The following is a 55,381-nucleotide window of genomic DNA, read 5'->3' as shown; positions in this document are numbered from 1 at the left end:
TCCCCGGCGGCGCCATCAGCGCCGCGGGGTCCTCCGGCAGCACGGCCGGTCTGATCCACAGGCGGGTGATGCGCGCGAGCAACCAGATCCAGGGCTGACGCAGGAATCTCGGGGCGATCATGCGGCGGATTCTACCGAATACCGGCCCCGCGGGTGTTTGCAAAGCGCGCCGCGGTGCGCAATGCTCGCACCGCCGTGACAACGACAGCAAAGAACCTGAAACCCGCGCCGCCACTCGGCGACCCCCGGCGCTGGGCGCTGTTCCTGGACGTGGACGGGACGCTGCTCGGCTTCCGCGACGACCCCTCGAAGGTGGCTTCCACCGCCGGGCTGAACGCGCTGTTGTCGCGCCTGGCCGAGCGTCTCGACGGTGCGCTGGCGCTCATCAGCGGGCGCCCGGTGCAGGATATCGACCGGGTTTTCAGCCCGCTGGTACTGCCCGCCGCCGGCGCCCACGGCCTGGAGCTGCGCCGTCATCCCGGCGATCCGGTGGAGTACCGCGAGGGTACGCAGCTGCCGGACGAGACGATGGACCGTCTGCAGACCTTCGTCGCGGGCCGTCCCGGCGTGCTGCTGGAACACAAGCCCCAGGGGGTCGCGCTGCATTACCGCCGCGCGCCCGCCGCGGGCCCGGCGGTCGTGGAGACCATGCGCGCCATCGGCGAGGACCTCGGACCCGGCTTCCGCCTGATGGAGGGCAAGATGGTGTGCGAGCTCATGCCGGCCGGCCGCAGCAAGGGCAAGGCCATCGAGGATTTCATGACCGTGCAGCCATTCGCCGGGCGGCTGCCGGTTTTCGTCGGCGACGACATCACCGACGAGGCCGGCTTCTCGGTGGTGAACGAACTGGGCGGACACTCCATCCACGTGCGCGAGAGCGCCCGCCAGACGGGCACGCTGGCGCGCTGGTCGCTGCCGGATATCGAGGCAGTCTACGCCTGGCTCGGCGCACTGGCGGACTCTTGACCGCGTCCGCCCTTCCATCATCATCGCCATTATTATCGGAATTGTCCGGGGCATCGAGGACGACGACGCAAAGGGGTCGCGCATGACGGATCTGAATCTCGGGGTCATCGGCAATTGCCAGATCGCCTCGCTCATCGACAGCCGGGGGGTGATGGTCTGGGGCTGTCTGCCCCAGTTCGACGGCGACCCCGTCTTCTGCCGTCTGCTGCGCAGCGAGGAAGACCGCGAGAGGCCCGGCTACTTCGAGATCGAGCTGCAGGACTTCGAGCGCGCCGAGCAGGAGTACGTGCCGAACACGCCGATACTGCGCACCACCCTGTACGACCGCCACGGTGGCGCCATCGCGATCACCGACTTCGCCCCGCGCTACCCCTACATGGGACGCATGTTCCGGCCGATGATGCTGATACGCGCCGTCGCGCCGGTGAGCGGCAGCCCGCGCATCCGCATCCGGCTGAACCCGGCGCGGGATTACGGGCGCAAGGCCTGCAAGACCCGCCGCGGCAGCAACCACATCCGCTACCTGGGCTCCGGCATGCGGCTGCGGCTCACCACGGACGTGTCGATCACCCGGGTGCTGGATCAGTCCAGCTTCGTGCTCGACCGGCCGGTGCATCTCATCCTCGGCCCGGACGAGTCCATCCCCGAGGCTGTATCGGATACCTACCACAACCACCTCGAGGCCACGGAACGCTTCTGGCGGGGCTGGTCGCGGGGATTGGCCATCCCGTTCGAGTGGCAGGAGGCCGTGATCCGGGCGGCCATCACGCTGAAGCTCTGCACATTCGAGGACACGGGCGCGGTGATCGCGGCCATGACCACCTCCATCCCGGAGGCCGCGGGCAGCGGCCGCAACTGGGACTACCGCTACTGCTGGCTGCGCGACAGCTACTTCGTGGTGAACGTGCTGAACCGCCTCGGCGCCACCAAGACCATGGAGGAGTATCTGCGCTACATCATCGACGTCTCCACCGAGGCCGGCCTGACGGAGCTGCAGCCCGTCTACGCCATCAGCGGCAGGGCAGATCTCACCGAAAGCGAGGTGGAATCCCTGTCCGGCTACCGCGGCATGGGCCCGGTGCGCCTCGGCAACCAGGCCTACGAGCAGAACCAGCACGACGTCTACGGCGCGGTCGTCCTCTCCTCCACCCAGATGTTCTTCGACCAGCGCCTCACCCATCCGGGCGGCATGGCGGAATTCCAGCTGCTGGAGCAGCTCGGCGCCGTCGCCGTGCGGCTGCACGACCAGCCCGACGCCGGCCTGTGGGAGTACCGGGGCCGGAAGAGAGTGCACACGTTCTCCTCGCTCATGTGCTGGGCGGCCTGCGATCGTCTGGCGCGCATCGCCACCCGCCTAGGCCTCGCCGACCGCGCGGCCTACTGGGGCCGCCAGGCGAGCCACATCCACAAGGTCATCTGCGAGCAGGCGTGGGACGACAGGCAGCAGGCCTTCACCGAGAGCTTCGGGCGTCCGGAGATGGATGCGAGCCTGCTGATGATGCACTACCTCGGTTTCCTGAAAGCCGACGATCCGCGCTTCGTCGGTACGGTGAACGCCATCGAGAAGCAGCTGCGCCGCGGTCATCACGTTTTCCGCTACGCCGCGGCCGACGACTTCGGCGAGCCGGAGAACGCGTTCAACATCTGCACCTTCTGGTACATCGACGCGCTGGCGTCCATCGGCCGGGAGGAAGAAGCGCGGGAACTCTACGAGCATATGCTGAGCTGCAGGAACCCGCTGGGCATGCTCTCCGAAGACATAGACCCGCGGGACAACTCGTTGTGGGGCAACTTCCCGCAGACCTACAGCATGGCCGGTATCATCGACGGTGCCATGCGGCTCAGCAAGAGCTGGGCCGAGGCCATCTAGGGAGCAGCAAATGAGCGGCAACGGACGTCTGATCACCGTCTCCAACCGGGTGGCGATGCCGAATCCCAACCGGCCCGCCGCGGGCGGGCTGGCCGTCGGCGTGCTGGCGGCGCTGGAGGACGAGGGCGGCGTGTGGTTCGGCTGGGACGGCAAGCTCACCGCCAGCGACAGCCACGACCCCCAGCACGTTACCCGCGGCAAGATCACCTTCTCCACCATCGACCTGAACGAGCGCGAGTACGAGCTGTACTACAACGGCTTCAGCAACCGGGTGCTGTGGCCGCTGTTCCATTACCTCCTGAGCTACATGCTCTACGACCGGCGCGAGTTCGAGGCCTACCTGCGCGTGAACGCGTTGTTCGCGCGCAAGCTGAAGCCGCTGCTGGAACCCGACGACATCATCTGGGTGCACGACTATCACCTGATCCCGCTCGCGGCCGAACTCCGGAACGCCGGCGTGGACCAGCCCATCGGCTTCTTCCTGCACGTGCCGTTCCCCGGCTACGACGTCCTGCAGGCGCTGCCCGACCACGAATACCTGCTGCGCTCGCTGTCCGCCTACGACGTGGTGGGCTTCCAGACCGAGCGCGACCTCGCCTCCTTCCGCGAGGCGATGACCCACCCGATCATCGGCGGCGAACTCGCGGAGGGCAATCGCATCGACGTGCCCGGCGGTTCGCTCATCGCCGACGTGTATCCCATCGGCATCGACGTGGACGGCATCGCGGCCCTGGCCGAGGCCAACAAGGACACGGAGAACGTGCAGCGCATGCGCGCCAGCCTGGGCAACCGGGAACTCCTGATCGGCGTGGACCGCCTCGACTATTCCAAGGGTCTCAGGCGGCGATTCCAGGCCTACGAGCGCCTGCTGGAGCGCTATCCCTCCAACCAGGGCAACCTGGTATTCATGCAGATCGCCCCGCCCACCCGGGTGGGCATCCGCGCCTACGAGGAAATCCGCGCCCAGCTGGAGCGCACCGCCGGCCAGATCAACGGCCGCTTCGCCGACATGGACTGGGTGCCCATCCGCTATCTCAACAAGGGCTTCGACCGGCCGACGCTGATGGGCATGCTGCGCACCGCCCGGGTGGGTCTGGTGACGCCCATCCGCGACGGCATGAACCTGGTGGCGAAGGAGTATCTCGCCTCCCAGGATGCCGAAGACCCGGGCGTGCTGGTGCTGTCCAAACTCGCCGGTGCGGCCCACGAACTCACGGAGGCGGTGCTGGTGAACCCCTACGACACCGAGGACGTGGCCGACGGCATCAACCGCTCGCTGCACATGCCGGCAGACGAGCGCCGCGAGCGCCACGCGGCCATGCTGGAGACGCTGCGGCGCAACGACATCACCGCCTGGCGCACCCGCTTCGTCGCCGACCTGAGGAAGAAGCGGCGATGATCGCGGCAGGGCCCGACCGCTGGCTGATCGCGGATATCGGCGGCACCAACAGCCGCGTAGGCTGCTGGCGCCGTGGCCGGCCCCATCACCAGATCGAGCACCCGCTGGTGATGGAGAACGCGTCCTTCGAGAGCCTCGAGGAGATGCTGCGCCACTACATGGAGCGGCTCGGCGGCAACCCGCCCGAGGCGGCCGGGCTTGCGGTCGCGGCACCCGTCACGGGCAACGAGGTCGACCTGCTGAATATCGACTGGTCGTTCCGGCAGGACCGGCTGGCGGCGGACTTCGGCTTCTCGGAGCTCTACGTGATCAACGACTTCGAGGCCATCGCCTGCGCGCTGCCGTCGTTGCCCGCTGAAGACTGCATCGACATCGGCGGCGGCGCCGGCCTGCCGGGACGCAGCGTGGCCGTTCTCGGCCCCGGCACCGGCCTCGGCGTGGCCGGCCTCGTCATAAGCGACGTCGGCTACATCCCCGTGAGCGGCGAGGGCGGACACATGACCCTGCCCGCCGTCAACGACGACGAGATGCGGGTCATCAAACGCGTGCGGGACGAACTCGGCCACTGCTCGGCGGAACGCATACTCTCCGGCGAGGGCATCGGACGGCTGCACCAGGGCCTGCACGGCGGCGACCGGCCGAAGGCGCGGGAGGTCAGCGAGGCCGCACGCGCCGGCGACGAGGCCGCCATCCGCACCTTCAACCTGTTCTTCGACTTCCTCGGCACCGTCGCATCGGACGTGGCGCTCGTGTTCGGCGCGCTCGGCGGCGTCTATATCGCCGGCGGCATCGTGCCCGCGAATCTGGGCCTGTTCCGCCGCTCGGGCTTCACCGAACGCTTCGTGGACAAGGGCCGCTACCGGGAGTACCTGGCGGGCATTCCGCTGAAGCTGATCACTGCGGCGACACCCGGACTCACCGGAATGGCGGCGTTCTGCGATCCCGACTCGAGTATCCGGACGCAAAGGACGCGGTGAGTCAGGACGAGGACGGGTCCTCGCGTTCGCCGGCCAGGCGCAGAAGCAGCTGCCGCTGCCGGTCGTTCCAGTCGAATATCACCGCAGCGAACAGGAAGGTACCTGCGGGTACCAGAAGGAAAGGGTTCATACACCTGCACGCGGGTTCTTCGAGACTGGTGGGGTAAGACGCGATCGCACCATAGACCAGCATTCCCGCTCCCGCGATCAGCAGAACGTAGCGACCGTATCTCCAGGCAGTTTCCTGCCAGCGTGCTCGCTCGACGATCGAGCGGTCCTCAGCGTTCAGCTGCAACGTCCCCCTCCTCGCTGTCCACAGAACCCGGATTCGATGGATCCTTCCGCCTCGCCGGGAGCCAGTTTCAGCCGCCTCGCCAGCCGGTCACGGCCGAAACGCTCGTAAAGGCCGATGAGCACGAAACAGAGGCCGGCTACGAGCAGTGCATATTCGATCCAGGCGATCTCCATCGGTCTGCCGGCGTCAATGCAGAGCGGGAGGCCACGCGACGTCCGGCGGGGTGTCGCCTGCCGCCCAGTCCGGCGTTTCCGGCTCTCGCCGGCTTCCGGATTCCATCTCGTCACGCAGCAGCACCATCAGCCGCGGCTGGCTGTCAGCCATCAGGTTACGCATGATCCGGAGTGCCTCGGCCTCCAGGAGGGGCTGACGGTCGATCATCTTCCTGCCGACCGGCGAGCGGTAGAAATCGATCAGTTGCCGGAGTTCCGCTTCCTCGTAGACGTTCGTGTAGGCCCGGACGAACTCGGGTTCGACTCGCTCCCAGGACATTTCGCGGTCTATGAAGTCCTTCGCCAGGCTGAAGCACCGCTCGAACCGTCCCCGATCCTCCGGGCGGACGCCGGCCAGTTCGATCGACTCCATGATCATCGACAACGTCTGCGCCTGGGAGCGCTCCATCATCTCGCGGGAACGGGTGACCTCCAGCAACTCCGTGGCGGCGGCCGCATGGGTGGCTGCATTGGCGCCAGCCGTCGGATCGTCCCCTGCTCGATCATTGCCCAGCGTAGCGCAGGACGGGACGGAGAAAAGAACCACGAGAACAACCAGCGGGAACTGACGCATCATCGTCTCCTCCATGATGGGCGGCGGCGTACCGGACGCCGCGGTATCGCGGGACCGGCGCTGATCCGCGAAACGCCGAAGCCGAGCATGAGCGCGACGAAGATGATGGACGCCTCGCGGACAAGATTGCCGACGTCGATCAAGCCGACGGGGCTGAGAATCGCGAAAAGACCGTAGCCGACGCTCACCCCGCAGAACGAGGCGACCGCCAGGCGCCACAGTGGCGGGCGGGTATGCAGGCGGGCTATCGTCAGCCCGGTGCCGGTGCCGACGAACGCGGCGAGCGCATGCGCAAGACTGAAGAACTGGGCCTCACTGCCGCCGAAGCCCAGGACCAGCGCCATGAACACCGACGTTGCGAACGTATCAAGAAATGAATGCCCCACGTCCCCCGACGTCCCTGTCTGCCATATGCGGGAATAAATTACCGCAAATTGGCCGGGGAGTCACGAGCGCGGCGAACACCCGTAGCCGTCGAGCGTCGGCGCCGCTCAGTCTGCCTGCAGGGACCGCAGCGTCTCCTCGTACAGCGCCGCGTCGGAGTCGCTGAAGAGCACGAACCGGACGTGCTTCACGGCGGACAGCTTCGGCAGCGCCTCGAGGACCGCGCCCAGCGCGATGCGCGCCGCCGGTTCCGCCGGGAAGCCGAAAGCCCCGGTGGAGAGCGCCGGGAAGGCAATGGACGCCACCGAGTTCCGGTCAGCCAGCGACAGCGCCTCGCGATAACAGGAGGCCAGCAATTCGCCGGACGGCTCGTCGCGACCGTAGACCGGCCCCAGACAATGGATGACACAACGGTTGGGCAGGTCGTGGGCGCCCGTCATCACCGCCTCGCCGGGCTCGATCGGCGCATACTGCCGGCCCTCCTCGGCCAGACCCGGCCCGGCGGCCCGATGGATGGCGCCGGCCACGCCGCCTCCGGTCTCGAGCTGCGCGTTCGCCGCGTTAACGATCGCGTCCATGTCGGTCTGTTCGGCGATGTCGCCGCGGGTGACTTCTATGGTGATGTCGTTGAGGATCTTCTCGCTCATGGGGCCAGTCTAGGGAGACGGCTCTCCGGCGACAACGACCGCCATGCGCCTCAGGGACCGATGACCGCCTCGGCGAGCCGCGCCTCGATCTCTCCCATGAGTTCGCTGCCCGGCTCGGTGAATCCGATGTCGGTGTTCACCTGGAAGGCGATCGTCACGCCGTGATCCGCGTAATGGCGCAGGCTGGACGTGTAACCCGGAATCCAGCCGGCGTGCCCGTACACGTCACCGAAATGCCCGCCGCGGAACTCCGCGACCCCGAGGCCGTAACGCGCGGCGGGCCGCGCCGGGTCGATCGGCGCCGAGGCGAGCAGCAGCGGCAGATAGTCTCCCGGCATCGCCTCCCCGCCGAACAGGGCTGCGCCCCAGCGCGCCAGATCCCCCGAGGTGCTGACGAAGCCGCCGGCGGTCCATTCGAGCGCCGGATGGAAGACCAGCAACCCGTCCTCGGTTAGTGTCTTCGCCGGCAGCCCGAATGGGTTGTCGGCACCCAGGTAGCCGGATACCAGCCCGTCCAGGTCGCGGCGATCCGACGGCGTGGTCTGCGCGAGGCCGATCGGCTCCAGGAACCGCCGGGCGACGCCCTCGTAGTAACGCTCGCCCGTGGCTTTCTCGATGACCAGTCCGAGCAGCACGTAACCCGTATCCGTGTACGCGAACCCCTCGCCGGCCGGGAACAGGGGTTCATCGTCGAAGACGTAGCCGATCAGCTCCCGCGGCGTGAACGAGCGCCCGGTCGCGAGCCGCTGCGCGAACTCGGCGCCGAAGGCCTCGTCGTAGACGTGGTCGGGCAGGCCCGATCGATGCCGCAGCAGGTGGCGCAGCGTGATCGTGTCGTGGTTGGGCAGCCGCTCGTACCAGGGCTCCTTTCCCAGCCACTCGGCGAGGCGGTCGTCGAGCCCGAGCCTGCCCTCCCGCGCGATGGCCAGCGCCATCGCGCCCGTAAAGGTCTTACCGATACTGGCCGCCAGCATCCGGTCATCCGGCCGCATCGGCCTGCCGGCGTCCACGTCGGCGAGTCCCGTCGCCGCCACCGACACCGAGCCGTCGGGCAGGATGCAGGCGGCCGTGGCGCCAGGGAATCCGTGTTCGGCGTGCAGCGCCTCCAGCGCGTCCTGGAACGCGGCTGTCGGATCGGCCGCGGCCGGCGGAGAGAGGGCGATGGCGGCCGCGAGGCCGAGCGCAGCCGCGTACAGTCGTCTCATCCCAGTCACAGGGCTAGGCATAGCGGTTCGTGACGACGCCGATCGCGGCGCCCTGCCGGCTGAACATCGCCTCCCGGTTCAGCCAGACCACCACGACGGCCGCCGCGCAGAAGAGATACATGTCCCACGGCTGGGCATCCGGCCACAGCGGATTGTTCAGCCAGAAGTGGAAGAACAGGGGTAGCAGAATGCTGCCGCGGGAGGCGTTGAACAGCGCGGTCACGATCAGCGCGGCCCCGATGGAGCCGAGAAAGAAGGGCGTGAACGACCACGCGCCCTGGGGCGTGCCGCTCAGCAGAAAGGCCGGCAGGTGCCATACGGCCCAGACGATACCCACCGCGAGACCGGCCCAGAATGGGACGAGCCGGCGCTGGGCCAGCGGCAGGGCGAGCCCGCGCCAGCCGAATTCCTCGACGGGTCCCTGGAACAGCATCACCAGGAGCGCCGTGACCAGCGCGCCCGCCGTCCCCGACCATCCGGACCACTCGTCCAAGTCGCCCTTCAGCGCCGCGCCGGCGACGAACAACAGCGGAATGCCGAGGATCACGAAGGCGTACCAGGCGGGCGAGCAGCGCCAGAGGGTGAGCCGGCGAAGGTAGCCTCTGAGCCCACGCAGGCCGGCATGCCGCAACACGAGCACGAAGGCGGCGATGCCGGGCGCCCAGACCGCCAGGAAGAACAGCGGGTTGCGGCCGCTGATTTCGCCGAACACCGCCGTCACGGCATCGGGAGCGAAGATGAACAGGCAGAACAGGCCCCAGGTGATGCCGAAGGTGATCAGGACGAACGGAACGAGTGCGGCAACGGGCACGGCGTCGACGTTCTGCGCGGCAGGGGCGCCTGTCATGACGGCATCCTTAATGCTGAAGAAACCCGATTGTCGGGGTGGCGCAGCGCGGCGTCCATTGGTGCTTCGCGCAAGAACTACCGGTAGCATCTGCGGTCAGATTCGCAGGAACGATCACCGGGAGACTCGACATGACGCGGATACTCGTCCTCTACTACAGCATGTACGGCCATGTCGAGACGATGGCGAAGGCGGTGGCCGACGGCGCCGACGGCGTCGAGGGAGTCGAAGTGACGCTGAAGCGGGTGCCGGAACTCGTACCCGAGAAGGTGCTGGAGGAGTCCGGCGCCAAGACCGACCAGGACGCACCGGTGGCAGAACCCGCCGAGCTGGCCGATTACGACGGCATCATCTTCGGCACGCCGACACGCTTCGGCAACATGTGCGCGCAGATGCGGAATTTCCTGGACCAGACCGGCGGCCTGTGGGCGAACGGCAAGCTGGTCGGCAAGGCGGGCAGCGTGTTCACCTCCACCGCCTCCCAGCACGGCGGCCAGGAGACCACCATCACTTCCTTCCACAACACGCTGATCCATCACGGCATGGTGGTGGTGGGCGTGCCCTACACCTGCCAGGAGCTCACGACGATGGACCAGGTGATGGGCGGCAGCGCCTACGGCGCGGCCACGCTGGCAGATGCGGACGGCAGCCGCACCCCGTCGGAGAAGGAACTCACGATCGCCCGCTTCCAGGGGCAACACGTCGCCGAGATAGCGAAGAAGCTCGCCGCCTAGCAGCCGGCGGCTTGCGCGTCCTTCAGGCGAGCGCCGGCTTCACGACGCTCAGCACCGTGATGGCGGCGATCAGCAGCCACAGGACGACGAGGATGGCCGTCGCACGCCGGTAGCCCTGCCGCAGGCGCGACTCGAGCGCGGCGTCTCTGCCGTGCGCGCCGATCTCCTGCCACACCGCGAAAAAGCGAACCAGCGCCAGCCGGATGCCGACACCGCACACGATGACGCCGGCGAACATGATCATCTTCCAGGCGAGCCAGCCCGGCGCCGGCACGAGCCCGGTCAGCGACAGCGCGCCGAGTACCAGCAGTGCCAGCATCACGGCGTGGCGCACCGCATGATCTGCCAGCGCGAGCATCGTTCCCGCGGAGGATCTGCGGCGGCGATGGGTCAGCTCCACGAGCACCAGCCACCCTGCTGCAAAAAGCCCGGCGACGACGGCGAGCGCCGCGCCGCCCGGCACATAGCCGTACAGGGCCGCCAGCGCGGTACCCAGGCCGAGCTGCAGTATCAGCGCGTAACGCACGTGCTGGTCCACGTCCATGACGTGATCCAGCAGCCGGTCCCGCTCCGCGAACGGCAGGCCGTCCGCGCAGGAGACGTAGCGGAAGGTGGAATTGATGACCAGCTCCGAGCCCAGCCAGTAACCGAGCACGGCGATGTGGGCGACCAGTAACGTCTGCAGCAGCATGGACGTCGGCGGGCGTCAGCCGGTCAGGCTCACGAGCTGATAGAGATAGTCCTTCGGCTCGCCCACGTGGGCCTTGACGATCAGCCGGTCGTCGTCGGCCGTGGTCCACACGTGGTAGGGCGGGTGATAGTCGACCACCGTGCCCGCGAACAGGAATTCGAAATGATGGGTCTCCAGTGCGCCCGCCGGTACCTCCAGCGTCTCCCGTCCACGGTAGCGCAGGCCGTAGCTGATGCGGTGCAGCCGCGGACCGGTCGAGCCGTTGAACGCGAGCGAGCTGATCAGGCTGCCCGTCACCCACTGGTCCTCCTCCGGGCGGGAGAAGTCGAAGGCGGTGGTCATCCAGGCGTCGCTGGCGATGGCATGACTGCCGAAGGTCTGCAGCGGTGCGGCGGCATCGAGCAGCTGGCTCAAGCGGCCGTCCTCGACGTTGAAGGACTCGCAGGCGCCGCCCTCCTCGTCGAAGACATACCAGCCGGTGCCGACGAAACGATCCTCCACCGTGAGGCGCACGAACGCATCCAGCGGGCGCCAGTCGGCGTCGACGGCGCACAGCACGTCGCGCAGCACCTCCCCCTCGTCGATCTCGCTGCGGGCGCGCAGGATGCGCCGCCCATCGGTGTGGACCGTGACGGTGTATTGCTCGCGGCCCCGTTCCCCGCCGGGCCCGAGGTACGCCAGTCGACCCTCCCGCGTGCGATGGCGCATGCTCACTCGGGATCGCGCCCTTCGGCCCCCTCCAGCGCCTCGTCCATGGCCTTCTTGCGGTCCTTGCCCATCTCCTCCACTTCCTTCGCGCGATCGATGGTGTCGGTCATCGGGTCGAAGACGGTCTCGCGGTCCTCATAGGGTTCGTCGGCATAGGCCTGGTCGGACTTCGCGGCCTCGTCGTCCGCGCCGCCGCAGGCGGCCAGCGCCAGACAGGCGCCGATCAGCAACAGGTTGCGCATCTCACTCTCCCCTCTTCGCCATGACGCGCCCGATGAACAGGCGCAGCAGTTCGTTGATGATAGCGATGTTCTCCGTCAGGCGGTGATCGCCGTCCACCACGTGCAGGGCGGCCAGCGACTCCCGGGCGAAACGGATGCTGTTCTCCACCGGCACCACGTCGTCGCGCCAGCCGTGCACGATCTCGAGCGGGCAGTCCGGCGGCGGCGGAGTGAGTTCCTCGTAGCCGGGCATGTAGTAGGCCGGCGCCAGCACGAAGACGCCGTCCACCGGCTGGACGGTGCTCGCCGCGGTGGCGACGTGCCCGCCCATGCTGGAGCCCACCAGGATGATCGAGCGTGCCGGCCGGTCGATGCCGCCCAGCACGCCCACGAGCTTCTGCACCCGCTGGGTGGGGTCTTCAATGCCCTGGTAGTCCACGGAGTCGGCGCGGGCGCCCAACTCGCGCACCATCGCGGCCATCGCGGTGATTTTGCTGCCCCAGGGGCCGCTCTCCTGGCCGTGGGAAAAGATGACGTCGAGGTCGCTGGTCACTGGGTTTCCTCCCTGTTGGCATCGGCGGCCGGCGCCGCCCTCCAGATGAGTTCGTCGAGGTCCGGCTGCCAGCCGAACCGCGCCATGGAAATACGGCCCCGCAGCACGGTGACGCCTTCGTCGCGCAGGCGGTCGCGCTGACGGCGATAGGCATCGCTGCCCGGCGGCAGCGAGATGCGGCCGGCGGCGTTGACCACCCGGTGCCAGGGCACGTCGCTGCCGTCCGGCAGCGAGGCCATCACTCGCCCCACCAGCCGTCCGCCGTGAGGCAGCCCGATCAGCCGGCCTATCTGGCCGTAGCTGGCCACACAGCCCGGCGGTATCGAGCGCACCATTCCGCAGATGCGATTGCGGCGATTGCGGCGATCGCGCGCCAGTGCGTCGGGCTCGCTGCGGCGCCCGGCCAGCCTCATTGCGCCGCCCGCAGCCGCTGGCGTATTTCTTCTCGCGCCTCGCGCAGTATCGTGTCCCGGTCGAGGCTGGCGAGGATCTCCGAGACGACGCGCTTCGGCCCGCCCTCGCCCCAGGACTTGCCCTGGGCGAGATACTCGTCGGCGACGCGGCCGACCACGTAGGTGCTGTAGTACGCAATCGCGCCCTGGGCGCCGGCGGTCACCAGCGTGGACAGCCCGCCGGTGCCCACCTTCAGCGCGCTGGAGACGAAGTGCACCGCCCAGACGGTACCCATGAGCGCGGCTGCCTCGGTCATGATGACCCGCACCAGCGAGCCGGCCTCGCGGCGGGCCACGGGCAGTTCGTAGATCCGGGACAGGTGCACGACCATGCCCACGTCGACGAAGGCGGCGGCGAACAGATCCGCCACGGGTACCGGGTTCAGCGCCACCGTGGCGCCCTTGCCGATGCAGTAGGTCCGCACCACCCGCTCGGCCACCTTGCGCCGGGCCTGCACGATGCGTTGCCCCACCTTGTCGGTGAGATCGGCCGCGAAGATGGATGCGTTCAGCGCGGCCAGCGTCTTGCCTTCCCGATTCAGGATGTCCCACAGCCTGAGACGAAGCGCCTCCACGTCCGCCGGCGGCCGGCGGCGCGTCTCGCGCTCCTCGCCATCGGGCCCGCGGGTGATCACGGTCCGTGGCGCGGGGTCGGCCGCTGCCGCGATCACGTTGCGCGCGTCGATCAGCCCGTCGACGCGGCCGCGCAGCGCCGCCAGCAGCGCGTCGCGCTCGGCGTCGTCGTAGCGGTCGGCCTTGTTCAGCACCAGCACCACGGGACGGCCGAGCCGGACCATCGTGCGAAGGGCATCGAATTCCGTCGCCGTGATGTCGCCGTCGACCACGAACATCACCAGGTCGGCGCGGGCGGCGACTTCGCGGGCCAGCGCCTCGCGCTCCTCGCCGCCGGACTCGTCGATGCCCGGCGTATCGATGACGAACACGCCGCCCGCCTCCTCCTCGCGCAGGGCGTGCATGGCGCTCTCGCGGGTCTCGCCGTGCAGGGGGCTGACGGTGAAGCGGGTCTCGCCGATCAGGGCGTTCAGCAGCGACGACTTGCCGGTGCTCACCCGGCCGAAGGCCGCGATGTGCAGGTGGCCGTGCTCGAGCTTGTCCAGCATCGCCTGGACCTGTCGGTAGTCGTCGGCCAGCGCCTCGCGCACGCCGGCGGGCAGACGCCGGTCGCCCAGCAGCTCGCGCAGGCTCTCCCGGGCCAGGTCGAGATGATCGCCGCTCGGGTCGGCCGCGGGATTGGCTGTAGGATCGGCTATAGGATCGGCAACCCCGCCGGCCCTACTCGTCCCGCCGTCTCGCCTGTTCCCGGAGGGCGATCTGCGCCACGCGCCGAACACCCGTTTCCAGATACTCACTCAGATTTTCCTCGAACTGCTCGGCGGCCGCCTCCGGCGAAAACCGTCCCCGGGCGGCGAGGGCCTGGACCAGGCTGCGGCCCAGGGCATCGAAGATGAGGCCATAGGCTACGGCATGCACCAGCCCGCCCGCCACTGTGCCCACGCCGGGGAAGGCCTTGAGCCCGTTGCCGGCCACGGCCAGCGTGAGCGGCAGCGCCCGGCCCACGCGGCTCTGGCTCAGGTTCAGGAACTGCTCGATGTCGAGATCCCGCGGCGAGATGCCGTACAGCGCCGACAGGGCCCGGGTCATCGCCGTGCCCAGATAGCCCTGGATGACGATATCGGTGCCGGGGCTCACCGCCGCCAGCGCGCCGATGACGGCCTTGCGCGTATAGGAGCGGATGATCTCCTCGGCCCGGCGCGCCCGGTAGGCGGTCTCCGCCGCCTGCAGCTTCTCGGTGGCGAGCGCGAACACGGCCGCATCGCGGCGTCGGTCCATGTCGTCGCGGCCACGGGCGAGCTGCTCGTTCAGCGCCAGCACCAGCTCGGCGATGTCGGGCTCGCGCGTCCGCCGCCGCTCCACCAGCTCTCCGTCCGGATCCTCTTCCATGACGGCCTCGTCCGCGCGGGCGCTCACCCGCACCGCGACGGCCGGCGCCTCCGGACTCAGATCCTGCAGGCGGGCCTGCAGCCGTTCCATCACCTGATGGAGCTCCTCTTCCGTGTACTGGTCGGTCTTGTTCAGCACCAGAATGGTGGGTTTGCCGACGCCGACCAGCTGCCCGAGCGCCCCGGCTTCCTGGCGGCTGAGATCCCCGTCGCAGAGATAGAGCACGACGTGGGCGCGCAGCGCCTCCTCGCGGGCGACGGCATCGAACTCGCCGCCGACGGCGCCGGTGCCTGGCACGTCGGTCAGCACCACTTCCTCGCCGTTCGGGCTGTGCCACTGATAGCGCGCAATCTCCCGGGTGGAGCCGCCCACCGGACTCGTATCGACTTCGGCGCCGGGCACCAGCGCGCGGAGCAGCGAACTCTTGCCGGTGCTGATCTCGCCGAACAGGGCGAGATGGATGCGCCCGGTCGCCCGCCGCTCGTCCAGGGCGGCGAGTTCACCGCGGGCGGCGACCACGTCGATACCGGCCGCCTCGGCGGCCGTCAGCCGGTCCTTCAGCGCCTCCTCCGAGAACACCGGCTGCTTCTCCTCCTCCCGGCGGGAGCGCCGCGGCAGCAGGAAGCGCCAGACGATCCAGACGGCCGCGAGAGCAATGGCGAGCAAGACCCCTGCATAGCCGAAGACCAGCCATGCCGGCGCCTCGCGCAGGCGGTCCCAGACGTTGAGCGCGGACTCGGTTATGAACAGCATGCCCGCGATCACCGCCACGAACAGCAGGATCACCGCCAGGATCAGCACGGTGCGCAGGATGCGATCGACCTTCATAGGCAGGACAGTCTAATTGCGGCGGCGATCAACGCACACTCATCGCGTCAGTCGTTTCCCGAATGGCGGGCAACCCAGGCGATCGTGAGCGCGACGACGAGCGGGATCAGCCGCTCGGCGGCGTCGCCCGGCGTGTGGGGCAGCCAGTGCAGGATCACGGTCAGCCCGAAGCCGGCGAGCAGGGTTGCCAGCGTGCCACGCGCGCCGACGCGATAGCCGAGCACGCGCATGAGCAGCAGCGGGCCGAAGGCCGAGCCCACGGTGTGCCAGGCGAACAGTACGCGGGTGAAGATGTCCTCTGCGACGAAGATCGCCAGCAGGGCCGCCGCGATGCAGAGCAGGACCACGGTGACCCGGGATACAAGGAGACTCGAGGTACGCCCCGGCGTGCCCGCGTTCCAGTCGTGCGCCGCCGAAGAGGCCGCCACCAGCAACTGGCTGTCCGCGGTGGACATGATCGCCGACAGCACGGCCGCCAGCACGATACCGGCGACGAAGGGCGGCAGCGCCTGCGCCGAGACCTCGAACAGCACCTGCTCACCGTCGGCGATGTCGTAGAGCACCCGGGCGCAGAGCCCGAGCAGCAGCATGCCGGCGTAGACCAGCACCGCCCAGGAGATGGCGATGACCCGTGCCTGCCTGAGCGACCGCTCGTCGCGCAGCGCCATGAAACGGTTCACCACGTGGGGCTGACCCGGATAGCCGAGGCCGATACCCAGCGTGCCGAGCACGAACGCCACGCCCATGGCGCCGGTGAACGGACCCGTCAGTGACAGCTCGACCGGCGAAGCAGTGGCTGCCAGCCGGGGCGCGAGTTCGCCGACGCCGCCGAGTGCCACGAGCGCCGCGGCGGGTACCAGCACGGCCGCGGCCACCATCATCAGCCCCTGCACCATGTCCGACACCGAGACGGCCCAGAACCCGCCGAGGAAGGTGTACGCCAGCACGATCGCCACGCCGGTCAGGATGGCCGCCTCCCGGGGCCAGCCGAAATGGGACTGGAATGCCTTGCCCGCGCCTTCGAACTGGGAGGCGATATAGAAGATGAAACAGAACAGCACGATCACGGCGGCCACCCGCAGCACCGTCTTGCGCGCCGCGCCGAACTCGGCCGGCGCGATGATCTCCGCCAGCGTGATGGCGCCGGTCTCCCGGGACAGCACCCGCAGGCGCGGCGCGATCAGGAACCAGTTGATGAGGAAGCCGCTCAACGTCGCCGGGAACAGCCACAGCGCCGACAGCCCCCAGGAATACGCCGCGCCGCTGACGGCCAGCAGCGTCCAGGCCGAGGACGAACTCGCCGAGCCGCTCAGCGCCGCCAGCCAGGGCCCCAGCCGCCGGCCGCCCAGGAAGTAGTCGGTGTTGTCCCGGTTGCGGCTCTGTGCCCATACGCCGATGCCCACGAGCGCGATGCCGTAGGCGATCAGGGTGTAGAGGATGACGTCGTTCTGCTCCATGCGCCGGCCATCTTACTGCAACACCCGTAGGAGGGCCTTCAGGCCCGACCCGGCTTTCTATCGGCGTTGGCCCGCCATCGGGTGGGGTGTCCTGCTGGGGACGCTCATGTGGGAGGGGCTTTAGCCCCGATCATTGCTTGAGATGGCCGAGCGCTAATCGGAGCTAAAGCCCCTCCTACATGCCCATCGAGGCCGTGCCGAATTCAGGACGACCCCGCCACCCTTGCCCACCCGCTGACAGGCCCGTAGCCGAGAGGTCTGGTACCAGTCAGCAGACGTCACTGACTGGCGGATCCGCTCGGCCACCAGGAGGCGGCCGTCATGCGGGGGTATCCATCGCCGCGACCTTTTGTCGGGAGCAAGATGGATACCCCCGCATGACGGCCAGGAAAGAACGAGAGGCGGGCAGGACGGTACACTCTGCCGGATGCATGACGCCGGCTGGCAATTCTGGATCGACCGTGGCGGCACGTTCACGGACGTGATCGGCCGTTCGCCCGCCGGCGAACTGGTCACCGCCAAACTGCTGTCCGAATCACCGGGGCAGTACGACGACGCGGCCGTCGAGGGCATCCGCCGGCTGCTTGCCGCCGCCGGCGATGCCGGGGCCCGTGTGGATGCCGTGAAGATGGGCACCACCGTCGCGACCAACGCCCTGCTCGAGCGACGGGGCGAACCGGTCGCCATGGTGGTCACCAGAGGCTTCCGCGACGCGCTCGTCATCGCCTACCAGAACCGGCCGGATATCTTCGCGCTGCACATCCGGAAGCCCGCCCCGCTGGAGACGGAGATCATCGAGGCCGAAGAGCGGGTCGGCGCCGACGGTACGGTGCTCCGGACGCTGGACGAGGCGGCGCTGCGCCGGGACCTCGCGGCGGCCCGGGAGCGCGGCATCACGGCGGTGGCCGTGTGCCTGGTGCACGGTTATCGCTGGACGGCCCACGAAGAGCGCATCGCCGCCATCGCCGCGGAACTCGGCTACAGCCAGATCTCCGTGTCCCACGAGACGGCCCCGGTCATCAAGTTCGTGAGCCGTGCCCAGACCGCGCTGGTGGACGCCTATCTCTCCCCGGTGCTGTATCGCTACGTGGAGCGGCTCGGCCAAGCACTGGCGCCGGTGGCGGCGCCGGAGCGGCTGCAGATGATGCAGTCGAGCGGCGGGCTCATCGATGCGGCACGCCTGCGCGGCAAGGACGCGGTACTGTCGGGTCCCGCCGGCGGCGTGGTAGGCATGGTGCAGACGGCGAGCGCAATCGGCCTCGAGCGGCTGATCGGCTTCGACATGGGCGGCACCTCCACCGATGTTTCGGCCTGGGCGGGCGAGTACGTGCGCACCCTGGACTCCGAGGTGGCCGGGGTGCGCCTGCGCGCGCCGATGATGGAGATCCACACCATCGCGGCGGGCGGCGGCTCGGTGCTGACCTACCGGGACGGGCGCTTCCAGGCCGGCCCCGAATCCGCCGGCGCCGACCCGGGCCCGGCCTGCTACCGGCGCGGCGGCCCCGCCACGGTGACCGATGCCAACGTGGCCCTCGGCCGCATCCCGGTGGCCCACTTCCCCGCCGTGTTCGGGCCCGGCGGCGACGAGCCGCTCGACCGGAAAGCGAGCCTGGCGGCGCTCGAGGCGCTGGCGGAGGCCGCCGGCGCCGACACCGGCCGGACGCCGACCGCCGAGGAGGAGGCCGAGGGAGTGGCCGAGGGCGTGGCCGAGCAAGTCGCCGAGGGCTATCTCCGGATCGCCGTCGAGAACATGGCGAACGCCATCCGCCGCATCACCGTGGAACGCGGCGAGGACGTACGGGACTTCACGCTGTGCTGTTTCGGCGGCGCCGGCGGCCAGCACGCCTGCAGGGTGGCCGACGTCCTCGGCGTGCGCTCGATCTGGCTGCATCCGCTGGCCGGCCTGCTCTCGGCCTACGGCATGGGGCTGGCCGATCTCATCGCCTCGCGCACCGAGAGCATCGAGATACCGGTCGAAGACGCGACGGACACGGCGAAGGCGGCCCGGGCCAGGCTGACGACGGAGTGCCGGGACGAACTCGCCGCCCAGGGCCTGGCCGGCGACGCGCTGGAGGTCGCGGTGCGCTACGGCCTGCGGGTGGCCGGCAGCGACACGATACTCACCGTCCCCGGCGGCAGCCCGCAGGACGTGGCCGCGGCCTTCGCGGAGGCCCACCGCACCCGTTTCGGTGTGGCGCCCGGCGACGAACCCCTGGTGCTCGCCTCCATCACGGTGGAGGCCCGGGGCCGCGACGAACTGCCGCGGGGGTTCAGCGGGCCGGGAGCGACGGACGCGCCGCCCGAGCCTCTCGAACACACCGAGGTCTGGCTGCAGGGCGGGTACCGGCGCGTGCCCGTCTACGACCGCGCCGAACTGGGCGCGGGCCAGCGCATCCCGTCGCCGGCCATCGTCATCGAGGACAACGCGACCACGGTGATCGAGCCGGGCTGGGAGGGCGAGCTCAACGAGCACGGCCATCTGCTGCTGACCCGCCGCGAGGCGCCGGCCGCCGAGCGGGTCTCCCGCGAAGCGGACCCGGTGATGCTGGAGGTCTTCAACAACCTCTACATGCACATCGCCGAGCAGATGGGCGCCGTGCTGCGCCACACCGCCCATTCGGTGAACATCAAGGAGCGGCTGGACTACTCCTGCGCCGTGTTCGACCGGGCCGGACGGCTCATCGCCAACGCGCCCCACATGCCGGTGCACCTGGGCTCGATGGGCGACAGCGTCGCCGCCGTCATCGATGCCAACGCGGGCGACGTGCGCCCCGGCGACGCGTGGATGCTGAACGCCCCCTACAACGGCGGCACCCATCTGCCCGACATCACGGTGGTGACGCCCTATTTCCCCGGCGGTGACGCCGCAGAGCCGGCTTTCTGGCTCGCCTCGCGCGCCCATCACGCCGACGTGGGCGGACTCACGCCCGGCTCCATGCCGCCGGCGAGCCACCGCATCGAAGAGGAAGGCGTGCTGCTGGACAACGTACGCCTCGCGCGGGGCGGCGAGCTGCAGACCGAGGCGGTCCTCGAGATCTTCCGCGGCGGTGACTGGCCCGCCCGCAACCCGCGGCGCAATCTGATCGACCTCAAGGCCCAGCTCGCGGCCAACGAGGAAGGCATACGCCAGCTCGACCGCGCCATCGACCGCTACGGCGCCGGGACCGTGCACGCCTACATGGATCACGTGCGCGAGAACGCGGCCGCCAGCGTGCGCCGCCTGCTGGCCCGCCTGCACGACGGCGAGTTCGTCTACGAGATGGACAGCGGCGAGACCATCCGGGTGAGCGTCCGCGTCCGGGACGGCCGCGCGCTGGTGGACTTCACCGGCACCAGCCCGCAGTCACCGAGCAACTTCAACGCGCCGGAGTCGGTGACCCGCGCGGCGGTGCTGTACGTGTTCCGCACGCTGGTGGCAGAGCCCATCCCCCTGAACGCCGGCTGTCTCGAACCGCTGGATATCCGCGTGCCGCCGGGCACGCTGCTGAGCCCCCGCTATCCGGCGGCCGTCGTCGCCGGCAACGTGGAGACCTCCCAGTGCGTCACCGACGCGCTCTACGGTGCCCTCGGCGCGCTGGCCGCCTCCCAGGGCACCATGAACAACCTCACCTTCGGCGACGACGAGCACCAGTACTACGAGACCATCGCCGGCGGCGCCGGCGCCGGGCCGGACTTCGACGGCGCCGACGCCGTGCAGACCCACATGACCAACTCCCGCCTCACCGACCCGGAGGTGCTGGAAGGCCGCTTCCCGGTGCTGGTGGAGGAGTTCTCCGTCCGCACGGGCTCGGGCGGCTGCGGCCGGCAGCGGGGCGGCGACGGCTGCCGACGCGTCATCCGCTTCCTGCAGCCCATGGGCGTCTCCATACTGTCCGGTCATCGGCGCGTGCCGCCGTTCGGCCTGGCCGGCGGCGGCGACGGCGCCGTGGGCCGCAACCGCCTGCGCCGCGCAGACGGCCGCATCGAGGAACTGGCGGCGGTGGACACACGCGAGGTCGGCGTCGGCGACGCCGTGATCATCGAGACGCCCGGCGGCGGCGGTTACGGCGCGCCGGCACACGAGGAACCGGATCATGACGACTGAGACTTCCGCTCTGAGACTGTGGCGCCGGCTGTCGCGCTGGCCGCTGGGCCGCTGGCTGTTCACCCGCGCGGTGTGTCTGCGCGCACCCTACTTCTCGTCCATCTCGCCGCTCATCCTCGAGATCGAGCCGGATCACGTCACCGCGCGGGTGCGCAAACGGCGCAAGGTGAAGAATCACATCGGCACGGTGCATGCCCTCGCCTGCGCCAACCTCTGCGAGCTCTGCGCCGGTGTGCTGATGGAGGCGGCCATCCCCGCGGACCGGCGCTGGATCCCGCGGGGCATGTCCATCGAGTACCTCGCCAAGGCGGCCACGGACGTGACGGCGACGGCCCGCCTGCCGGAGACGCAGTGGGACGACGGCGAGGACGTGGCAGTGGAGGTGTCCGTGCGCGGAGAAGACGGCACCGAGGTGGTGCACGCGGTGATCCGCATGTACATCACGGCGCGGCCGGCCCGCGCCTGATCCGGGCGGTCTTCAGCCCGCCGCGGCGCTGGCGCCGGCGAAGGCCGCGGGGCTGATCCGCGCCCCGGCCGGTTCCTGCACCAGCGACCACACCAGCATCTCCGTCTCGCCGACGGGCCGGAAGCCGATGATGAGGCCGACCGAAGGCCTGCCCTGCTGGGCGGCCGTATTGGTGGAGGAATTGCAGCGCACGAACCACGCAGCGCCGCCCCGGCCGGCGAAGGCGCCGTCCGCCTCCAGCGCCTGCAGAAAATCGCCCACCCGGCGCTCCACCGCCTGCCACAACGCGCGCTCGCTGCGGCGGAACAGCACCCAGCGCGTGGACCGCTCGACGCGATGCAGGACGAACTGGATCAGTCGCTCGGTACCGAGTCGTCGTGCGCCGCCGAACACGCTGCCGGTGAAGGTGACGTCTCCCGTCGCACGCACCCGCCGGTCGTCGCCGCGGCGCAACGTCTGCACCCCGTGGCGATGCAGCGCCGCCGCTTCCGCATCGTCCAGTTCCACCGCCGGACGCAGATCGCGCAGGAACGCCGACCCGTCGGCCGGGGACGTCCAGACATGACCGCTGTCGTCGTTGCGGGCCAGGATGCCGGCCAGCGCGCCGCCGACCGCCACGATGCCGTCGTCCGGCCGGCGCCGGTCGGTCATGCGCGGGAAGTAGGTCAGGAGCTGCGGGCTGCGGAAGCCGTCCCGCCGCAGCGCCAGATCCAGCTCGGCGAAACTGCGGCAGGAAGCCGGCGGGTCGACGATGAGCATGGCGCCGCGGCGCTGACAATAGCGCTCGGCCGCCATCAGGAAGGCCGGCCCGGGATCGCGGCCGCCGCCCATCGGCGGCGCGTAGAGGAAGCTGAAGTGCGCCGCGCCTTCCAGCGCGAACAGCCCGGTATAGTCCCGCGCCGAGCCGATCAGGTCGTAGTCGGTCAGCGGCTGCCCGTCCGTGCCCGGCTCGCCGGCCTGAACGTAGGAGACCACCCGGTCCGCGCCGCCGGAACGGGTGGCATCCGGACGGCATTCGGGCAAGGGGCCGGCAACGCGCACCAGCCGGGAGGTAAGCAGACGATCGCGGACGTTGTTCTCGGCGCCCTCTGCGCAGGTGAGGCCGCGGAAGATCTCCTGGTCGTCGATCAGGCGCGTGCGCGGCGACAGCCGCTGCACCGTCAGATTGAAACGGCTGCCGTCGGTGCCCGGGCGTCCGTCGATGCCGTCATAGTCCACGGAGGCGCGGAACGTCTCGCCGGCGCCCGGGCTGAGCGCCGCCAGCGTCAGACCGGCATCGCCGGCCGGCAGCGTGAGCCTGGCGCCGCGGGCACCGTTCGCCACGCGGACCACGATCGCGCGCCGGCCGCCATGAGCGAAGAACTGCTCTACGGCCGGGCCGAGACTGCTCAGCCGCCAGTGGCCGCCGAAGCGGCGGGAGAACTCGGAGAAAGAGCCGACGGTGACGGGGTGGTTGATGGGGCCGCAGAGCGCGCGGCCGATGAAAGCGGCGGTGGTATCGGGACCAGTCGGTATGGACTGATCCTCGGCCGGCATCTCCCCCACGGTGATGCCGGTGTCGGTCGAATCGCTCAAATGCCGATCGCCCCTGGTGCCTCAGCGTCCAGGCCCTGATTCTACGGCCTGCCGCGGGGAGTTACCATGCCGGCAGGCATCGACCGGGCCCGCCCATGCAGACACCGCGCGGCTACAGCTATCTCGAACACTCCCACGGCGGGCTCAACCGTCTGCCGCGGGAGTTCCTCGGCCTGTTCCCGACGCCGCTGGAATGCCGTCGGACCGACCGGCTGCCGCTCTGGATCAAGCGGGACGATCTCACCCATCCCGACTACGGCGGCAACAAGCTGCGCAAACTCGAGTATGCCCTCGGCCAGGCGATCGCCCGGGGTCATCGCTCGGTGGCCACCTTCGGCGCGGCGGGCTCGAACCACGCGCTGGCCACGGCCGTGCATGCCACCAGCCTGGGTCTCGGCTGCACCTGCCTGCTGGGCCCCCAGCCGGCAAGCCCGGCCGTGCGGCGCACGCTGAACCGGCATCTCGCGCTGGGCACCGAGCTGGTGCCCTGGGGCGGCAGCCGGGAGCAGCGCCTCGCGCTGTACCGGGACCTGTTCCGCGGCCCGGATACCGCGCACCGCCCCTGGGTCATCCCCATCGGCGGGTCCACCTGGCACGGCACCGTGAGCTACGTGAATGCGGCTTTCGAACTCGCCGCCCAGGTCCGCGCCGGCCAGGCACCGGAACCGGAACGCGTCTATCTGCCCCTCGGCACCATGGGCACGGTGGCCGGGCTTGCCGTCGGGCTCAAGGCTGCCGGCCTGTCCAGCCGCGTCGTCGCCGTCCGCGTGGTCATCGAGAAGGTCGCCGACGAGGCGCGCACCCGGCGGCTCGGCGCGAAGACGGCCGCCCTGCTGCACCGGCTCGATGCATCCTTCCCGCCCGTGCGCGAGGACGAGCTGAACCTGGAGGTGCGCGACGAGTTCCTCGGCGAAGGCTACGCCGTGCCCACCGCGGCGGCGCGCCGGGCGGTCGAGCGGGCGGCGACGGAACTCGGTCTGACGCTGGAGACCACCTATTCGGGCAAGGCACTGGCCGGCCTGCTGGCTGACGCGGACGCCGGGCGTCTCGACGGCCGCCCGGTGCTGTTCTGGAACACCTACAGCTCGGCACCGACGGACGCACCCGCCGACCACCCGATCCGCCCGGGCCTGCCGGAGCCGCTGGCGCGCTATTTCGAATCCAACAGGTAGGAGGGCCTTCAGGCCCGATTCCGCTCTTCCCGGCCGATATCACCTTCTCTTGACGTTGGCACGCCATCGGGCGGACACGGGCCGCGGGGACGCTCATGTGGGAGGGGCTTTAGCCCCGATCTTCGCTTGAGGTGGCCGAGCGCTAATCGGGGCTGAAACCCCTCCTACATGCCCATCGAAGTCTGCGCTGCATCGAGGACGACCCCGCAACCCGTGTCCGCCCGCAGGGCGGCCAGGAAAGAACGGAGTCTGGCAGGGCCGGGTCGGGCCTGAAGGCCCTCCTACAGGGCTTTCAGCTGGCGGCGGGCCATCAGGGTGCGCCAGTTGTCGAGTGAGTGGAGGTGGGAGTAGAGGCAGGACAGCTCGCCGGAGCGGTGCCATCCGTAGATGGTGTCCTTGTCCAGGTCGGTGAGTTTCTTCGCATCCACGCAGACGTAGCTGGCCAGTGTCTGCTGCTCGCTCGCGCCCGTCGGCGTGTAGGTGGCCTGCTGGGGCGTCAGCAGCTCCAGGTCGCGGAGCCGCTCGCACAGCTCGCGGGTACGCGCGCGCTCGGCTTCGTACTGGGAACAGAACTGCACCATCTGCTTCGTGTGCTCCGAGAGCTCGCCGCCCTCGAAGAAGGGATAACGGGGCTCGGCCGTGACGGCGGCCGACTTGCGGTCGATGAGCAGCGCCCCGCGGCCCTGGTCGTCCGTGGCGAGGCCGAAGGGATAGCAGCGCAGATACGACGGCACGTAGCACATCGGGTCCCACTGCCCCTGCTCGTCCACGAACAGGTTGGTGTCGTCCAGGATCGCGGTCACCGCCAGCGGCACCGGGTCTTCCACGGACGAGAAGACGATCGGATAGTGACGCTGGGCGGTGGCGAACTCCGGCAGCGTCAACGGGATTGCACGGACGTTGCGCACGAAGTCATAGGGGCGCTCCGGCGGCGTCAGCCCCAGCGCACCGTGCTGCTCCGGGGTCAGCAGTTCCGGCTGCTCGTAGAGGAACGCGCTGCCGGTCAGCACCGGCTCGGCGCCCTGTTGCGGTTCATCCGTCATCCTTTTTCTCTCCTGGGTCATTGCCGCCTTCGCCCGGCCGCACCGGGACGCCCTTCTCCTTGTCGTCTTTCGCCGGTGCCTGGTCCTCGCGGGACTCGCGGGATTCCTCTTCCTTGCGGTCGATCTCCTCCAGCATCACCTTCAGCCATTCACTGATGTCGCTCACTCGACCCCGGCCTCCTGTTGTGTCTCGCCCGCGTCAGCGTCGGGGTCCGATTCGATCATCATCTCGTCGATGAGCTCGGCCACTTCGGCCAGCGTGGGTGCGTCCGGATCCGGCTCGACGACATTCGCCACCAGGCGCACGCGGCGCGCCAGCTCGTTGTCGTCCCGGCTCAGCACGCGGATGGGGACGCCCCTCGCATCGGCGGCCGCACGCCGCGCGTTCGCGCGCTCGTGTTCCTCGGCGAACGCACCCGATTCCTGCCTGGCCCGCTCCATCAGCTCCTCGAGGAGCGCGTCCCGATCACGCTCGTCCTCCGCCAGCATCGGATGCGACTCCATATAGAACTCCCCCGCCCGGCGGCCGTAGAGCAGCGGCTGATTGACGATGGTGACGGGCGTGCCCCGATCCACCTGTTCGTACAGGGTCTCGATGTTCTCCGGGTAGAGCCGCACGCAGCCGTGACTCACCCGCATGCCCACGCCGTAAGGCTGGTTCGTGCCGTGGATCAGGTAGCCCGGCATGTCGAGCTGCAGTACCCGGTTGCCCAGCGGGTTGTCCGGGCCCGGCTCCACCACCGCCGGCAGCGGCTTCCCCGCCTCGGCGTGTTCCTGGCGCACCGACCAAGGCGGATACCACACCGGATCCCGGGCCTTGTCGATCACCTCGGCCGTGCCGGTCGGCGTCTCCCAGCCCTCGCGGCCGATACCGATGGGGTGGGTGATCACCGTCTGTGCCTCGCCTTCGTCCGCCGGCGGAAAGTAGAACAGGCGCTTGGCGGCGATGTTCAGCACGATGCCCTCGCGGGGCGCGTCCGGCAGCACGAACTGGGTGGGCAGCACCACGATAGCGCCCTCGCCCGGCAGCCAGGGGTCCACGCCCGGGTTGGCCTGCACGAGTTCGTCGTACCCCAGGCCGTAGGCACGCGCGATGTCCGAGAAGGTGTCGGACTCCCGCGCCTGGATGATCTGCACCTCGCCGACCACGCTCTGGCCCGGCGACGCCAGCTCGAAGCGGTCGGCTGCGATCGGCTCACGTTCCTCCAGCGTGTCGATCCAGCGCACGTTACCCTCGGCGGCTTCCTGACCGCCGGTCGCGGCGCAGCCGGCCAGTGCCAGGCCCATGACGGCGGTGACGAGCGTGCCGGTCGGGCGGCGAACTATGGGACAGCGGGTGGTCATCGCGGGGATTCTAGCGGATGGCGGCAGTGGCCGCCTCAGACCGCCAGTCCGAGGTAGTACAGCGTGGCCAGGAACGCGAGCACCATCAGCGCGAGCGCGCCCAGGTTCAGCGCGGTCCGCCAGACGGAGCGCCGGCGGCGCACGTCCCGCCGTATCGACTCCGCATCGGCGCCGCCGGGCCCGGCCGGGTTGAGGCGCCAGCGCTGTCCACCCTGCCGGGGCACCGGCGTGAAGTACTCCCGCCAGCCTTCCAGGATGCGCTGGGTGCGGCCCATGTCGACGGCTGCCCCGCGGGCGATGCGCAGCACCGACAGCCCCTCCGGCGGCCCTTCCTCGAGGACCGCGGCGATGCGCTGGATGTCCGAAGACAGGCGGCGGTCGAACAGCAGGGGGAACGAATAGGATCGATTCATGACGGCATGGCTGTGTCGGTGTCAGGGTTGCCGCGGGGCGGACGCCGGCAGGCCCGCAGGGCGAGCGGCCAGCGCACCCGGCGCGGTCCCGGCCCCCAGAGCGCCTCCAGGCGCCCGGCGACCTCGGCCAGCGGATCGCTGCCGGTCGCCTCCCGGCAGCGCGTCAGCGCCGACCAGGTGGAGAGATAACCGAGCATCTGCCCGGCCTGCCATTCCGCCTCCATGTGGAAATCCGGCGTCTCGATCTCCAGCCACGGCATCCCGATGGTGCCATAACCCGCCTCGATATGCCGGCGCTCGGGCGGCCACCAGGGGCCGAGCGGCCCGCGGTAGAACTCGAGCACCAGCGCGTCGACGGCGGGATCGACGGTGCAGAGTTCGTAGCACCACGCCGCCAGCAGTCCGTCGTCCGCGAGCACCCGGCCCGCCTCGGCGAAGAACCGGTCCCGGTCGAACCAGTGCAGTGCCTGGGCCACCGTGATCAGGTCGGCCGAGGCCTCCGGCAGTCCGGAGTCCTCCGCCGGCGCCACCCGGAAGCGCACGCCCGGCAGGGCCGGCGCCCGGCGGATCTGGGCCTCGCTCGCGTCGGTCGCCTCCACCCGGCGGAAACGCGCCGCCAGGCCCGCCGCCGCCTGCCCGCTGCCGGTGGCGCAATCCCACGCCATGCCGCGGCCGGGGGCCGCGGCCGCCAGCCAGTCGAACAGCGCCTCCGGATAGCGGGGCCGGTAGCGGGAGTAGTCGCCGGAGACGCCGGAGAAATGATCGCGGAAGCTCATGCCGAAGCTCGGGCCGAAACTCAGGCCGAGAAGTCCCGTATCCAGATCCAGCCTTCCCGCGCGGCCAGCGCACGGTCGGACGGCGGCGGGCAGTGGCCGGCGAGGAAGTCGGCCCCGGCCAGCGCCGCCAGTGCGGCGTCGAGCACGTCGGCTGCATCCAGCATCAGACCGCGATGCTCGCCCGGGTCGAGTTCCGTGGCGAGACCGTCGAGGATGACCGTCCGCAGCTCGCGGGCGGCCGCCGGCTTGTAGCGCCGGGCGGGCAGACCGCGGGCGAGCAGCACGGCGGCGGGATAGACCTCGATGGCCGCGCTGGCGGCGAGTGCCGACGACCAGGCGAGCGGGATGGGCTCGGCGCGCAGTTCGCGCAGCGCGCCGAGCACGCCCAGGGCCGCGACAGCGGTGCGGGCGATGCGGTCTGCGCCCACCTCCAGCGGCTGCTTGCCGAGCCGGCGGCGCACGAACTCGTCGGTGGCGCGGCGAAAGAGGCGATTCGGCTCGGTCTGCCTCAGCGCGGCTCCGGCCCGGTGGGGTGCGATCGTCTCACCGAGCGCGGCCGGCCAGCCGAGTGGCGCGTCCAGGCAGAACAGCGCCGGCCCGTCGCCTGCAGCCGCTGTGGCCAGGCGGGCGACGGAACCGGGGCCGTCGCCGAGGGCGGCGTGAGTCACCCGGTAGCGCTGCGCGTCCCGGGTGATCCCCACCACGCCGGTCTTGCGCGGGTCGGTGGCGCAGTCGATGCCGACAATGGTCTGAACCTCAATGGTCTGCTCCCCTATGGTCTGCTCCCCTATGGTCTGCTCACCAATGGTCGGGACCATGGTGTCGTCGCCGGCGGTCACAGCGCCACCACGGCGTCGGGGCCCACCGCGAACACCCGGTCACCCGGCGCCGGCCGGATGTTCTGTCCGCCGGTGAAGGTGCCGAAGGCCGGCAGCACGGCGTGCTCGTCCCGGAACCAGAACACGGGCAGGCGCAGCCGGTCGGCGCCGGTACGCAGGCGCACCGCCGGATGCAGGTGGCCGCCGAGGCCGTAACCGCGACCGTCGGGCTCCGGCTCGTGCTGCAGCACGAAGGGCGGTTCCGGCCGGGGCTCGGCGAACCAGCGGATCCGCGCATCGAGTCTCTGCCGCGTCGCGGGCCGGTCGTGGTTGCCGGCGACGATGCTGACGGCCGCCTCCACGCCGTCGAGCCAGGCGGAGATCGCGTCCAGCCAACGATCCGTCTCGCCGGGCGGCGCATGGGTAAAGTCGCCCAGCACGACGAGTTCCCCGGCGCCGAACTGCGCCACCAGCCGGGCCAGGCGCTGCAGGTCCGATTCGGTCACGCCGCCGGGCACGGCCAGACCCGCCCGGCCGAACGTCCATTCCTTGCCGAGATGCACATCCGCTACCAGCAGCATGCGGCGCCGCGGCCAGTACACGGCCCGGTCGTGGTGCAGCAGCAACCGCTCGCCGGCGCAGTCGATCGGCACGGCGCCGGCGGACGCCTCGGGTGCCACCGCGCTCATGCGCTCTTCCGCCGCCGCTCGGCGGCGCGCTCGAGGCTGGCGGCCATGCGCTCGACCCGGTCGCGCCAGGTCTCGTTGGAGAGGATCTGGCTTTGCAGGCGCTCCGCCCACAGCGGGAAGGCCAGCGGCGTCAGCCGGTCCGGCCGCTCGATGACGATGTCCTTCCGCCCGATCGACGTCAGCGTCTCGCGCATGCGCCGGGCCTCGAGCTGGTTCTCCAGCACCTCCCGGCGGGCCTGGTCCAGCAGCAGGTTGTCGCTGTCGTAGCGTTCCAGCACGTCGAAGATGAGTCCGCTGGAGGCCTGGATCTGGCGGGTCGACTTGCCGCGGCCGGGATAACCCTGGAATACCAGGCCGGCGATGCGGGCGATGTCACGGAACCGGCGCCTGGCGATCTCGCTGGTATTCATGCAGGCGAGCAGATCGGCCTCCAGGTCGCCGGGCGCGAACAGCCCGGCGAGGCGCTCCTCGTCGATGGCCGGCTCCTCGCTGCAGAGCAGCTCCAGGCCGTAGTCATTGGCCGAGAGCGTGAAGGTGGCGGGCGTCTCGCGGGACAGCCGCCACGCGATCAGGGTCGCGAGCCCCTCGTGCACCAGCCGGCCGGCGAAGGGATAACAGAACAGACTGACGCCCTCGCGGCTGCGGGTGACCTCCACCAGCAACTCGCCGGGCACCGGCAGCCGGGACCAGCGCCGCTGCAGGTCCAGCAGGCCGGCAACCGCGGTGACCTCCGCCGGATCGTCCGCGCCGGATCCGGCCGCCGCCAGCACCTCCAGCACGCTGTCCGCCAGCTCGGTGGACAGCGGCATGCGCCCGCCCTGCCAGCGGGGCACGGTGCGCTTGCCCTTTTTCGCCCGCCGCACGTAGGCGGTCATGTCGCGCACCTGAGCGAGCTCGACCAGACGGCCGGCGAACAGGAATCGATCGCCCCGTTCCAGCCGGGAGACGAAGGACTCCTCGATGGTGCCGAGCGAGCCTCCCGTCAGCCAGCGGATGTTCATCGCGGTGTCGCTGGCGATGGTGCCGATTCCCATGCGGTGGCGCTGGCCGATGCCCCGGTCCGTCACCCGGTAGCGTCCGTCCACGGCCTCCACGCGCCGGTACTGCGGATAACCCTGCAGCGCCTGGCCGCCGCGGGTGACGAAGTCCATCACCCAGCCCCATTCGGTATCCGAGATGCCGGCGAAGGCGTGGCTACGGCCCACCTCCGCGCGCATGGCCTCCGCCTCGAAGCCGCCGCCGAGCGCGACGGTGACCAGGTGCTGCGCCAGCACGTCCAGCGAGCGGACCAGCGGCCGGCGTGCCTCGATGCGCCCCTGCTCCGCCGCCCGGCGCGCGGCCGCGATCTCCACCAGTTCGAAGGCGTGGGTGGGCACGCACAGCACTTCCGAGACGGCGCCCGGCTGATGGCCGCTGCGCCCGGCACGCTGCAGCAGCCGGGCGACGCCCTTCGGGCTGCCCACCTGCATCACCTGGTCCACCGGGCTGAAGTCCACGCCCAGGTCGAGCGACGAGGTGCACACGACGCAGCGCAGCTCGCCCGCCCTCAGGCCGTCCTCGATGCGCTGCCGCAGCTTGCGGTCGATGGAGCCGTGATGGAGCGCGATGCGCCCCACCCAGTCCGGCCGCGCATCCACCAGCCCCTGGAACCACAGCTCCGCCTGGGAGCGGGTGTTGGTGAACAGCAGCGTGGAGCCCTTCGACTCGATGGCCTCGACCACCGCCGGCAGCAGCCGTATGCCCAGGTGGCCGGCCCAGGGGAAGCGCTCGAGCGTCTCGGGCAGCACCGAGCGGATGCGCACGGTCTTCGGCGCCTGTCCGCGCACGAGACGGCCCTCCGCGCCCGGGCCGAGCAGCACGTCCCGGGCCTCGGCGAGGTTCGCCAGCGTCGCGGACAGCCCCCAGGTCCTGAGCCCGGGCGCGATGCCGCGCAGCCGTGCTAGGCAGAGCTCCAGCTGCACGCCCCTCTTCGTGCCGAGCAGCTCGTGCCACTCGTCCACCACCACGCAGGCGAGTCGCCGGAACCAGCTGGCGCCGTCGGCGTAGCTCAGCAGCACCGACAGACTCTCGGGTGTCGTGACCAGGGCCTCGGGCGGCCGTCTGCGCTGCCTTGCCCGCACGGACTGGGATGTATCGCCGCTGCGCACCTCCACCCGCCAGTCGCTGCCGAGGGCGGCCGCCGCCTCTGCCAGGTTCTGCCGGGTATCGACCGCCAGCGCGCGCAGCGGCGTGATCCAGAGCACACGCGGAGCGCCGTCCGCGCCGCCCGCCGCCGCAGCCTCCGCCAGCGGGCCGAGCCAGGCCGCCAGCGACTTGCCGCTGCCGGTCGGCGAATGAATCAGCCCGGACTCGCCGGCGAGGTAGGCGTCGCATGCCTCGCGCTGGAAGTCGAACAGGCGCCAGCCGCGCTCGTCGAACCACGCCTGCAGCCGCGCATCGAAATCGCCTGTCACACTTGCCGTCAAATTCTCGCTCACGAGGGCACCAGCGCCCTCAGGCTCTCGATGTCGTCGGCGTCATCCACGCTCAGGTCCCGGCGCCAGCGGGCGATGCGGGGGAATCTGAGTGCCACGCCGGACTTGTGGCGGCGCGAGGCATTGATGCCCTCGAAGGCGATCTCGAACACCTGCTCCGGCCGGACGGAACGAACGGGCCCGAAGCGCTCCACCGTGTTGCGCCGGATCCAGCGGTCCAGCTCCCGGATCTCGGCGTTGTCCAGGCCGGAGTAGGCCTTGGCGATGGGCACCAGGTCGCCGTCCCGCCAGACCGCGAAAGTATAGTCGGTGTACAGGTTGGCCCGCCGCCCGTGTCCGGGCTGTGCATAGATCATGACGGCGTCGACGGTGTGGGGCGCCACCTTCCACTTCCACCACAGACCCCGCTGGCGGCCGGTGCCGTAGGGCGAGTCCAGCGCCTTCAGCATCATCCCCTCCACCCGGCGCGCCCGGGACTCGCCGCGCAGCGCGGCATAGTCCGCCCAGTCGCTGGCATCCACGACCGGCGAGAGCCTGAGTGTCTCGTGTGCGGCCGGCACGACGTCCGCCAGTGCCGCACGGCGCTCGGCCAGCGGCCGATGCCGGAGGTCATCGCCGCCCTGCTCCAGCAGGTCGTAGGCGAGGAAGACCACGGGCACCTCCGCCAGCAGCTTCGCGCCGACGCGCTTGCGGCCGATGCGCCGCTGCAGCGCCGCGAAGTCCATCACGCCGGTCTCGGCGTCCCAGGCCAGGATTTCGCCGTCCAGCACCGTGCCGTCGGGGAGCACTTGCGCCGCATCTCGTACCTCGGGGAAACGGTCGGTGATCAGATCCTCGCCCCGGGACCAGAGAAAGCCGCGGCCGGCGCGGCGCACGAGCTGGGCGCGGATGCCGTCCCACTTCCACTCCACCTGCCAGTCCGCCGGCGTGCCCGGCAGGTCCGTGGGACGGTTGTCGTCCAGCGGCGCGGCCAGGCAGAAGGGATAGGGCCGGGAGACATCCGCCTCGCCGTCGTCCGGCGACATCAGCCGCTCGAAGAATCCCGCGTCCGGCTCCCATTGCCCCATCAGGCGATGCAGGATCACCGGCCGCGGCAGGCCGGCGGCCTCGGCCAGCGCGCGCGCCGCGAGCGTGCGGGAGACCCCCACCCGGAATGCGCCGGTCAGGAGCTTGTTCAGGAGGTAGCACTGCTCGTAGTCCAGGGTGGCCCACCAGCGCTTCACCCGCTCGCCCTGCTCGTCGGCGTCCAGCCCGCGCAGGGGCAGAATCTCCGTCTCCAGCCAGTTCGCCAGCGAACGATCGTCGGCGGGTGCCGCGCGGCCCGCGTCGGTCAGCAGCGCGATGGTCTCCGCCAGGTCGCCCACCGATGCGTAGGTGTCGTCCACCAGCCAGTCCGGCAGGTCCACGCTCTCGTACAGCCACTGGCGCAGGCGGGCCGGCCCCACCAGCCGCTTCATCCGGCGGCCGGACAGGAAGTAGACGGCCCAGGCGGCGTCCGCCGGCGGCGCGTCGGAGAAATAGCGCACCATCGCCGCCACCTTGAGGTTGGTGGAGGTGGTCTGGTCCAGCTCCTGGTAGAGGCGGCTGAAGTCATGCATGCCGGTGCCGCCCACTACTGGTCATCGCCGCTGCCCTCGTACAGAGTCTCCAGCGCGGCCGCGTCGACACCCCGCTCCCGCAGCAGGCGCACCAGCGCATCCGTGTGGCCGTGGGTGGCCAGCACGCGGGAGGCGCCGGTCTCCTCGATGGTCCGGAGCAGCGACGGCCAGTCCGCGTGGTCGGAGAGCACGAAGCCCCGGTCGTAGCCCCGCCGGCGGCGCTGGCCGCGGATGCGCATCCAGCCCGAACAGAAGCCGGTGCTGGCCTGGCGGAAACGGCGCATCCAGGTGCTGCCCGCCGCGCCGGGCGGGGCGATGATCAGCTCGCCGGCGTAGTCCCCCTTGCGGCGGAGGTCCACCTTCTCCGTCGGCAGCATGGCGACGCCGGCCTCCCGATAGACGGCCACCAGCGCGTCCACGGCGCCGTGCACGAATACCCGCTCGTCGGTGAATGCCGCAAGCTCGGCCAGCACCCGCTGGGCCTTGCCGAGCGCGTAACAGAACAGCACCGACGGCCGTCCGGAGCCCGCGTTGCCCTGCCACCAGTCGTGGATCTCGGCGGCGGTCTCGCGACCCGGCTTCCAGCGGTAGATCGGCAGCGCGAACGTGGCCTCGGTGATGAAGGTGTCGCAGGGCACGACCTCGAACGGCGCGCAGGTGGGGTCGGCGTCCCGCTTGTAGTCGCCGGAGACCACCCAGACGCCCTCCTCGCCCTCGATGCGGATCTGCGCGGACCCGAGCACGTGGCCGGCGGGATGGAAGGAGACGGTGGTGTCGCCGAATGCGAGGCGCTCGCCCCAGCCGACCGGGCGGATGTCGGCGTCCGCGCCGAGGCGTTTCCTCAGCAGGCCGACGCCGGGCGCCGCCGCGTAGTAGACCTGCGAGCCCGGCCGGGCATGGTCAGCGTGGGCATGGGTGACGAGCGCCGTCTCCGCCGGACGCCAGGGGTCGATGTGGAAGCCGCCGGCCGCGCAGGCGAGGCCGGTGTCGGTCGCGCGGACCAGCACGCCCCGGGTCAGGACTCCGGCTTCTCGATGGCCGGCGGCGCGCCGCAATCGGGAGTCTTGCCGGCGGCAAGCGCCTCGTTATACAGCTTCAGCGCCACCGGGTAGTGCGCGACCAGCTTGTCGATGCGGTCCTCGCTGGAGGGGTGGGTGGAGAGGAACTCGGGCGGCTCGCCCTTGTTCTTCGCGCGCATGTTCTTCCACAGCTCCACGCTCTCGCGGGGGTCGAAGCCGGCGCGGGCCATGTACTCGATGCCGACGATGTCCGCCTCTCGCTCCTGGGTGCGCGTGAACGGCAGCGTGATGCCGAGCTGGGCGGCCATCTGGATCGCGGTGGAGGCGCTCCGGTTGGCCATGGCCGTGCCGCCGACGATGGCACTCAGAAAGCCCACCGTGTAGCCGGTGGCCGTCGCCCGCGAGGCGCGCTCGTTGGGGTGGCGGGCGGTCACGTGGGCGACCTCGTGGCCCATGACCGCGGCGAGCTGGTCGTCGTTCTCCGTGACGCCGAGCAGGCCGGTGAACACCGTGATCTTGCCGCCGGGCAGCACGAAGGCGTTCACCTCCGGCCGCTCGACCACCGCCAGCTCCCAGTTCAGCGCGGCCATCTCGCCCTCGAGCTGGCCGACGATGGCATTGGCGACGCAGGCGACGAAGTCGATGGTGGCCCGGTCCGTCGACAGCGGCATCTCCGCCCTCAGCTGGGTGAAGGCCGCTTCTCCCTGGGCCTGGAGCTCTTCGTCGGACTTCAGGATCAGCTGACTGCGCCCCGTCGGTGACGTGGCGCAGGCGGTTGCCAGGACCAGGCTCGCGGCGATCACGCCGGCCGCGGTCAATCGAAACAATTGGAGCGAACGGGTCTGCTTCATGGCAATGCTCGTCGGGTCTCGGTGTTCATTCAGACTGGCCGCGCCCGGCCGAGTTCCGGCCGCGGCGCCCCGGGGGAAGGCTCCGGAGAGCTTCCCGCCGGATTCTAAACCAGCCCGCCGCCGGGCGCTCAGCGCAGGTAACGGCTCTCCTGCAGGCGCCGCCACAGGATGTCGGCAGCCCGCTCCGCGAGGGCATCCATGGAGTGCAGCACCTTCTTCGGCAGCGGCTGCTTGATCTCGTAGGTGACCTTGTACACGTCCCGGTCCTCGACGGCCTTCACCAGCAGCTCGTCGCTGGTGGCGAGCTCGTCGGCCAGCGACAGCGCGATGGCCTGGGTGCCGTACCAGTGCTCACCGGTGGCCACCTTCTCCATGTCCAGGTCCGGCCGATAGCGGCCGACGGCGTCCTGGAAGAGCGTGTGCACCTCCTCGAGTTCCTGGCGCAGCTTGTCCCGGTCCTCTTCCGTGTTCTTGCCGAACATCGTGACCGTGCGCTTGTACTTGCCGGCGGCGATCTGCTCGAACTCCACACCGTGGTTGTCCAGCATGCGGTTGAAATTGGGCAGCTGCGCCAGCACGCCGATGGAACCCAGGATGGCGAACGGCGCCGCCACGATGCGGTCGGCGATGCAGGCCATGAGGTAACCGCCGCTGGCGGCCACCCGGTCCACGGCCACGGTGAGCTTCACGCCGGCCTCGCGCAGACGCACCAGCTGGGAGGCCGCCAGGCCGTGCTCGTGAACCATGCCGCCGGCATTCTCCAGCCGCAGCAGCACCTCGTCGCCTTCACCGGCCACGGCGAGCACCGCGCTCACCTCCTCGCGCAGGGCGGCGACGCCCGTCGCCTTGATGTCTCCCTTGAAGTCGACCACGAAGGTGCGGGGCCGGGACTCGTCGCTCTTCGCGGCGCTCTTTGCGGCCTTCTTGGCCGCCGCCTTCTCGGCCTTGGCCAGCGCCTTGGCGGCCTTGCGGTTGACCACGCTGCGCTTGAGCGTGCCTGCCAGCTTGCGGTAGCGCTCGTTCAGGTTCTCGACTTTCAGGCCTTCGCCACCCGAGACCTTGCGCGACGCTGCGGCGCCGGCGGCGATGATCACCAGCACGGCGGCGACGAAGGTGATTGTCTTGGCCAGAAACAGGCCGTAGTTGGCGAAGAAGTCTTCCATCCGGGAGTCCCCGCGTCAGGAGGCGGCCGAGGCCGCCTCGCTCGCCTCGGTAGCTATGCCCACGTTGTTCTGCTCGAGCACACGCTCTGCCCGGTAACTCGATCGCACCAGCGGCCCGGCCACGACCTCCAGGAATCCTCTCGCCAGACCGGCTTCCCGGTAGCGCGCGAATTCCTCCGGCGAGACGAAACGCTCCACCGGCAGGTGATTGCGGGTCGGCTGCAGGTACTGGCCGAGTGTCAGGATGTCCACGTCGATGGCGCGCAGGTCGTCCATCGTCTCGAAGATCTCCTCGTCGGTCTCGCCGAGGCCCAGCATCAGGCTGGTCTTCGTGAGCACGTCGGGCCGGTAGCGCTTGGCGTGCGCGAGCACGGACAGGGTCTTGTCGTAGCCGGCGCGGGGGTCGCGCACGGGATGGGTGAGCCGGCGCACGGTCTCCACGTTCTGGGCGAAGACTTCCAGACCCGAATCCACCAGCAGCTCCACCGCCGCGGTGTCGCCGTCGAAGTCAGGCGTGAGGGCCTCCACCGCCGTCTGCGGCCGGAGTGCCTTGATCTCGCGCACGCACGCCGCGTAGTGGGAGGCGCCCCCGTCGGGCAGGTCGTCCCGGTCCACGGAGGTGAGGACCACGTAATTGAGATTCATGAGCTCGACCGCGCGGGCGGTGTTGGCCGGCTCCTCGGGATCAAGCCAGCCCCGGGGGTTGCCCGTATCCACGGCGCAGAAGCGGCACGCACGCGTGCACACCGAGCCCATCACCATGATGGTGGCGGTGCCGGCGTTCCAGCACTCGCCGATATTCGGGCACATCGATTCCTCGCAGACGGTGCTGAGCCGGTTGTCGCGCACGGTCTGCTTCACGGCGGAGTATTTCCGGCCGGCAGGCATCTTCGCCCGCAGCCAGCGCGGCTTGCCGCCGCGGGTCACCGGCTGCTCGTCACGGCCGGTCTTGATACCGTTCTTGATCGCGGTGAAGCCGGCGTCCGTCCGGTACTTCTCGCCGCTGCGGGCGCCGCCGCGGGCGTTACCCTGGACGATGGGAATGCCGCGGAAACCTTCGGTCTTGTCTGTCATGGGTCCCTGACCTTCTGGCCATCCGGAAGCTGACCGGCTATTGTCGCATGCCGCACCGCGGCATCAAACTCTGTCGCACTTGTGTCGTCACACGCCTCCCCGGAGCCGCGTCATGCCATTGCAAGGTCACCTTAGAAAAATGCGTGCCGAGCACAGTGCGCCCGTGAGCTACCGGCTGCCGCTGGACGACAGCGAGGAGCCCCTGAACGCCTACCTCGGCCGGGAGATCGCTCTCACCCACACCGGCGCCATCCACTGTGTGGCCTGCGGGCGCAAGACCTCGAAGAGCTTCAATCAGGGCTACTGCTTCCCCTGTGCCCGGGGGCTCGCCCGCTGCGACATCTGCATCGTGCGCCCGGAGCGCTGCCACTTCCACGAAGGCACCTGCCGCGAGCCGGACTGGGGCGAGACCAACTGCATGCGCTCCCACGTCGTCTACCTGGCCAACTCCTCCGGGCTGAAGGTGGGCATCACCCGCGCCTCCCAGGTGCCCACACGCTGGATCGACCAGGGCGCCCGCCAGGCGCTGCCCGTCCTGCGCGTGGCGAGCCGGCGCATCGCCGGCCTGGCCGAGGTGGCCATCGGCCGCCACGTCTCCGACAAGACGGACTGGCGGCGCATGTTGAAGGGCGACCCGGAGCCGCGCGCGCTCGCGGACAGCCGGGACGAGTTGCTGGAGCTCGCGGGGCAGGAGCTCGATGCCATCGCCGCCGAGTTCGGCGCCGGCACCATCGAGCGGGTGGCGGATGCGGAGGAAGTGGTGATCGAGTACCCGGTCAGCGAGTACCCGGACAAGGTTCGCGCACTGAATCTGGACAAGACGCCTGCGGTCACCGGCACCCTGCTAGGGGTCAAGGGGCAGTACCTCATCCTCGACAGCGGCGTACTGAACGTACGCAAATACGCCGGCTACGAGGTGGTATTCGAGGCCTGAACCGGGCGGTGGGCAAAAAAACGCCCGGGCAAGCCGGGCGTATCAACGGGAGGCTCGAAAGCCTGGAGAGAAACGTTCGCGGCCGCGCCGCGTCCTACCGCTATTCAGTGCACCCTGGCCCAGCGCAGCAGCTGGACGCAGTCGGCGTCGAGTTCGAAGTTGTGCGCCAGCAGGGCCTCGATGTCCTCGGGCTCCACGTCGGCGCCGGCCGGCCGGCACAGCTCGACGATACCGCTGTATTCGTCGGCCTCCCGGCTGCCGCCCTCTCTCAGGACGAACTCCGCGTAGTACTGGGCACAGTGTCTTCCCATGTGCCCGAGGATAGGCAGCCGGGCCGCGGCGTTTCTGTGAGCCGCTGCACAGAATCGCCCTTCGTCCCCTTCTTCATACCCTTCTTCATATCCAAGGGCCGCATGATGGGTCCCGGCACACAGCGCCCGCGCCGTTGCTCCCGCTCCGCTATCGCCCTGCTTCGCTCCTGCAGTCGATTCATGATTCCGCTCCCCACTGGCTGCGCCGATTCGCGCCAATTCGTCTTGCTCTTGTATTACTGGATGCAGCCGCGAGCGAATTGGTTGCAACGCCCCCCACCCGACGTAACACTATCGGGATATTCGTTATCGACAGACGCGGCCGGCAGCCGGCCGGGGTCCCGAGGAAGAACCAATGCCCCATTCCATGACACGCCTTGCCTCCCCCCTCCTGTGTCTGCTGGCCCTGGTAGCCATGGCGGCGACCGCCGGCGCCCAGGAACTGAGAGCCACCCTGTTCGAGGACGCCGACGCCGCCCGCGAAGCCGCGGAGCAGGCCCAGGCTTCCGTGCTGTCGCCGCGAAACTGGGACCGGGGTCTCAAGGCCTACGAGACAGCGGAGGAGGGCCTGGAGCGGGGGCGTAACGTCGACTACATCCGTGGCAAGCTGGCCGAGGCCGAAGAAGCCTTCGGCAAGGCCGCCGAGGCGGCGGAACTCGCCCGCATCACGCTGGCGACCGTGATCGAGACCCGCAAGGACGCCCGCGAGGCCGAGGCCCCCGCGCGCTCCGCCCCAATCTGGGAGGATGCCGAAAGGAAGTTCGCCGATGCAATACGGGAACTGGAAAGCGGCGACCTGCGGGACGCCCGGGAACGGGCCGAGGAGGCCGAGAGCCTCTACCGGGACGCCGAACTCTCCGCCATCAAGAGCCGTTACCTGAGCGAGACCCGGCGGCTGCTGGAGGAAGCAGACCGCGCCCGGGTCGAGCGCTACGCGCCGATCACGCTGGCGCGCTCCAGGCGCCTGCTGCAACAGGCCGAGAAGGAGCTGAACGAGAACCGCTACGACACCGACCTGCCCCGCAGCCTCGCCCGCCAGGCCAACTACGAGGCCCGGCACGCCATCCGGCTGGCCGACGTGGTCCGCGACGTCCGCGACGACGACATGACCGTGGAGGAACTCATCCTCTCCTGGGAGCGCGCCCTCACCGCGGTGGCCGGCGCCGCCGACATCGTGCCCGACCTGGTCGACGGCAACGAGGAACTCACGGCCGAACTGGTCGCCTACGTCGAGAATCTCCGCTCCCGCAATCAGTCGCTGGAACAGGATCTCGCCGACAGCGTCTCGCGGGTGGCGGAGATGGAAGAGGAGCTCCGCATCCTGGACGAGCGGCTCGGCGGCGCCACCGAGGAGCGGCGCGAGCTGATGGAGCGCCTGCAGGCCCAGAACCGCATCCGGGAGCAGTTCGCGCAGGTGGAGAAGATGTTCGAGCGCGACGAGGCCCAGGTCTTCCGCGAGGGCAACGACGTGACGCTGCGCCTGGTCGGCCTGAGCTTCCCGAGCGGCAGCGCCTCGCTGGAGGCCGAGCACTACCCGCTGATGGAGAAGGTGGAAGCCGCCATCAACGTCTTCCCGCGCAGCCAGCTGACCGTCGAGGGCCACACCGACAGCTACGGCGGCGACGAGAGCAACGTGCGCCTGTCCCAGGCGCGGGCCGAAGCCGTGATGCAGTACATGATCAACGCGCTGCGCGTGCCGAGCTACCGGCTGAGCGCCACCGGCTACGGCGAGACCCGCCCGATCGCGAGCAACGAGACCGCGGACGGCCGCGCCCGCAACCGCCGCATCGACATCGTCATCAGCCCCGAACTCGACGACATGTAGGAGGGCCTTCAGGCCCGACCGGCTGTGGGAGGGCCTTCAGGCCCGATTCCCTTCTTTCCTGGCCGTCGTGCGGGGGTATCCATCTTGCTCCCGACAAAAGGTCGCGGCGATGGATACCCCCGCACGACGGCCGTGCTCGTGGTGGCGTGAAGGAAGCGCCAGTCAGCAGCGCCTGCTGACTGGTGCCAACCCTTTCGGCCACCGGCCCGTCAGCGGGTGGACCAGGGTTGCGGGGTCGTCCGGAACGCGCTGCAAGCCTCGATGGGCATGTGGGAGGGGCTTCAGCCCCGATCAGCGCTCGGCCACCTCCGGCGAAGATCGGGGCTGAAGCCCCTCCCACAGTGAGCGTCCCCGCGACCCTTGCCCACCCGATGGCGGGCCTACACCAAAAGAAAGGAATCGGGCCTGAAGGCCCTCCTACGTGGCCGTGGCGGAGCGCCACCAGTCCGCGATCACGCCGCCGGTGGTGCGGTTGACCAGGTAGCCGTACTCGCTGTGCACGTTCAGCTCGCCGTCCTTGCGGAAGAAGTTCAGCACCTCGTAGTCTTCGATGTCCTCGATCAACCCCGCGGCCAGCATCTCCCGGTAATCGCGACGGAACGAGCGGTCCAGCGCCGTGAGCTCGCCGATGGCGGCGATGTTGACCCAGCGGCGGATGTTGTCCGGGTAGCGCTCCGTCCCGTCGGCGTCCCGGCCCTTCAGCCGGCGCTGCACGAAGCGTTGGCCGAGCGGGCTGCCGAGGGTGAGGAAGAGATCGACCCGGCCGGGATGCGCATCGACGCGGGAGAGTTCCCACAGGGAGTCCCAGGCGATCACGGAGCCGAGGGAATGGCCGATGAGCAGCACCGGGCGGCCCTCCCGCCAGGCGGCGTCCAGACGAATCTCCAGCCGGCGCCGCACGCGCCGGCCGATCTCTCTGACGTCGTGGAGGTACCGGCGCACGTCCTGCAGCGTGACCTGCATGCGCTCGTCCGCCAGGTGGGGGATCAGAAACGGCAGCACATCCCCCAGGATGTAGGCGAAACGCTTCAGCCGCTTGCCCCAGGAGCGCGCCTCGGCGGCGTCCTCGTCGGTGGGTCCGGGCTTGGCCAGTAATTCCTCGATGGCGGCGAGATCCGGCTCGATGTCGGCGTGGGTGTTGTAGAAAACCCAGGTCCAGTCCGCCAGCGTCAGGCAGTCACCGCAACCGGACATGGCAGCGGCGACGTCCGCGTCCGCCCGGCGGACGCCCTCGATCAGAGTGCGCCAGATCTGCTGACGATGGCGCTCTGGCTCCGGCTTAGGCTTCATGCCGGGGACGAAGATGATGACGGGGCGTGCCACGGCCCGCGCTCAGTCGGTCCCCAGCAGGTCCAGCAGGGCGTCGAAGTCCGGCACCTCCGCGTGGGGCGGTGCCAGCTCGTCCGGCCACGGCTCGCCCCGGCGGTTCACCCAGACCGTCAGCATGCCGGCCCGGCGCGCGCCCTCGATATCGTGGTCCGGGTGATCGCCCACGTGCAGCACCTCGGCCGGCTCGCTGCGCGCGTGCTGCATGGCCTGCGCGAAGATCTGCGGATGAGGTTTCGGCGCCCCCGCCGACACTGCGGTCACGATGCCGTGGAAGAGATGGCCCACGCCGATGCGATGCAGGTCCGCATTGCCGTTGGTGACCGCCACAAGCCGATAGCGGGGATGCAGAAGCTCCAGCGCCGGCAGCACGTCCTCGAAGAACTCCACCTCATTGCGGTGGCGGTCGAAGATCTCGAAGGCCTCGTCCGCCAGCGTCTCGGCATAACCCACCGCCAGCGCCATCTCGCGCATGACCGCGCGGCGCAGAAAACGAAAGTCATGGGCCTGCTCCGGGTTGGCTGCCACGATCTCCTTGCGCAGTGCCAGCATGTCTTGCGGCGTATATCGCTCGGGGATGCGCGGATAACGGGTGGCCAGCCACTCGCCGAGCTTCTCCTCGGCGCGGCGGATCACCGGGGCCACGTCCCAGAGGGTGTCGTCGAGATCGATGGTGAGTGCGCGGATACTGTTCAGCATGAATTCCGGGTCCGGTCGATCATTCGCGGCGGGTCTCCCCGCGTGGGCCGCTATAATGGGTGTTCAGCTCACCGTTTCACAAGTGACCGCCGGGGTGACGATGAAATACCTGCACACCATGGTACGCGTCAGCGATCTCGACGAATCGCTGGACTTCTACTGCAACAAGCTCGGCATGCGCGAGATCCGCCGCCACGACAGCGAACAGGGCCGCTTCACGCTGGTGTTCGTCGCACCGCCCGGGAACGAGGACTGCCCCCTCGAACTCACGTTCAACTGGGACCCGGAGGAATACGGCGAGGGCCGCAACTTCGGCCACGTCGCCTACCAGGTGGAGAACATCTACGACACCTGCCGGCAGCTCATGGACGCCGGCGTCACCATCAACCGCCCGCCCCGCGACGGCCGCATGGCCTTCGTGCGCTCGCCCGACAATATCTCCATCGAACTGCTGCAGAAGGGCGACGCGCTGCCACCGGAGGAACCCTGGACGTCGATGGGCAACACGGGCCACTGGTAACCCCATGTAGGAGGGCCTTCAGGCCCGACCCGGCTCTGCTTTGCCGATAGGTCCTTCTCTTGGCGGGCCCGTAGCCGAGAGGCACGGCACCAGTCAGCGGACGTTGCTGACTGGCAGCTCCTTTACGCCACCGCGAGGCGGCCGTCATGCGGGGGTATCCATCGCCGCGACCTTTTGTCGGGAGCAAGATGGATACCCCCGCAGGGCGGCCACAATCGAAGGGATCGGGCCTGAAGGCCCTCCTACCGGTGCTTCGAGCCGGAGACGCTCGGCTGGTCCAGCGCCGCCGACGCCGGCTGGGTCGGCGAGCGCAACGTGATCAGCAGCACGCCGCCCAGCGTCAGCACGCCGCCGAGGACGATCCGGAGCGTGAGCTGGTCGTCCAGCAGCATTACGCCGAACATCACGCCGAACAGGGTCGACATGAGCATCAGCGGCGAGATCAGCGAGACGTCGTAGCGCTGCACCAGGTAGTAGGTGGCGCCATGGCCGAACAGACTGGCGCCGATGGCGGAGAAGCCCACCGCCGCCCAGCCCATCGTGTCCACGCCGGCGATGGCCGCCGCCTGGTTGTCCTCCAGGCCGAGGGAGGCCGCCGCCAGCAGCGGCCAGGAGATGACCGCAAGCCAGCCCTGCAGCTCGAACACACTGACGCCCTCCAGCTTCTTCATCAGCAGCATGCCGCTGGCCGCCATCAGGGCACCGGCGATCACGAAGGCGAGCGCGGGCAGGTAGCCGAGCACCCGGGGGTCGAAGCCGATGATCATCACGCCGGCGAACGACAGCGCAATGCCGGTCCAGCGTTTCCAGCGCACCTGCTCGCCGAGGAAGATGATGGACAGCACGGTGGAGAACGGTACGGCGAGCTGCAGAGCGATGGCCACCGTGGAGACGTCGTCCGCCAGCGCCAGCCCCTGGTAGATCAGCGTGAAGTGCAGTGCGCCCATGCTGAGCGCCACGCCCGTGATCAGCAGCATGCGCCCGCGGATGATCTTCAGTACGGGGAACAGCACCAGGAACAGCAGCAGGAAACGCAGCGAGGCGAACGCGAGCGGCGGCAGCTGCTCCATGACGAATTTGGCCGCCACCAGGTTGAAGCCGAAGACGAGATTGACGGCGAGGACGAGCACGATGTGCGGCAGGGTCATGGACGGAACGGGCGCGGCGCAAAGAGGCCGCGCAGCATAACACCCGGCCGGGCGGCAGTCAGACCGCGGCGGGCTCCGATGACGGCCGGCAGCGCTCCCACGCCAGCATCGCGCGCTTGCGGTCCGGGCCCCAGCGATAGCCGCCCAGTGCGCCGTTGCGCCGCAGCACCCGGTGGCAGGGGATGAGCCAGGCCACCGGGTTGGCGCCGACCGCGTTGCCGACGGCGCGGGATGCCCCCGGCCGGCCGGCGCGGGCCGCGAGTTCCGCATAGTCGGTCGTCTCGCCCGGCGGCACGGCGAGCAATGCCCGCCAGACCTGGTGCTGGAAGTTGGTGCCGCGGACGTGCAGGACGTGTTCGCCCGCCCCGCCGCGGAAGATCCCGTCGAGTAAGGCGCCGGCCTCCGGGTCGCGGGTAATGCGAGCGCCGGGCCAGGCCTCGGCGAGTTCCGCCAGCAGCGCCGCCTCGGGCCGTTCGCCGGCGAAGCCGAGCTCGACGATGCCCCGCGGGCTGCGCGCCAGGAAGGCGCGGCCGAAAGGCGTATCGCCACTGCCCGCCCGCAGCGCCACGCCGGCGCCACCGCTCTTGAACTCGCCGGGGGACACGGCCTCGATGCTGACGAACAGATCGTGCAGCCGCCCCGGCCCGGACAGGCCCGCTCCCCAGGCGGCCTCCTCCACGCTGGCGTCGGCCAGAAGGTCCGCCTCGGCGCTCACCAGCGACAGGCGGCGCAGATAGCGCAGCGGCGAGAGCCCGGACCAGCGGCGGAACAGGCGGCTGAAGTGGGCCGGGCTGACGCCGGCCACCGCCGCAATCTGCGCGAGCGTCGGGCGGTCCCGGTAATGAGCATCCATGAAGGCGATGGCCCGCTCCACGCGCGCGTAATCGGACTGTCTGAGAGGTGTCGCCATGGCAGTGAGGATAGTGGCGGGCGACAGACGGCACCACCCGGTTCTTGCGCCGGTCCCGGCATTCCCGGGACCGGTCGATTCAGGCGAGATGATCGAGGACTTCGTCCGCCTCGCTGGCGCCGCGCCGGCGGCCGCCGCGGGTCATCGCCTCCAACTGCCGGCCGAGGGCCCGACCGTCCCAGGTGCTGGCGGAGCCGCCGTAGCGCGAACGGTTGAGAAACTCGATTTCTTCCGCCGCCTCCGACGGCAGGCGTTCCGCGAGTTCGCCCAGCGAGCGCGGCGGCGAATCGGGCCAGCGCACCGCCCCCCAGGCCAGCAGCGCGCCGATGGCCGCGCCGGAATCGCCGCGATTGCACGCCTCTTTCACCGCTTTCAGACGCCGCGCCTCCTGCCGGAATCTCGGCGCCTCCCGCGGCACCCGTCGCACGCGCCGGGTGCGATGGGAGTACCACCAGCCGATCAGCGTCAGCACCCAGCCGCCCGCGAGGATCAGGCTCATCCGGTACCAGAATCCTTCCCCGGCAGCGGCCGGCGTCCGCGGCTGCATGGCCGCGGGCATCTCGGGCGGCGGCGCAGGCGGCTCCGCAGCGGCCCCCGGCAGCACTTCCAGCACACGGGGCGGCAGCGTGGCGATCTTCCACTCGCCCGCCCGCACGTCCCACCAGGGCACCTCGAGCGCCTCGAACTCCACCGAGCCGGCCTCGGACGCCACCAGGGCGAAGCTCTCCCGGCGAACGCCGAGCACGCCGTCGTCCACACCCAGCGTCTCCAGTTCCGGCTGATCGGAGTAGCTGCGCACCCCGTCCGGCACCGGCAGGTCCAGCGCCGGCAGCTGATTCGCCAGCAGTCCGGTCGCGCGCAACTCGATGCGCCGTGCCACCGGCTCGCCGGCGGTCACCGGGCCCCTGGACGGCTCCCATTCGTCGTCGAGATCGACCTCGATGGCGGGCAGCCAGGCCGCGTCCGGGTGCGACGCCGGCGGCGGCGGGATCGGCTGCACGTCCACGGTCACGGCTTCCGATGTGAACACCTTGCGCACTGTGCGCATGCCCTGATCGAGCAGGCGGGCCTCGAAGCGGGCCGGACCGATCTCCAGCGTGCCGCTCGCCTGCGGGAACAGCGCATAGCGGCGCTCCAGCACCGTGTAAGTGCGGCCGCCGATCACCGAATCGTAGCGGCGGTCGTCGTCGAAGGGCTGCACCAGCACCTCCACGCCGTCGAAGGACGGCTGCACCAGGCGCGGCTGGCGTGACGACACGCCGACGAAGATCTTTACCGAGTAGATGACCTGGGCCTGCACCCACGTCTCCCGGGAATCCACCTCGGCAACCAGGAAAATGTCCGCCTCTCCCGGCGGCACTTCCTCCAGTTCCTCGACGGTGATGGTGATCGGCTCGCTGGACTCGCCGTCGACCGTGAACGCGGGCACCGTCAGCTCGCCGGTGCGTTTTGCCATGAGCGAGACCGTCCACGTGCGGGAACGGCTGACCTGGCCGTTGACGATGGTCGTGCTCGACGTGCGGTTCTCGCTCAGGACGTCGAAGTCCTCCTCGAGCACGGTGAGATCCGGCTCGCCGGACAGGTCGCCGCCGATCTCCACCTTCAGCGTGAACGACTCGTTGATGCGGACATCGCCGCGATCCACGGTGGCCGTCACCGAGGCGAGCGCCAGCACCGGCAGCAGCAGCGCGACGGCCCCCACGAGCGCGGCCATTGCGGAGTTTGCGGCAACGATCCGGGACCGGCTCACCACGGCTGCACCTCTTCCTGTTCCGTCCACAACGGGTTGCCGTCCTGGTCGCGGCCCTCGCGCTGGTACTGATCGCGGAACTTCCGCCGCAGCAGACCGCCCGGGTCGTTCGGCACCCGGCGCAGCCACTGCTCCATCGCCTGCATCTGCTCCTGCCGGCTGCGCTCGTCACCGGAAGCGGCCGCCATGCGGCGCGAGTTCTGTTCGCCGTCGTCTCCCGCCTCGGCGGCTTCGGCGGCACGGCGCATCTCTTCCCGCAGCTCTTCGATGGCCCGTTGCTCTTCCGCGTCCGACGGGCTGGACTCGCCCTCGGCCTCGGCCTGGCTGCTGCCGTCCGCGCCCTGTTCGCCGGCCGGCTCGCCGTCCTGCTGCGCGCCGCCGGACTCGCCGTCCTCGCCCGCCTGCTCCTGATTCTGCGCGGACTGCTGCTGCCCGTCCTGGCTCTGCTGGCCATCCTGGCCGTCGCCGGACTCGCCCTCGCCGCCGGGCTGCTGTTGCTGTTGCTGCTGGAGCTGGCGCAGCAGATCCAGGTTATGGCGGGCATCCTCGTGGTCCGGCTCGGCGGCCAGTGCCTGCTCGTAGGCCTCCATCGCGGCCTCGAACTCGCCCTGCCGCGCGAGCGCATTGCCCCGGTTGTAGGCGGCGTCCACGCTGTCCAGTCCGGCGAAGGCCTCGGCGCTGGCCGCATAATCCCCGGCCCGATAGCGGGCGGCCGCTTGCCACGCGGGATCCTCGAACAGTTCGGCCGCCTCGTCGGCCCGGCCCTCCTCCAGTGCGCGCGCGGCCTGCTGGTCGGGCGTGAGCCACAGGTCCTGCCAGTCCGCCGCCTCGGCCGGCCGCGGCAGCGGCATCGCCAGCACGACGAGTACGAGCAGCCAGCCGCGGCGGAACGCCAGCGCGGCCAGCGGCAGCAGCGCCAGTACCAGCCAGGGACCCCGGTCGTGCCAGAGTTCCGTGAAGAACTCCCGTCCATTGCCGCCATTGCCGGCGCGGGTGCCGGGGGCGCCCGGGCCCATCGCCGCGAGCACGGCCTCGAGGTCGCCGTCGTCCACGCTCAGCCGGCGGTAGATGCCGCCACCGGCGATCGCGATCTCCTGCAGCAGACTCTCTTCCAGGGCCGGCAGCACCATGCGGCCCGAGGGGTCCGTGACGAAGCCGCCGTCCGGTTTCGGCAGCGGCCCGCCCTCGGCCGTGCCCACGCCCAGTACGGACACCCGATAGCCGGCGTCGCGCAGCGCCCCGGCCGCGCGCACCGGCTCACCGGCGGCGCCGTCGCCGATCAGCAGCACGTGGCCGCGGCTCGCGCCCGCCTGCTCCAGCAATTCCCGCGCCTTCGCGAGCGCCCGCTCCGGCAGGCTGCCACGGCTCGGCATGATGTCGGTGCTCAGGCTGCCGACCAGCGCGGCGATGGTGTCCACGTCGTCGGTCAGGGGCGTCACCGTGAAGGCGTGGGCCGAGTAGACGATGAGTGCGGTCTGTCCCTCCTGCCGGCGCTCCAGCAGATCGAGGAGTTTCAGCCGCGCCCGGGCCAGCCGGCTGGGCGCCACGTCCGCCGCATCCATGGAGCGGGACAGGTCCAGCGCCACCACCAGCGAGTCGCCGCCCCGGTACAGCTCCTGCTTCTGCCGCTCCCAGGCCGGGCCGGCGAGCGCCACCGATGCGAGCACGCCGAGCGCCGCCACCAGCCAGTACGGTCCGCGACCGCGGGCGGCGGCGCCCCGGTCGTCGAGCACGTAGGGGCGCATGCGCTCGTCGATCACGGCGCGCCAGCTGCCGGCGTCGAGGCGCCGGCTCGCGAGCCACCAGGCCAGCGCCAGCACCGCCGGGATGGCCAGCAGCCACAGCGGGCGCAGGAAGTGGAACTCAGCCGGCACCGGGCAGACCCTCCTGCGGCGATGGCAATGCCGGCCGGGACGCGGCGAACGCGCCCGACAGGGCCCGCAGCGCGAGGCCGCCCAGCATCAGCGCGAACGCGCCGCCGAGCGGCCAGTAAAAAATGTCCACCACCGGCCGCATGCCGCCCTCGTCCGTCGCCGCCGGCTCCAGTTCGTCCAGGATGCGGTAGATCTCCTGCAGCGAGGCGGTGTCCGTGGCGCGGAAATAGCGCCCGCCCGTGGTCTCGGCAATCCGCGTCAGCGTCTCCTCGTCGAGATCCAGCGACGGGTTCACCTGGCGCATGCGGTTGCCGAGCAGCGACGGTATCTCCATGGTCTCGGCGCCGATGCCGATGGTGTAGATCTTCAGCCCCACCTGGCCGGCCAGCTCCGCGGCCTTCAGCGGGCTGATGGCGCCGGCCGTATTGGCGCCGTCGGTCAGCAGCACCAGCACCTGCTCGCCCTCGGCGACGCCGCCCTCGCTCTCGTCGTGGACGCGCTTCACCGCCAGCGTGATGGCATCGCCGATGGCCGTCTTCTCGCCGGCAAGGCCAATCACCGCCTCGAACAGCAGCGTCTTCACCGTCTCCCGGTCGAAGGTCAGCGGCGCCTGCAGGTAGGCGCGCTCGCCGAACAGGATCAGGCCGAGGCGGTCGCCCTCGCGCCGGTCGATGAACTCGCCGGCCACGGCCTTCGTGGCCGAGAGCCGGTTCACCGTGCGGCCGCCCAGCGTGAAGTCGCGGGCCTCCATGCTGCCGGAGAGATCCACGGCCAGCATCAGGTTACGGCCGGTCACCGGCGCCTCCAGCGCATCGCCCGTCACCTGCGGGCGGGCCGCCGCGACCACCAGCAGCGCCCATGCCAGTGCCGCCACCAGCAGCCGCGGGCGCAGCGCGAAGCCGCGCTCGGTGGCTTCCGCGCGGGGGAACAGTGCCGTGGAAGGTACCCGCAGAGCCGCACTGTCGGCACCCGGCGCGGGCGGCAGCAGCCAGCGGACGAGCAGCGGCAGCGGCAGCAGCAGGAACAGCCAGGGCCAGGCGAAGCGGACCTCGGTGAGCCAGGCCGGGATGTCGCCGAGCCAGGTCACTCCCCGGGCTCCAGGTGTCTGAGGCGCGCCCGGCAGAGTCCGAGCAGCGCCATGGCATCGACCACCCGTTCCTCGGGATCCGGACAGTACGGTGCATCGGCGAGGCAGCGGCCGGGGCCCTCGCTGAACGGCCGCCCGGACAGGCCGCCGTCGAGCCAGGCCAGCCATTCCTCCCCGGTCAGGCCGGCGACCCGGCGGCGTTCGTCGGCCGTGATCGCGGCGCGGCGCATCAGCGTGGAGAGATCCCGGGCGAGGCGCGCCACGTCGCCATCCGCCGCGTAGTCCCGCTCGATACGCCGCAGCTCGGCCAGCGCCGCCCGCCGCACCCGGGTGCGGCGCCGCCAGGCCAGCCACGCCCACGCGGCCGCGCCGGCCAGCGCAAGCGCCAGCAGCGCCCACCAGCCCGGCGCAGGCGGCCACCAGCCCACCGGTTCGGGCAGGTGGATGTCTCTCAGCGGCAGTTCGGCGGGGGACATCGTCGCCTCCTCAGCGCGGCCGCTGGCCGAGCACCCGGGACAGCAGCTCCATCGGGTCGTCCCCGGTGGAGGCGTCCACCCAGCGCATGCGGTAGCGCTCGAACAGCGTGGTCATCTCGTCGCGCCGGCGGCGGAACTCGTCGGCGTAGCGTTCCCGCAGCCGTCGGCTGTCGGTCTCGAGCGTGGCCTCGCCGCGGCCGTCGCGCACCCGGTAGCGCCCCGGCGGCGGCAGCGCCTCCTCCAGCGGGTCGTGCAGGAGGAACACGATCACGTCGTTGTGCCGGCCGATGTCCGCCAGGCAGCGCCGGGCGGACTCGCCGAAGTCCCGGAAGTCGCTGAACAGCACCACCAGGCTGCCGGTCTTGGCCACCTGGCGCAGGCCGCCCATGGCGGACTCCACGGCGGCGGCGCTCTGTGACAGATCGAAGTCATCCCGCTCCCAGACCGGGGCCGCGGCCGTCTCGTGCAGGAAGCGCAGCACGGCCCGGCGGCCGAGCCGGGGCCGAAGCTCGCGATGGAAGCCTTCGGCGAACAGGAATCCGCCCACGCGGTCGCCGTGCCCCGCCGCCACCCAGGCGAGCAGCGCGGCGGCCCGGGCGGCCAGCACCGACTTGAACCGCCCCCGGGTCGCGAAGTGCATCGCGGCGCGCAGATCCAGCCACAGGAGCACCGGCCGCTCCCGCTCCTCGCGGAACAGCTTGGTGAACGGCTTGCCGGTACGCGCCGTCACCCGCCAGTCGATGTTGCGCGGGTCGTCGCCGTCCTGGTACGGCCGGGCCTCGGCGAACTCCATGCCGCGGCCCTTGAAGTGGGAGAGGTACTGGCCGCCGCGCCGCGCGCGGGCGCGCATCGCATCCAGGCTCAGCAGACGGGCCTGCGCGGCGAGGCGGATCAGCTCCGCCTGGGTGACCCGCACCGGGGATTCGGCGGCCGCCGTCCGGGATGCCTTTGCCCGGGATGTCCTTGCCTGGGATGCCTGCCCCATACCGCTGACGTCTCTCCCTCCGCTCAGGGCACGCCGACGCCGGCGATCAGCCCGTCGATGAAGGCATCCGGCGTCAACCCGTCGGCCTCGGCTTCGTAACTGAGGAGCACCCGGTGGCGCAGCACGTCCGGCGTCACCGCCTGGATGTCGTCCGGCCCCACGTAGTCGCGGCCGCGCAGCCAGGCGTGGGCGCGGGCGGTGCGGTCGATGGCGATGCTCGCCCGCGGACTCGCGCCGAACTGGACGGCGCCCGCCAGTTCGCGGTCGATCCGCTCCGGGTCCCGGGTGGCCAGCACGATGTCCACGATGTAGCGCTCCAGCTCGTCGGCCAGGTGCAGTCGCAGGATCTCGCCCCGGGCCGCCATCACGTCGGCTTCGGGCAGCTCGGCCGGCGGGCTGAAGGGATCCGACGCCCTCGCCTTCGCCTCCTCCCGGTTCAGCACCAGGATGCGGCGCTCGTCCTCGGCGCTCGGGTAGTCCACTACCGCGTGCATCAGGAAGCGGTCGAGCTGGGCCTCGGGCAGGGGATAGGTGCCCTCCTGCTCGATCGGGTTCTGGGTCGCCATCACCATGAACAGCTGCGGCAGCGGATAGGTCTTGCTGCCGACCGTGATCTGGCGTTCCTCCATCGCCTCCAGCAGGGCGGACTGCACCTTGGCCGGCGCCCGGTTGATCTCGTCGGCGAGGATGAGGTTGTGGAACAGGGGCCCGGCGCGGAACTGGAAGGTGCCGTCCTGGGGCCGGTAGATCTCGGTGCCGGTGAGATCGGCGGGCAGCAGGTCCGGCGTGAACTGCAGCCGATGAAAATCGCCCTCGATGGACTGGGACAGCACCTTGATGGCCCGGGTCTTGGCCAGGCCGGGCGCACCCTCCACCAGCAGGTGGCCATCACAGAGCAGAGCGATCAGCATCCGGTTGACCAGATGCTGCTGGCCGATGATCAGGCCGCTGACATGGTTCTCCAGGGCCTGGAATTTCTCGTACAGATCCACGGTTTCCTCCGCACCGAAGGGGCGCGACATTGTAGGATTGGCGGCGTCGCGCGCCAAACACCCACCGGCCTGCGCACCGGACAGGGACTCTCGCTGCATGTTATTCCCTTTATCAGAAAGCTGTCGCCATGGCCGGGCCGCCCCGCGCCCCGGCGGACTTCTGTGGACCGCGGCCGGCGGCAAAAATTCGCTGCTGCCGGTGCTCTGCCTGCTGCTGGGCGCCTCCGCCTGCGCCGGTGAGGGGCAAGACGCTCCTGCCGAGACAGCCGCCGAGGTCCCTGCCGATACCGCGGCCAGACCCTGCCTGGAAGACGGCGGCGGCTACCTCGCCGGCCGGCTGTACGGCGCCATCGACGCGCCGCTGGACTGGCGGGGCGGCGCCCTGGAGTGCGAGGGCATGCCGCGGCCGGACGGCGCCGGGGCGAGGCTGCGCTTCGCCCGGCGCATCGCACCCACGGACGCCGACCTGGTGATCATCGTCGGCATCGACGGGCTGGACCCGGACGAGACCGTCACGGGCCGGGCCGCCACCGTCACCATCATCGACGAGCATTCCAGCCGCTTCTATTCCAACAGCGGCGAACAGTGCTGGGCCGACGTCACCCGGCAGGAGCCCGCGCCCGGACCGGAGGACAGCCGCGCCGTGACCGGCCGAGTCTATTGCACGGCCGCCCTGCCCGCCCTCAACGGCCCGGGCAGCATCAGCCTGGACGAACTCGAATTCCGCGGCCGCATCGACTGGGCGCCCTCGCAGGATCCGCTGTCGCCATGAGCCGGCTCGCGCTCGTCGCACTCGCGCTGCTGCTTGCGGGCAACCCGGCCGCCGGCGACAACCCGGGGGCCGACCCCACGTCGGCGCTGGATGCCGCCTTCGGCCGCGCCGTCATCACGGTCGAGGGCCGCATGGCCTGCCACCGGATCGCGGTCTGGCTGGCGCTCGATGCCGCCCAGCGGGCCCGCGGCCTCATGCACGTCAGCGGGATGGCCGACGACCGGGGCATGCTGTTCCTCTATCCCGGCGAGCGGCGCGTATCCATGTGGATGAAGAACACCCTGATCCCGCTGGATATGGTGTTCATCCGGGCGGACGGCACGGTCGCCAACGTGGCGTCGAACACCGAACCGCTGTCGCTGGAATCCGTGTACTCCCGCGGGCCGGTCGGCGCGGTGCTGGAACTGAACGCCGGCGTGGCCGCCCGGCTCGGCGTCGAGCGCGGCCGGCGTATATATGTGGGTCAGGCTGTCCAAAACGGTTTACGGTGAGCGCCTGTCGACCGTCTGACAACTGCATTGTCTCGCCTCGGAAACTTTCTTTGGCTACTATCGGTCGCAACCAAGAACGTAGGAGGGCCTTCAGGCCCGATTTCATCGGCCATATTTCCCCGGCCCGATTGCCCATGCGGTTGTCGGGCCTGAAGGCCCTCCTACCGGCTTCCAATACGACCAAGGTCCACCAGGAGCAGAGATGAAAAGGATCAGCCAATATTTCGCGGCACTGGCGGCCGCACTGATGCTCGCAGCGCCGGCCATGGCCGTCGAAGAGATCCCGGTCGAGGACTTCTTCAAGCGCTCGCTGTTCACGAGCTTTCAGCTGTCGCCGGACGGCAAGTACCTCGCAGCCGTCACGCCGCTGTTCGAGAACGACCGCCGCAACATCGCGGTCATCAACCTCGAGACCCGGGATGCCACGGCCATCACGGGCGTGAAAGACCGCGACGTGAATGGCTACATGTGGGCGAACAACGAGCGCATCCTGTTCTTCATGGACAACGACGGCAACGAGTCCTTCGGCATCTTCGCCGTGAACAGGGACGGCTCCAGGCCGCGCACGCTGATCGAGCCCGCCGAGACCCAGATCCGGGGCGGCAGCCGCGTCATCCTGACCGCCTCCGTGCTGAATACCCTCGAGGAGGACAAGGACGAGGTCCTGGTGTCCGTGCCGCGCCAGTATCACGATACCGTGGTGCAGGACGTCAAGCGCATGAACATCTACAACGGCAAGATGCGTGGCGTCGAGCGCAACCCGGGCAACATCGCCGGCTGGCTGCCCAACGACAAGGGCGAGATCATCGGCGCGGTCGCCTTCGAGGACGGCAAGCGCAAGGTGCTCTACCGCAAGTCCGAAAAGGACGACTGGACGACGCTGATCGAGTTCAAGGTTGCCGAAGGCGGTTTCACGCCGGCCTGGCTCAGTGACGACGGCGAGCGCATGTGGGTGCGCTCCAACGTCACGCCGGAAGGCGAGGAGCGCGACAAGGCAGCCATCTACGAGTACGACCTCGAGAACAGGAAGCTCGGCAAGCTGATCTTCGAGCACCCTGAGGTCGACGTGGGCGGCGTCGTCGCCTCGGACGTCAAGGACGACGCCGTGATGATCACCTACAACGCGGACAAGCCCGGCTACCACTACGTGGATCCGGAGTGGGAGCGGATGATGAAGTCCATCAAGGCCGCCTTCCCGGAGAAGCAGGTCTCGATGTCCAGCGCCACGGAGGACGAGGACAAGTTCGTCTTCACCGTCTGGAGCGACCGGAACCCGGCCGCCTATTACCTGTTCGATCGCGAGTCGAACAAGATGGAGGAGCTGGCCATCGCCTACGAGTGGCTGCCGGAGGAGAGCCTGGCGAAGATGGAGCCGGTGGATATCGAGGCCCGGGACGGCCTGGTGCTGCCCGCCTACCTGACGCTGCCCCCCGGTAGCGACGGCAAGGGCCTGCCCCTGGTCGTCAACCCCCACGGCGGCCCGCGAGCCCGCGACTCCTGGGGCTTCAACCCGGAGGTGCAGCTGCTGGCCAACCGGGGTTACGCCGTGCTGCAGGTGAACTTCCGCGGCTCCACCGGCTTCGGCCAGGAGTTCGACAAGGCCGGCTGGGGCAAGTGGGGCGCCGAGATGCAGAACGACATCACCGACGCCGTGCAGTGGGCCGTGGACGAAGGCATCGCCGACCCGGACCGCGTCTGCATCTACGGTGCGAGTTACGGCGGCTACGCGGCCATGGCCGG

Annotated in this window: 55 protein-coding genes (2 of these 55 only partly in view); 14 read left to right on the top strand and 41 right to left on the bottom strand. The window is 70.1% G+C overall.

The annotated features are described in order from the left end of the window. On the bottom strand, positions 1–121 hold the 5' portion of the coding sequence (gene plsB / locus ACJMK0_RS06305) for a glycerol-3-phosphate 1-O-acyltransferase PlsB (RefSeq protein WP_405236579.1). 2,378 nt of this gene lie to the left of the window's left edge; 121 of the gene's 2,499 nt are visible here — the first part of the coding sequence; it begins with the start codon at positions 119–121; the stop codon falls past the left edge of the window. Positions 122–195: 74 nt separating this feature from the next. Here plsB and otsB point away from each other — a divergent pair, with 74 nt between their 5' ends. The 4 genes from otsB (at position 196) to glk (ending at position 5,212) form a co-directional block, all read left to right on the top strand. Continuing rightward, entirely contained in the window at positions 196–966 is a 771-nt protein-coding gene (gene otsB / locus ACJMK0_RS06300) for a trehalose-phosphatase (RefSeq protein WP_405236577.1), read from the top strand. Between the two features lie 82 nt (positions 967–1,048). Then, the gene (locus ACJMK0_RS06295; protein WP_405236575.1) at positions 1,049–2,836 is read left to right on the top strand and encodes a glycoside hydrolase family 15 protein; all 1,788 of its coding nucleotides are present in this window, start codon (positions 1,049–1,051) and stop codon (positions 2,834–2,836) included. A 10-nt stretch (positions 2,837–2,846) separates the two neighbouring features. Further along, positions 2,847–4,235, top strand: coding sequence for an alpha,alpha-trehalose-phosphate synthase (UDP-forming) (otsA, locus tag ACJMK0_RS06290; protein WP_405236573.1), 1,389 nt, complete (start codon positions 2,847–2,849; stop codon positions 4,233–4,235). After that, positions 4,232–5,212 carry a glucokinase gene (glk, locus tag ACJMK0_RS06285; protein WP_405236571.1) on the top strand — a complete coding sequence of 327 codons (981 nt, stop codon included), beginning with the start codon at positions 4,232–4,234 and terminating at the stop codon, positions 5,210–5,212. Before otsA ends, glk begins: the two co-directional genes overlap by 4 nt. Position 5,213: 1 nt before the next feature. Here glk and ACJMK0_RS06280 read toward each other — a convergent pair whose 3' ends face one another. The 7 genes from ACJMK0_RS06280 to ACJMK0_RS06250 all read right to left on the bottom strand — a co-directional run bounded on the left by ACJMK0_RS06280 (position 5,214) and on the right by ACJMK0_RS06250 (position 9,376). Next, positions 5,214–5,507 (bottom strand): hypothetical protein, encoded by a 294-nt coding sequence (locus tag ACJMK0_RS06280; RefSeq protein WP_405236570.1) that lies wholly within the window; start codon positions 5,505–5,507, stop codon positions 5,214–5,216. Next, positions 5,498–5,680, bottom strand: coding sequence for a hypothetical protein (locus ACJMK0_RS06275; protein ID WP_405236568.1), 183 nt, complete (start codon positions 5,678–5,680; stop codon positions 5,498–5,500). Before ACJMK0_RS06275 ends, ACJMK0_RS06280 begins: the two co-directional genes overlap by 10 nt. A 13-nt stretch (positions 5,681–5,693) precedes the next feature. After that, positions 5,694–6,296 carry a DUF2059 domain-containing protein gene (locus ACJMK0_RS06270; RefSeq protein WP_405236566.1) on the bottom strand — a complete coding sequence of 201 codons (603 nt, stop codon included), beginning with the start codon at positions 6,294–6,296 and terminating at the stop codon, positions 5,694–5,696. Next, complete coding sequence (locus ACJMK0_RS06265; protein WP_405236564.1) at positions 6,293–6,637, bottom strand: hypothetical protein; 345 nt, start codon at positions 6,635–6,637, stop codon at positions 6,293–6,295. The genes ACJMK0_RS06270 and ACJMK0_RS06265 overlap by 4 nt, the downstream gene beginning before the upstream one ends. A gap of 147 nt (positions 6,638–6,784) precedes the next feature. After that, a complete protein-coding gene (locus ACJMK0_RS06260) occupies positions 6,785–7,324 on the bottom strand; it encodes a macro domain-containing protein (RefSeq protein ID WP_405236562.1) in 540 nt (179 codons plus the stop codon). Between the two features lie 50 nt (positions 7,325–7,374). Further along, on the bottom strand, positions 7,375–8,529 hold the full coding sequence (locus tag ACJMK0_RS06255) for a serine hydrolase domain-containing protein (RefSeq protein WP_405236560.1): 1,155 nt from the start codon (positions 8,527–8,529) through the stop codon (positions 7,375–7,377). Between the two features lie 13 nt (positions 8,530–8,542). Then, the gene (locus ACJMK0_RS06250) at positions 8,543–9,376 is read right to left on the bottom strand and encodes a CPBP family glutamic-type intramembrane protease (RefSeq protein ID WP_405236559.1); all 834 of its coding nucleotides are present in this window, start codon (positions 9,374–9,376) and stop codon (positions 8,543–8,545) included. A gap of 131 nt (positions 9,377–9,507) precedes the next feature. On the opposite strand from ACJMK0_RS06250, the gene wrbA reads away from it, so the two are divergent. Beyond that, the gene (wrbA, locus tag ACJMK0_RS06245; protein ID WP_405236557.1) at positions 9,508–10,110 is read left to right on the top strand and encodes an NAD(P)H:quinone oxidoreductase; all 603 of its coding nucleotides are present in this window, start codon (positions 9,508–9,510) and stop codon (positions 10,108–10,110) included. 22 nt (positions 10,111–10,132) lie between these two features. Here wrbA and ACJMK0_RS06240 read toward each other — a convergent pair whose 3' ends face one another. Genes ACJMK0_RS06240 through ACJMK0_RS06205 form a run of 8 tightly spaced genes read right to left on the bottom strand, consistent with a single transcriptional unit; the run spans position 10,133 to position 16,982 of the window. Beyond that, positions 10,133–10,801 (bottom strand): hypothetical protein, encoded by a 669-nt coding sequence (locus ACJMK0_RS06240; protein ID WP_405236556.1) that lies wholly within the window; start codon positions 10,799–10,801, stop codon positions 10,133–10,135. A 15-nt stretch (positions 10,802–10,816) separates the two neighbouring features. Then, the gene (locus ACJMK0_RS06235; protein WP_405236554.1) at positions 10,817–11,509 is read right to left on the bottom strand and encodes a DUF3108 domain-containing protein; all 693 of its coding nucleotides are present in this window, start codon (positions 11,507–11,509) and stop codon (positions 10,817–10,819) included. Between the two features lie 2 nt (positions 11,510–11,511). After that, on the bottom strand, positions 11,512–11,751 hold the full coding sequence (locus tag ACJMK0_RS06230; protein WP_405236552.1) for a hypothetical protein: 240 nt from the start codon (positions 11,749–11,751) through the stop codon (positions 11,512–11,514). Between the two features lies 1 nt (position 11,752). Next, entirely contained in the window at positions 11,753–12,283 is a 531-nt protein-coding gene (locus tag ACJMK0_RS06225) for an alpha/beta fold hydrolase (RefSeq protein WP_405236550.1), read from the bottom strand. Continuing rightward, the gene (locus ACJMK0_RS06220) at positions 12,280–12,696 is read right to left on the bottom strand and encodes an MGMT family protein (RefSeq protein WP_405236548.1); all 417 of its coding nucleotides are present in this window, start codon (positions 12,694–12,696) and stop codon (positions 12,280–12,282) included. Before ACJMK0_RS06220 ends, ACJMK0_RS06225 begins: the two co-directional genes overlap by 4 nt. Next, entirely contained in the window at positions 12,693–14,105 is a 1,413-nt protein-coding gene (locus ACJMK0_RS06215) for a DUF697 domain-containing protein (protein ID WP_405236546.1), read from the bottom strand. Before ACJMK0_RS06215 ends, ACJMK0_RS06220 begins: the two co-directional genes overlap by 4 nt. Further along, a complete protein-coding gene (locus ACJMK0_RS06210) occupies positions 14,029–15,525 on the bottom strand; it encodes a GTPase (RefSeq protein WP_405236544.1) in 1,497 nt (498 codons plus the stop codon). Before ACJMK0_RS06210 ends, ACJMK0_RS06215 begins: the two co-directional genes overlap by 77 nt. Before the next feature lie 47 nt (positions 15,526–15,572). Then, the gene (locus ACJMK0_RS06205; protein WP_405236542.1) at positions 15,573–16,982 is read right to left on the bottom strand and encodes a sodium/proline symporter; all 1,410 of its coding nucleotides are present in this window, start codon (positions 16,980–16,982) and stop codon (positions 15,573–15,575) included. Between the two features lie 427 nt (positions 16,983–17,409). On the opposite strand from ACJMK0_RS06205, the gene ACJMK0_RS06200 reads away from it, so the two are divergent. Next, entirely contained in the window at positions 17,410–21,066 is a 3,657-nt protein-coding gene (locus tag ACJMK0_RS06200; protein ID WP_405236540.1) for a hydantoinase B/oxoprolinase family protein, read from the top strand. Continuing rightward, the gene (locus tag ACJMK0_RS06195; protein WP_405236538.1) at positions 21,056–21,532 is read left to right on the top strand and encodes a hotdog fold domain-containing protein; all 477 of its coding nucleotides are present in this window, start codon (positions 21,056–21,058) and stop codon (positions 21,530–21,532) included. The genes ACJMK0_RS06200 and ACJMK0_RS06195 overlap by 11 nt, the downstream gene beginning before the upstream one ends. Positions 21,533–21,544: 12 nt before the next feature. On the opposite strand, the gene ACJMK0_RS06190 is transcribed toward ACJMK0_RS06195, so the two are convergent. Continuing rightward, positions 21,545–23,107 (bottom strand): hypothetical protein, encoded by a 1,563-nt coding sequence (locus tag ACJMK0_RS06190; protein ID WP_405236536.1) that lies wholly within the window; start codon positions 23,105–23,107, stop codon positions 21,545–21,547. 95 nt (positions 23,108–23,202) lie between these two features. Between ACJMK0_RS06190 and ACJMK0_RS06185 the strand changes: the two genes are divergently transcribed. Beyond that, a complete protein-coding gene (locus tag ACJMK0_RS06185) occupies positions 23,203–24,279 on the top strand; it encodes a 1-aminocyclopropane-1-carboxylate deaminase/D-cysteine desulfhydrase (RefSeq protein WP_405236534.1) in 1,077 nt (358 codons plus the stop codon). Between the two features lie 281 nt (positions 24,280–24,560). On the opposite strand, the gene ACJMK0_RS06180 is transcribed toward ACJMK0_RS06185, so the two are convergent. The 13 genes from ACJMK0_RS06180 to lipA all read right to left on the bottom strand — a co-directional run bounded on the left by ACJMK0_RS06180 (position 24,561) and on the right by lipA (position 37,541). Next, on the bottom strand, positions 24,561–25,322 hold the full coding sequence (locus tag ACJMK0_RS06180; RefSeq protein ID WP_405236532.1) for a SapC family protein: 762 nt from the start codon (positions 25,320–25,322) through the stop codon (positions 24,561–24,563). Next, positions 25,312–25,488 (bottom strand): hypothetical protein, encoded by a 177-nt coding sequence (locus ACJMK0_RS06175; RefSeq protein WP_405236530.1) that lies wholly within the window; start codon positions 25,486–25,488, stop codon positions 25,312–25,314. The genes ACJMK0_RS06180 and ACJMK0_RS06175 overlap by 11 nt, the downstream gene beginning before the upstream one ends. After that, positions 25,485–26,666: a L,D-transpeptidase family protein gene (locus ACJMK0_RS06170; protein WP_405236528.1), complete on the bottom strand. Its 1,182-nt coding sequence runs from the start codon at positions 26,664–26,666 to the stop codon at positions 25,485–25,487. Before ACJMK0_RS06170 ends, ACJMK0_RS06175 begins: the two co-directional genes overlap by 4 nt. 35 nt (positions 26,667–26,701) lie before the next feature. After that, positions 26,702–27,079, bottom strand: coding sequence for a hypothetical protein (locus ACJMK0_RS06165; protein ID WP_405236526.1), 378 nt, complete (start codon positions 27,077–27,079; stop codon positions 26,702–26,704). Beyond that, positions 27,076–27,855, bottom strand: coding sequence for a class I SAM-dependent methyltransferase (locus ACJMK0_RS06160; protein WP_405236524.1), 780 nt, complete (start codon positions 27,853–27,855; stop codon positions 27,076–27,078). Before ACJMK0_RS06160 ends, ACJMK0_RS06165 begins: the two co-directional genes overlap by 4 nt. Before the next feature lie 20 nt (positions 27,856–27,875). Beyond that, the gene (locus ACJMK0_RS06155) at positions 27,876–28,694 is read right to left on the bottom strand and encodes a DUF429 domain-containing protein (RefSeq protein WP_405236522.1); all 819 of its coding nucleotides are present in this window, start codon (positions 28,692–28,694) and stop codon (positions 27,876–27,878) included. Then, positions 28,691–29,362 carry a ligase-associated DNA damage response endonuclease PdeM gene (pdeM, locus tag ACJMK0_RS06150; protein ID WP_405236520.1) on the bottom strand — a complete coding sequence of 224 codons (672 nt, stop codon included), beginning with the start codon at positions 29,360–29,362 and terminating at the stop codon, positions 28,691–28,693. Before pdeM ends, ACJMK0_RS06155 begins: the two co-directional genes overlap by 4 nt. Further along, entirely contained in the window at positions 29,359–31,839 is a 2,481-nt protein-coding gene (locus ACJMK0_RS06145) for a ligase-associated DNA damage response DEXH box helicase (protein ID WP_405236518.1), read from the bottom strand. The genes pdeM and ACJMK0_RS06145 overlap by 4 nt, the downstream gene beginning before the upstream one ends. Beyond that, positions 31,836–33,434, bottom strand: coding sequence for an ATP-dependent DNA ligase (locus ACJMK0_RS06140; protein WP_405236516.1), 1,599 nt, complete (start codon positions 33,432–33,434; stop codon positions 31,836–31,838). Before ACJMK0_RS06140 ends, ACJMK0_RS06145 begins: the two co-directional genes overlap by 4 nt. A gap of 14 nt (positions 33,435–33,448) precedes the next feature. After that, positions 33,449–34,441, bottom strand: coding sequence for a ligase-associated DNA damage response exonuclease (locus tag ACJMK0_RS06135; RefSeq protein ID WP_405236514.1), 993 nt, complete (start codon positions 34,439–34,441; stop codon positions 33,449–33,451). Positions 34,442–34,449: 8 nt separating this feature from the next. Then, the gene (locus tag ACJMK0_RS06130; protein WP_405236512.1) at positions 34,450–35,304 is read right to left on the bottom strand and encodes a M48 family metallopeptidase; all 855 of its coding nucleotides are present in this window, start codon (positions 35,302–35,304) and stop codon (positions 34,450–34,452) included. Between the two features lie 128 nt (positions 35,305–35,432). Beyond that, entirely contained in the window at positions 35,433–36,467 is a 1,035-nt protein-coding gene (gene sohB / locus ACJMK0_RS06125) for a protease SohB (protein ID WP_405236511.1), read from the bottom strand. Positions 36,468–36,482: 15 nt separating this feature from the next. Continuing rightward, positions 36,483–37,541: a lipoyl synthase gene (gene lipA / locus ACJMK0_RS06120; protein WP_405236509.1), complete on the bottom strand. Its 1,059-nt coding sequence runs from the start codon at positions 37,539–37,541 to the stop codon at positions 36,483–36,485. A gap of 139 nt (positions 37,542–37,680) precedes the next feature. Between lipA and ACJMK0_RS06115 the strand changes: the two genes are divergently transcribed. After that, positions 37,681–38,475: a DUF2797 domain-containing protein gene (locus ACJMK0_RS06115; protein WP_405236507.1), complete on the top strand. Its 795-nt coding sequence runs from the start codon at positions 37,681–37,683 to the stop codon at positions 38,473–38,475. 104 nt (positions 38,476–38,579) lie between these two features. Here the strand turns inward: ACJMK0_RS06115 and ACJMK0_RS06110 are convergent, their stop codons facing one another. Beyond that, complete coding sequence (locus ACJMK0_RS06110; RefSeq protein WP_405236505.1) at positions 38,580–38,786, bottom strand: hypothetical protein; 207 nt, start codon at positions 38,784–38,786, stop codon at positions 38,580–38,582. A 355-nt stretch (positions 38,787–39,141) separates the two neighbouring features. Here ACJMK0_RS06110 and ACJMK0_RS06105 point away from each other — a divergent pair, with 355 nt between their 5' ends. After that, complete coding sequence (locus ACJMK0_RS06105; RefSeq protein WP_405236503.1) at positions 39,142–40,611, top strand: OmpA family protein; 1,470 nt, start codon at positions 39,142–39,144, stop codon at positions 40,609–40,611. 417 nt (positions 40,612–41,028) lie between these two features. Here ACJMK0_RS06105 and ACJMK0_RS06100 read toward each other — a convergent pair whose 3' ends face one another. Both ACJMK0_RS06100 and ACJMK0_RS06095 read right to left on the bottom strand, forming a co-directional pair. After that, positions 41,029–41,934: a hypothetical protein gene (locus ACJMK0_RS06100; RefSeq protein WP_405236501.1), complete on the bottom strand. Its 906-nt coding sequence runs from the start codon at positions 41,932–41,934 to the stop codon at positions 41,029–41,031. 9 nt (positions 41,935–41,943) lie between these two features. Further along, a complete protein-coding gene (locus tag ACJMK0_RS06095) occupies positions 41,944–42,636 on the bottom strand; it encodes an HAD family hydrolase (RefSeq protein WP_405236499.1) in 693 nt (230 codons plus the stop codon). Between the two features lie 100 nt (positions 42,637–42,736). Here ACJMK0_RS06095 and ACJMK0_RS06090 point away from each other — a divergent pair, with 100 nt between their 5' ends. After that, positions 42,737–43,156 carry a VOC family protein gene (locus tag ACJMK0_RS06090; RefSeq protein WP_405236497.1) on the top strand — a complete coding sequence of 140 codons (420 nt, stop codon included), beginning with the start codon at positions 42,737–42,739 and terminating at the stop codon, positions 43,154–43,156. 242 nt (positions 43,157–43,398) lie between these two features. Here ACJMK0_RS06090 and ACJMK0_RS06085 read toward each other — a convergent pair whose 3' ends face one another. The 8 genes from ACJMK0_RS06085 to ACJMK0_RS06050 form a co-directional block, all read right to left on the bottom strand. Next, positions 43,399–44,304: a DMT family transporter gene (locus tag ACJMK0_RS06085; protein ID WP_405236495.1), complete on the bottom strand. Its 906-nt coding sequence runs from the start codon at positions 44,302–44,304 to the stop codon at positions 43,399–43,401. Between the two features lie 58 nt (positions 44,305–44,362). Continuing rightward, positions 44,363–45,214, bottom strand: a complete 852-nt coding sequence (locus ACJMK0_RS06080) for a methylated-DNA--[protein]-cysteine S-methyltransferase (RefSeq protein WP_405236493.1) — start codon at positions 45,212–45,214, stop codon at positions 44,363–44,365. A gap of 79 nt (positions 45,215–45,293) precedes the next feature. After that, the gene (locus ACJMK0_RS06075; RefSeq protein ID WP_405236491.1) at positions 45,294–46,928 is read right to left on the bottom strand and encodes a BatD family protein; all 1,635 of its coding nucleotides are present in this window, start codon (positions 46,926–46,928) and stop codon (positions 45,294–45,296) included. Positions 46,929–46,960: 32 nt separating this feature from the next. Continuing rightward, positions 46,961–48,838: a VWA domain-containing protein gene (locus ACJMK0_RS06070; RefSeq protein ID WP_405236489.1), complete on the bottom strand. Its 1,878-nt coding sequence runs from the start codon at positions 48,836–48,838 to the stop codon at positions 46,961–46,963. After that, the gene (locus ACJMK0_RS06065) at positions 48,828–49,925 is read right to left on the bottom strand and encodes a vWA domain-containing protein (protein ID WP_405236487.1); all 1,098 of its coding nucleotides are present in this window, start codon (positions 49,923–49,925) and stop codon (positions 48,828–48,830) included. The genes ACJMK0_RS06070 and ACJMK0_RS06065 overlap by 11 nt, the downstream gene beginning before the upstream one ends. Beyond that, entirely contained in the window at positions 49,922–50,401 is a 480-nt protein-coding gene (locus ACJMK0_RS06060; protein ID WP_405236485.1) for a DUF4381 domain-containing protein, read from the bottom strand. The genes ACJMK0_RS06065 and ACJMK0_RS06060 overlap by 4 nt, the downstream gene beginning before the upstream one ends. A 10-nt stretch (positions 50,402–50,411) precedes the next feature. Beyond that, positions 50,412–51,386 carry a DUF58 domain-containing protein gene (locus ACJMK0_RS06055; RefSeq protein WP_405236483.1) on the bottom strand — a complete coding sequence of 325 codons (975 nt, stop codon included), beginning with the start codon at positions 51,384–51,386 and terminating at the stop codon, positions 50,412–50,414. Positions 51,387–51,409: 23 nt separating this feature from the next. Then, entirely contained in the window at positions 51,410–52,378 is a 969-nt protein-coding gene (locus tag ACJMK0_RS06050; protein WP_405236481.1) for an AAA family ATPase, read from the bottom strand. A gap of 97 nt (positions 52,379–52,475) precedes the next feature. Between ACJMK0_RS06050 and ACJMK0_RS06045 the strand changes: the two genes are divergently transcribed. The 3 genes from ACJMK0_RS06045 to ACJMK0_RS06035 form a co-directional block, all read left to right on the top strand. Continuing rightward, a complete protein-coding gene (locus ACJMK0_RS06045) occupies positions 52,476–53,150 on the top strand; it encodes a hypothetical protein (protein ID WP_405236479.1) in 675 nt (224 codons plus the stop codon). Continuing rightward, positions 53,147–53,641 (top strand): DUF192 domain-containing protein, encoded by a 495-nt coding sequence (locus ACJMK0_RS06040; RefSeq protein WP_405236477.1) that lies wholly within the window; start codon positions 53,147–53,149, stop codon positions 53,639–53,641. The genes ACJMK0_RS06045 and ACJMK0_RS06040 overlap by 4 nt, the downstream gene beginning before the upstream one ends. A 202-nt stretch (positions 53,642–53,843) precedes the next feature. Continuing rightward, positions 53,844–55,381, top strand: partial view of a S9 family peptidase gene (locus ACJMK0_RS06035; protein WP_405236475.1) — the 5' portion only. 421 nt of this gene lie beyond the right edge of the window; the window shows 1,538 of its 1,959 coding nt (coding positions 1–1,538); the start codon lies at positions 53,844–53,846; its stop codon lies off the right edge, out of view.

The sequence above is a fragment of the Lentisalinibacter orientalis genome (assembly GCF_040706535.1).
Classification (GTDB): domain Bacteria; phylum Pseudomonadota; class Gammaproteobacteria; order Steroidobacterales; family Woeseiaceae; genus Lentisalinibacter; species Lentisalinibacter orientalis.
Note: the sequence above shows the minus strand (reverse complement) of the source record. Positions and strands in the feature narration are given on the sequence as shown.

What these genes read in the sequence shown, in the direction of transcription:
- ACJMK0_RS06295 (WP_405236575.1), top strand. Translation starts at nt 1,049, where the DNA reads ATGACGGATCTGAATCTCGGGGTCATCGGCAATTGCCAGATCGCCTCG.
- otsA (WP_405236573.1), top strand. Translation starts at nt 2,847, where the DNA reads ATGAGCGGCAACGGACGTCTGATCACCGTCTCCAACCGGGTGGCGATG.
- glk (WP_405236571.1), top strand. Translation starts at nt 4,232, where the DNA reads ATGATCGCGGCAGGGCCCGACCGCTGGCTGATCGCGGATATCGGCGGC.
- ACJMK0_RS06275 (WP_405236568.1), bottom strand. Translation starts at nt 5,680, where the DNA reads ATGGAGATCGCCTGGATCGAATATGCACTGCTCGTAGCCGGCCTCTGT.
- ACJMK0_RS06270 (WP_405236566.1), bottom strand. Translation starts at nt 6,296, where the DNA reads ATGATGCGTCAGTTCCCGCTGGTTGTTCTCGTGGTTCTTTTCTCCGTC.
- ACJMK0_RS06265 (WP_405236564.1), bottom strand. Translation starts at nt 6,637, where the DNA reads ATGGCGCTGGTCCTGGGCTTCGGCGGCAGTGAGGCCCAGTTCTTCAGT.
- ACJMK0_RS06260 (WP_405236562.1), bottom strand. Translation starts at nt 7,324, where the DNA reads ATGAGCGAGAAGATCCTCAACGACATCACCATAGAAGTCACCCGCGGC.
- ACJMK0_RS06255 (WP_405236560.1), bottom strand. Translation starts at nt 8,529, where the DNA reads ATGAGACGACTGTACGCGGCTGCGCTCGGCCTCGCGGCCGCCATCGCC.
- ACJMK0_RS06250 (WP_405236559.1), bottom strand. Translation starts at nt 9,376, where the DNA reads ATGACAGGCGCCCCTGCCGCGCAGAACGTCGACGCCGTGCCCGTTGCC.
- wrbA (WP_405236557.1), top strand. Translation starts at nt 9,508, where the DNA reads ATGACGCGGATACTCGTCCTCTACTACAGCATGTACGGCCATGTCGAG.
- ACJMK0_RS06240 (WP_405236556.1), bottom strand. Translation starts at nt 10,801, where the DNA reads ATGCTGCTGCAGACGTTACTGGTCGCCCACATCGCCGTGCTCGGTTAC.
- ACJMK0_RS06235 (WP_405236554.1), bottom strand. Translation starts at nt 11,509, where the DNA reads ATGCGCCATCGCACGCGGGAGGGTCGACTGGCGTACCTCGGGCCCGGC.
- ACJMK0_RS06230 (WP_405236552.1), bottom strand. Translation starts at nt 11,751, where the DNA reads ATGCGCAACCTGTTGCTGATCGGCGCCTGTCTGGCGCTGGCCGCCTGC.
- ACJMK0_RS06220 (WP_405236548.1), bottom strand. Translation starts at nt 12,696, where the DNA reads ATGAGGCTGGCCGGGCGCCGCAGCGAGCCCGACGCACTGGCGCGCGAT.
- ACJMK0_RS06210 (WP_405236544.1), bottom strand. Translation starts at nt 15,525, where the DNA reads ATGAAGGTCGATCGCATCCTGCGCACCGTGCTGATCCTGGCGGTGATC.
- ACJMK0_RS06205 (WP_405236542.1), bottom strand. Translation starts at nt 16,982, where the DNA reads ATGGAGCAGAACGACGTCATCCTCTACACCCTGATCGCCTACGGCATC.
- ACJMK0_RS06200 (WP_405236540.1), top strand. Translation starts at nt 17,410, where the DNA reads ATGCATGACGCCGGCTGGCAATTCTGGATCGACCGTGGCGGCACGTTC.
- ACJMK0_RS06195 (WP_405236538.1), top strand. Translation starts at nt 21,056, where the DNA reads ATGACGACTGAGACTTCCGCTCTGAGACTGTGGCGCCGGCTGTCGCGC.
- ACJMK0_RS06185 (WP_405236534.1), top strand. Translation starts at nt 23,203, where the DNA reads ATGCAGACACCGCGCGGCTACAGCTATCTCGAACACTCCCACGGCGGG.
- ACJMK0_RS06180 (WP_405236532.1), bottom strand. Translation starts at nt 25,322, where the DNA reads ATGACGGATGAACCGCAACAGGGCGCCGAGCCGGTGCTGACCGGCAGC.
- ACJMK0_RS06170 (WP_405236528.1), bottom strand. Translation starts at nt 26,666, where the DNA reads ATGACCACCCGCTGTCCCATAGTTCGCCGCCCGACCGGCACGCTCGTC.
- ACJMK0_RS06165 (WP_405236526.1), bottom strand. Translation starts at nt 27,079, where the DNA reads ATGAATCGATCCTATTCGTTCCCCCTGCTGTTCGACCGCCGCCTGTCT.
- ACJMK0_RS06160 (WP_405236524.1), bottom strand. Translation starts at nt 27,855, where the DNA reads ATGAGCTTCCGCGATCATTTCTCCGGCGTCTCCGGCGACTACTCCCGC.
- pdeM (WP_405236520.1), bottom strand. Translation starts at nt 29,362, where the DNA reads ATGAGCGCGGTGGCACCCGAGGCGTCCGCCGGCGCCGTGCCGATCGAC.
- ACJMK0_RS06140 (WP_405236516.1), bottom strand. Translation starts at nt 33,434, where the DNA reads ATGCATGACTTCAGCCGCCTCTACCAGGAGCTGGACCAGACCACCTCC.
- ACJMK0_RS06130 (WP_405236512.1), bottom strand. Translation starts at nt 35,304, where the DNA reads ATGAAGCAGACCCGTTCGCTCCAATTGTTTCGATTGACCGCGGCCGGC.
- sohB (WP_405236511.1), bottom strand. Translation starts at nt 36,467, where the DNA reads ATGGAAGACTTCTTCGCCAACTACGGCCTGTTTCTGGCCAAGACAATC.
- lipA (WP_405236509.1), bottom strand. Translation starts at nt 37,541, where the DNA reads ATGACAGACAAGACCGAAGGTTTCCGCGGCATTCCCATCGTCCAGGGT.
- ACJMK0_RS06115 (WP_405236507.1), top strand. Translation starts at nt 37,681, where the DNA reads ATGCGTGCCGAGCACAGTGCGCCCGTGAGCTACCGGCTGCCGCTGGAC.
- ACJMK0_RS06110 (WP_405236505.1), bottom strand. Translation starts at nt 38,786, where the DNA reads ATGGGAAGACACTGTGCCCAGTACTACGCGGAGTTCGTCCTGAGAGAG.
- ACJMK0_RS06105 (WP_405236503.1), top strand. Translation starts at nt 39,142, where the DNA reads ATGCCCCATTCCATGACACGCCTTGCCTCCCCCCTCCTGTGTCTGCTG.
- ACJMK0_RS06095 (WP_405236499.1), bottom strand. Translation starts at nt 42,636, where the DNA reads ATGCTGAACAGTATCCGCGCACTCACCATCGATCTCGACGACACCCTC.
- ACJMK0_RS06090 (WP_405236497.1), top strand. Translation starts at nt 42,737, where the DNA reads ATGAAATACCTGCACACCATGGTACGCGTCAGCGATCTCGACGAATCG.
- ACJMK0_RS06085 (WP_405236495.1), bottom strand. Translation starts at nt 44,304, where the DNA reads ATGACCCTGCCGCACATCGTGCTCGTCCTCGCCGTCAATCTCGTCTTC.
- ACJMK0_RS06080 (WP_405236493.1), bottom strand. Translation starts at nt 45,214, where the DNA reads ATGGCGACACCTCTCAGACAGTCCGATTACGCGCGCGTGGAGCGGGCC.
- ACJMK0_RS06075 (WP_405236491.1), bottom strand. Translation starts at nt 46,928, where the DNA reads ATGGCCGCGCTCGTGGGGGCCGTCGCGCTGCTGCTGCCGGTGCTGGCG.
- ACJMK0_RS06060 (WP_405236485.1), bottom strand. Translation starts at nt 50,401, where the DNA reads ATGTCCCCCGCCGAACTGCCGCTGAGAGACATCCACCTGCCCGAACCG.
- ACJMK0_RS06055 (WP_405236483.1), bottom strand. Translation starts at nt 51,386, where the DNA reads ATGGGGCAGGCATCCCAGGCAAGGACATCCCGGGCAAAGGCATCCCGG.
- ACJMK0_RS06045 (WP_405236479.1), top strand. Translation starts at nt 52,476, where the DNA reads ATGTTATTCCCTTTATCAGAAAGCTGTCGCCATGGCCGGGCCGCCCCG.
- ACJMK0_RS06040 (WP_405236477.1), top strand. Translation starts at nt 53,147, where the DNA reads ATGAGCCGGCTCGCGCTCGTCGCACTCGCGCTGCTGCTTGCGGGCAAC.